Origin of the sequence: Aquabacterium sp., assembly GCF_049274795.1 — a bacterium.
Taxonomy (GTDB): Bacteria; Pseudomonadota; Gammaproteobacteria; order Burkholderiales; family Burkholderiaceae_C; genus Aquabacterium.
The window spans coordinates 1-56,363 of the sequence record NZ_JBASTH010000025.1; the positions used below are offsets into that span (position 1 = coordinate 1).

A 56,363-nucleotide genomic window follows, 5' to 3' on the forward strand; every position below is an offset into this window, starting at 1 on the left:
TCGACTACGTGCTGCAGATCGGCAAGACGCCCATCGTGGTCAACGACAAGCGCGGCTTCTACACCTCGCGCGTGTTCACGACCTACATCATGGAAGGCATGGCCATGCTGGGCGAGGGCGTGCACCCCCGTTCCATCGAGGTCGCCGGCCTGAAGGCGGGCATGCCTATGCCGCCGCTGGCCTTGCAGGATGAAGTGTCGCTGAGCCTGTCGCTCTACATCGCCGAGACCACCCGCAAGGATCTGGAAGCCGAAGGCATCACGCTGCCCGTGCACCCTGGTTTCGCCGTGGTGCAGAAGGTGGGCGGCGAGCACAAGCGCATCGGCAAGAAGGCCAACCAGGGCTTCTACGACTACGTCGGCAAAGAGAAGAGCCTGTGGCCCGGCCTGCTGGACGTGTACCCGCCCAAGGCGGAGCAGCCTTCGCAGCAGGAGATCGTGGACCGCTTGCTCTACGCCCAGGCCAACGAAGCCGCGCGCTGCTATGAAGAGAAAGTGGTGCGTTCGGTGGCCGACACCAACATCGGCTCGATCTTCGGCTGGGGCTTCGCGCCCCACCAGGGCGGCGCACTGCAGTTCATCAACGCGGTGGGCCCGGCCAAGTTCGCCGAGCGGGCGCGTGAGCTGGCGGCCCAGTACGGCCCGCGCTTCGAGCCGGCCGCCATCGTGGTGAAGCTGGCCGCCGAAGGTGGTCGTTTCGCTGACGTGGTCTGAGCATGAGTGCGGTCACGCCTTCAGCGGCAAGCCCTCTGGCGGGGCTGCGCGTGGTCGATCTCACGCGCAACCTGCCGGGGCCTTTCGCCACGCGCATCCTGGCCGACCTGGGGGCCACGGTCATCAAGGTCGAGCCGCCCGAAGGCGACCCGGCCCGGGGCCTGCCGCCGCTGTACGCGGCGCTGAACCCGGGCAAGGATGTCCGCACGATCGACTTCAAGCAGCAGGCCGACAAAGACCGGCTGCGCGTGTGGATCCAGGATGCCGACGTGCTGGTGGAGGGTTTCCGCCCCGGCGTGATGGCGGCCATGGGCTTGGACATTGACAGCCTCAAGGCCCTGAACCCCAAGCTGGTTGTGTGCTCCATCACCGGCTATGGGCAAGAGGGCCCCTGGGCTCAGAAGGCCGGCCACGACATGAACTTCATGGCCATGTCCGGTGCGCTCGACCAGATGCGCGGGCCTGATGGCAGCGTCACCCTGTCCAACATCCAGTGGGGTGACCTGGCCGGGGGCAGCTCTATGGCCTGCGTGGCCTTGCTGGCCGCGCTCTGGCAGGTGCAGCGCACCGGGCAGGGCTGCCACATCGACATCAGCATGACGCACGGCCTGTGGGCCCACCAGGTGATGCCGCTGGCCACGGGCGCCATGCTCAAGCCCTTGCTGGAGCGCCTGCCCGGCGCCCGTGAGGACATGCTCAACGGCGCCTTGCCCTGCTACAGCCTCTACACCACGGCGGATGGCCGTTCGCTGGCCGTCGGCGCGCTGGAGCTGAAGTTCTGGCGCCTGTGCTGCGAGGCCTGGGGTCGCCCCGATTGGGCGGATCGCCACTGGCAGCGAGGTCTGCTGCCCAACTCGCCCGATTCCAACGCCCTGCGTGACGAAGTCGCGGCACTCATTGCTGCTCAACCTTTGTCACATTGGGCCGATGTCTTTGACAAGGTGGACGCTTGCGTCACGCCCGTGCTCACGCTGGCCGAGGCCCAAGCCCACGGCCTGTTCGCTGGGGCGGGGCGCGCGCCGTGGGTGATCTCCGCCTGAGCCCATAGACGTACCGCACCCGAAGAAGAACCGCCATGACGACGCCCCAAGCCGCCAGTCATCCCATCGTCACCCGCGAGAAGCTCGATTTCGGGCTGGAGGGCGACATCCCCCGCCATTGGCTGGACAACGACCCCTTCAAGAGCCGCTTCTTCGACGCGATGTCGATCTTCTTCCCGGAAGGTGAGCGCTTTTTCATCAGCTGCGTGCGTGATTTCAAGGACCAGATCAGCGACCCGCAGCTGCTGGAAGAGGTGAAGGACTTCACCCGCCAGGAAGGCCAGCACGGCATCGTGCACCGCCAGTTCAACGACCGGCTCAAGCGCCAGCGCATCCATGTGAAGTCGCTGGAAAGCCAGACCGTGTGGTTCCTGTTCGACGTGCTGCGCAAGCGCCTCAAGCCCGAGACCACGCTGGCGCTCACCGCCGCCTTCGAGCACATGACCGCGCTGATGGCCCATGGCTTCGAGAGTTGCCGCGTGCTGGACAAGGCCGATCCGCGCATCCGCGCCATGTACACCTGGCACGCCATCGAAGAGGTCGAGCACAAGGCTGTGGCCTTCGACGTGATGCAGAAGGTGGCCAAGGTGGGCTACTGGCGGCGCGTGCTGCCGCTGGTCTTCACGTCCTTCTCGTTCCCGCTGGCAACGCTTCTGGTGGTGAACTATATGTTGCAGGTTGATGGTTTCAGGGGTCTGAAACGTGCGGGCATCATGGCGCGCGGCCTGTGGTGGCTGTACAAGCCGGGCGGGCTGTTCCTGCCGCTGCTGGGCCACTATGTGAAGTACTTCAAACCCGGTTTTCACCCGTGGCAGACGGGGGAATTGGCCAGTTACCAGATCTGGCGCGAGGTGTTCGAACGCACGGGCGATCCGATCGCCGCGGGTGATGCGGCACTCAAGGCAAGCACTTGACCTGCTTTGCAACAAGGGTTAATCAGGGGCGCCGACGTTAAATTCTCCCCGTCGACGTCGATAACATAGGGAGCCATCCCCCTATGACCACCCTAAGCAGCACTCCCCCCTGGGTCAACTGGATCACCGGCACTGGGCCGGTGCGCCGTCACGTCATGTTCGGCCTGGGTGCCGGGCTGATCTACGCGCTCACGGCCGCCATCATGGCGCACTCGGCCTGGCTGGGGCTGATCAGCGCGGGGGTGTTCGGGCTGCTGCTCGGCTGCATGGCCACCACCTTCCTCCTGTTTTTCGTGCTGGTGCGCAGCGGCTGGTCGCAGCGTTTCGAAGATCCCGTGCTGGCGATGCCTCACGGCATGGTCTCCATCCTCATCATCGTGCTGGCCTATGTGCTGATCGGTGAATACCGGGGCGACACCATCATTCTGCTGGCCCAGGCTGTGGCCGTGGCCATGTTTCGCCTCAGGCCGCGCCAGTGTCTTTTCCTGGGCGGCTGGGCGGCGCTGTGCGTCAGCGTGGCCCAGTTCGGGCTGGTGTGGTCCGGCGAGCCGGGCTTCTCGTTGCAGCGGGGTCTCACGCACTTCACCGTCTCCGCCGTGTCGCTGATGGCGCTGGCCGTCGTGGCCATGTGGATCAGCGCCATGCGCGTGCGCATCAGCCGCCAGTCCGACGAGCTGCGCCAGACCCTGGTGCAGGCGCAGGCGCTGGCCACCACGGACATGCTGACCGGTCTGCTCAACCGCCGTGCCATGACCGACCAACTCGAATCCGAGCTGGCCCGTGTGTCGCGCTCCGGCAACCCCGTGTGCGTGGCCCTGATCGACATCGACCACTTCAAGAAGGTCAATGACCACTACGGCCACCGCATGGGCGACGAGGTGCTGCGCTCCTTCGCCTCGTTGGCCCAGGGTGATCTGCGCCAGGTCGATCAACTGGGCCGTTGGGGCGGTGAAGAGTTCCTGCTGATGATGCCCCACGTGGATGCCTCCCAGGCCTGGGTGGCCGTGGAGCGCCTGCGCAACCACATCGCTGCCCACCCCATGGGCGACAGTGGCAACTTGACCGTCACGATCTCGGCTGGGCTGGCGCAGTTCTCACACGGCGAGTCGCTGGACCGCTGGATCGAGCGTGCCGACCAGGCCCTCTACCAGGCCAAACAATCCGGGCGCAACCGTTGCCTGATCGCCGAGCAGCCACCGGCCACATCGCCGTCGCCTGCGCCCGCTGCGCCGCGAGGCCCTAACGCTTCTGTAGCCCCGGTGGTCCGCCTGCACCCGTCGTCACCGTGATGAGGCCCATGACGCAACCTGCCAAGCCCCTCACCTTCGTCGAAGCGGCCACGCCTCTGGTACTGTGGGCACTGGGGTCTGATCGCGCTACCCGTTCGCGCGTGCTGGCCATCGCCCTGTGCCTGCTGGTCTACTCGGTGTGTTGCGTGGCGGCCTGGCATGCGTCCCAGATCGGCATGATGCATCCCATGGCGCCGCCGGTGCTGGCCTGGGTGACGCTGCCCGCGTGCGTGGTGGCGCTGGTGCTGGTGCGCAGCGGGCGATCCAAGCGCTTCTCCGACCCCACCATGATGCTGCCGCAGAACGCGCTGGCGGTGGTGGCGATCGGCTTTGCCTACCTGACCATCCGCCCGGAGGACCGTGGCGTGGTGATGGTGCTGCTGTCGCTGGTGATCATGTTCGGCATGTACACGCACACGCCGCGCCAGTCCCTGGTGATCGGTGGGGCGGCTGTGGTGGGCCTGGGCGCCTGCATGCTGATCCTGAGCCAGTACGACCCGGGCTTCTACCCCTTCAACCGTGAACTGGTGCGCTTCGAGCTGCTGGTCAGCGTGGTGCCGGTGCTGGTGTTCACGGCCATCCAGCTCAATGCCTGGCGCAGCCGGCTCAAGCGCCAGCGCGAGGAGCTCAAGCAGGCCCTGGCCACGGTGCAGCACCTGGCCACGCGCGACACGCTCACGGGCCTGTACAACCGCCGCCACATGCAGGACAGGCTGGAAGCCTGCCTGGGCCGGCTGGAACGCTATGGCGAGCGCTTCACGCTGGCCCTGATCGACCTGGACCACTTCAAGAGTGTGAACGACCGGCACGGCCACAAGGTGGGCGACGAGGTGCTGACCTCGTTCGCGCATGCGGCGTCGGCCGTGCTGCGTGATTCCGACGTGCTGGGCCGCTGGGGCGGCGAAGAGTTCCTGGTCGTGTTCCCTGACACCACGCCCGAGCAGGCCCGCCATCCGCTGGAGCGCCTGCAGGCCGAGTTGACGCGCCTGGCCGTGTCCAACAGCGTGCCGGGGCTGCGCGTCTCGTTCTCGGCGGGCCTGGCGCTGCACGTGGCCCATGCCACCCTGAATCACACGCTGGAGCGCACCGACGCGGCCCTGTACGAGGCCAAGCGCGGCGGGCGCAACCAGGTGGTGCTGGCTGAGCCCGTGCCCTCGGTATTCCCGGAAGCCGCCCCCAAGGAAGCGCCTCCGGAGGAGGATTCGGCGCTCGACTCCGAACCTGGCCTGATCGAAGGCCTGTTCAGCACGCCACGATATTGACGGCCAGGCCTCCGCGTGAGGTCTCCTTGTACTTGCTTTGCATGTCCGCGCCGGTTTCGCGCATGGTCTTGATGACCTGGTCGAGGCTGACGTGGTGCGTGCCATCGCCATGCAGGGCCAGGCGCGCCGCGTTGATCGCCTTCACCGCTGCCACTGCGTTGCGCTCGATGCAGGGGATCTGCACCAGCCCACCCACCGGGTCGCAGGTCAGGCCGAGGTGGTGCTCCATGCCGATTTCGGCCGCGTTCTCGACCTGCGCCGGCGTGCCACCCAGCACGGCGCACAGGCCCGCGGCGGCCATGGAGCAGGCCACGCCCACCTCGCCCTGGCAACCCACCTCCGCCCCTGAGATGGAGGCGTTCTCCTTGTAGAGCAGGCCGATGGCGCCTGCCGTGAGCAGGAAGTCGATCACGCCACGGTCAGTCGCCGTGGGCACGAAACGGCGGTAGTAGTGCAGCACGGCCGGCATGATGCCGGCGGCGCCGTTGGTGGGGGCCGTCACCACGCGGCCACCGGCGGCGTTCTCTTCGTTCACGGCCAGGGCGAACAGGTTCACCCAGTCCATCACGGCGAGCGGGTCGAGGCTGGTGTTGGCTTGCAGCTTGCGCGACAGCGTTGGCGCGCGGCGGGGCACCTTGAACGGGCCAGGCAATACACCTTCGTGTTCACAGCCGCGCTGCACACAAGCCTGCATCACGGTCCAGATGTGCAGCAGGCCGGTGTCGATCTCCGCATCGCTGCGCCACAGGCGCTCGTTGGCGCGCATCACGCCGGCGATGTCCAGCTCGTGCGCCTCGCACAAGGCCAGCAGGTCGGCCGCGCTGTGAAAGGGCAGGGGCAGTACCTCGGTGTCGGGCGCCACGTCGTGCTGGCGGGCACTGTCATGGGCCAGCTCCTCGCTGACCACGAAGCCGCCGCCGACCGAGTAGTAGCAGCGCTGGGCCAGTGCCTGGCCGTGCTCGTCGAAGGCACTCAGGCGCAATGCGTTGGGGTGGAAGGGCAGGCTGTGGTGCAGGTGGAAGATCAGGTCGGCTTCCACATCGAACGCCACGCCGTGGGTGTCCAGCAAGGGCAGGCGGTGCTGCTGGCGGATGTCGGCCAGGATCGCGTCGATGCGGTCCACGTCGACCTGATCAGGCTCATGCCCGCACAGGCCCAGCAGCACGGCCTTGTCGCTACCATGCCCGCGCCCCGTGGCGCCCAGCGAGCCGAAGAACTCGCAGCGCACGCGGCGCGTCGCATCGATCAGGCCGTGCTGCTGCAGCCGCAGCGCGAACAGGCGCGCGGCCCGCATGGGCCCGACGGTGTGGGAACTGGAGGGCCCGATTCCCACCTTGAACAGATCGAAGACGGACACGGCCATGGTGAACCTCTCGGGTTCATCGTAGACCTCCGGACGCCGGCGTGGGGCAGGGCTTTCGTGAACTACAGGCGCTTGTCAGGGGCTTGTTCGCGCTCGACGCAAGCCCCCGGCGATGCTGCGGCGCAGCGAATCAGCGCGTGGCGATCTCGCCCCGCAGCGAGTGCGGGTAGGCCAGCGTGATGTTTGCGTCGATCAACTGGCCGATCAGGCGCTGCGGCTGCGGCCCACCGGGGAAGTTGACGATGCGGTTGCACTCGGTGCGGCCCATCAGCTCGGTCGGGTCCTTGCGGCTGGGGCCTTCGACCAGGATGCGCTGTGTGGTGCCCACCAGGGCTTGGCTGAAGCGCTGCACATGGCCCTCCAGCACGGCCTGCAGCGTCTGCAGGCGCTTGAGCTTCACCTCTTGCGGCGTGGTGTCTTCCAGCGCGGCGGCCGGCGTGCCGGGGCGGGCGCTGAAGATGAAGCTGAACGACGCGTCAAAACCGATGTCGTCGACCAGCTTCATCATCTTGGCGAAGTCATCGTCCGTCTCGCCGGGGAAGCCCACGATGAAGTCCGACGAGATGCGGATGTCCGGGCGCACCAGGCGCAGCTTGCGGATCGTGCTCTTGAACTCCAGCGCCGTGTAGCCGCGCTTCATCGCCATCAGGATGCGGTCGGAGCCATGCTGCACGGGCAGGTGCACGTGGTTGACCAGCTTGCCCGTCCTGCCGTAGACGTCGATCAGGCGCTGCGTGAACTCGTTGGGGTGGCTGGTGGTGTAGCGGATGCGCTCGATGCCGGGGATCTCGGCCACGTACTCCAGCAGCATGGCGAAGTCGGCGATCTCCGTCGTGTCGCCCATGCGGCCACGATAGCCGTTCACGTTCTGGCCCAGCAGGGTCACTTCACGCACGCCCTGGTCGGCCAGGTCGGCCACCTCGGTCAGCACGTCGTCAAACGGGCGCGACACCTCTTCACCGCGCGTGTAGGGCACCACGCAGTAGCTGCAGTACTTGGAGCAGCCTTCCATGATCGACACGAAGGCGCTGGCGCCTTCCTTGCGCGGCGGCGGCAGGTGGTCGAACTTCTCGATCTCGGGGAAGCTGATGTCGACCTGCGGGCGCTTTTGCTGCTGGCGCTTTTCCAGCATGGCGGGCAGGCGGTGCAGGGTCTGCGGACCGAACACCACGTCCACATACGGCGCGCGCTCGATGATGGCCGCGCCTTCCTGGCTGGCCACGCAACCGCCCACGCCGATCATCACGCCGCGCTCCTTGAGGTGCTTGACGCGACCCAGGTCGGAGAACACCTTCTCCTGCGCCTTCTCGCGGATGGAGCAGGTGTTGAACAAGATCAGGTCGGCCTGTTCCGGGTCATTGGTGGGCTCGTAGCCCTTGGCGGCATTGAGCACGTCGGACATCTTGTCCGAGTCGTACTCGTTCATCTGGCAGCCGTAGGTCTTGATGTAGACCTTCTTGCCCGCGTTGGCGGTGGCAGCGGGCAGGGCGGCGCTATTGGCGGTATCGGGGGATTCGGGCAGGGCGCTCATCTCGTACTACTCACTTGGACCAGGTTTTCTTCAGGGGGTCGTAGGTCCACTTTCCGGCCTGCTCGGTGGTGGTGGGCCACAGTTGGGCCAACTCATCTTCACGCAGGATCCACACGTCCATCAACAGGCCGTAGGTGTCGATCGTGTAGTTGACCTTGAGCTTCTTGCCGATCAGCATGCCCCACATCACCAGCATGTTGTTCTCGCCACGGATGCGAGCACCAGGGGCCAGGCGGGCGGCGGTCTTGCCGTTGAGCACGACCTCGGGCGGCTGGCTGAACAGCACTTCGCCACGCAGCGAGGTGGTGGGCAGCACGCGTGAGAGCTGCATCGGCACGATCAGGTTGGGATCGACCTTCGGCGGGGGCGGTGGTGGAGGCGCGCTGGCGGAAGACGACGGCGCGCTGGCGGGCGTGGCGGCGCTCTGGGCCATCACGGCAGCGCTGCTGAAGGCCAGCGTCAGGGCGGTCAAGGAGGCCACACAGAACAGGGCTGAACCGGCCCGGGGCAGTGCCGGGGCCAGCTGAGGACAGCGGGGCATGGTGTAGATCCAGGGGCTGTGAAAGACCGGCGATTTTAGCCGGGGCCCTGGATCCCATCAACCGTGGGCCATCCTGCAAGGGCCCAGGGTATGCGGCGGTGGCACAGCCCCGGGCTGGCGACCGGCGCCGGAACGCCGGCCGCATGGCGGATCAGAATTTCACGACCAGGCCCAGCGAGTACTGGTCGACATTGGTGCGCACGCTGTCCATGCCTACGCGGTATCGTTCCCACTCGCCGCGCAGCGCGGTGCTGGGGCTGAAGTCGTACTGCAGGCCGGCGCCCACCTTCAGGCCCGTGTCGTGATCCTTCACGGTCAGGCCGCTGCCGGAGATCTTGGATTCGGTGTCGACGACACCCACGCGGCCCAGCGCTGACCATTGCGGTGCCAGCGGCACGGTGCCCACGGCATCCAGGTACAGGCCACGGGCCTTGACATCACCGGAAGGTGCCTGGAACTTGCCCAGGCCGGCATAGCCCGCTTCCAGGGCGAAGTTGGGGGTGAACTGGTAACCGCCGTAGAACTTGTACCCGGTGTCGCTGCGATCGGTGCCGGGCCCCAGGGGGCTGTCGTCCTTCAGGTGGGATTGGCTCACATTGCCGCCCACGTAGTAGCCAGGTGTGGCAGCCAACTGGGCGTGGGCGCTGCCCGCCGCCATGAGGGTGGTGGTGATGGCGGCGGCCATGGTGCCCAGGGTGCGTTGAAGAGGCAGGGACTTTGTCTTGTGTTGGAAGGTCATGCACAACTCCTTTCGTGAGTGCCACTTCAGTGTTGGTTCGGCATGTCAAGGACGTGTCTTTCACACGTAAAGCTGTGTGGGAAAGGGTGTCGTTTTGTGCAAAGATCCACCCTTGTCATAACGAGCCCTGAACAACAAAGGGTGCATACGGGAGGAACAGCGGCATGGCCCTGATGGATTTCATCAAGAAGCAGTTCATCGACGTCATCGAGTGGACGGAATCCACCGATGGCTTGCTGGCTTGGCGCTATCCGTTCCAGGACCGTGAAATCCAGAACGGCGCGACGCTGGTGGTGCGTGAATCGCAGATGGCGCTGTTTGTCAACGAAGGCCAGGTGGCCGACCTGTTCGGCCCGGGCACGCACAAGCTGAGCACGCAGACGCTGCCGGTGCTCACCAACCTGAAGAACTGGGACAAGCTGTTCGTCTCGCCCTTCAAGAGCGATGTGTATTTCTTCAGCACGCGCCAGCAGCTGGACATGCGCTGGGGTACGGCGCAGCCCATCACCTTGCGCGACAAGGATTTCGGTGCCGTGCGCCTGCGCGCCTTCGGCAACTACAGCCTGCGCCTGGTCGATCCGCGCAAGTTCCACACCGAGGTGTCGGGCACGCGCGAGGCCTACACCATGGCCGATCTCGATGGGCAGTTGCGTGGCCTGATGCTGCAGCACATCAGCGATGCCGTGGCGCAAAGCGGTGTGCCCTTCCTGGATTTGGCGGCCAACCAGGTGGCTTTCGCCAAGGCGCTCCAACTGGCTACCGCACCAGCCTTCGATGCCATCGGCCTGCGCCTTGAAGGCGTGACGGTGCAGAACATCTCCCTGCCTGAAGAGCTTCAGAAGATCCTGGATCAGCGCATCGGCATGGGCATGGTCGGCAACGACATGGGCAAGTTCGTGCAGTACCAGACGGCGCAATCGCTGCCGGCGCTGGCTGCGGGCAGCGGCTCGGGCGGTTCGGTCGCGGGCGATGCCGCCGGGCTGGGGGCCGGGTTGGCGCTGGGGCAGGCCATGGCCCAGTCGCTGCAGCAGGGCCTGCAGGGGGCAGTGCCTGTGCCGGGGGCTGCTGCCGCGCCGGCCGTGTTGCCCCTGCGCCCTGACGAGGTCATGTCCACCCTGGAAAAGCTGGCTGACCTGAAGGCCAAGGGCATCCTGACCGACGACGAGTTCAGCGCCAAGAAGGCCGAGTTGCTCAAGAAGCTGGTCTGAGCGCTGTTCGCCCATGGTTGATCCGACGCCGCAGCGCGCCTGGCGCGCGCTGTGTTCCTTTTGTGGTGCGCCGGTCGAGTTCCGCTCGGCCGATTCGCCCATGGCCGTGTGCAGCTACTGCCGCAGCACCTTGCTGCGCGATGGCGACACCTTGCGGCGCATCGGCCAGGTGGCCGATCTGTTCGATGACCACAGCCCGCTGCAACTGGGTGTGGCCGGCCGCTACCAGGGCGAGCCGTTCATGCTGGTGGGCCGTGCGCAGATGGCCTACGACGAAGGCGTCTGGAACGAGTGGCATGCACTCTTCGACAACGGCCGCTCGGGCTGGCTGAGCGAGGACAACGGGCAGCACGTCTTCGCCTTCGAGCAGCCGGCGCGTAGCGCCTTGCCTGAGCATTGGGCACGTGTGGCGCCGGGGCAGGCCGTGTTCATCGACCAGGCGCCGTGGGTGGTGGCTTCTGTCGCCATGGCGCGTGTGCAGGCGGCCGAGGGCGAACTGGCCTTCGTGCCGGATTTCAAGCAAGCGCACACCGTGCTGGAGCTGCGCGACACGCAGGGCCAAGTGCTGTCCATCGACGACAGCGAGACACCACCCAGGCGCTTCGTGGGCCGTGCCGTGGCCTTGCCCGATCTGGCGCTCAGCGGCCTGCGCGAGGGGTCGTCGGAGGCCAAGGTCAAGAGCAGCGGCATCGAATGCCCGAACTGCGGGACACCGCTGACACCACGGCTGGGGCAGAGCCTGTCCATCGCCTGCCCCTCATGCAAGTCGGTGGTCGACATCTCCCAGAAGGATGAGGGCGCCGGCCTGGGCTACTACGCGCAGGACAATGGGCTGGAGCCCCTGATCCCCATGGGCCGCACGGGCCGGCTCGACGCCGAGGGCTCGGGTTATGCCGATGACTGGCAGGTGGTCGGCTACCAGGAGCGTTGCGACGAGCCTGAAAGCAGCGAGGACGAGCAGACCTTCTGGCGCGAGTACCTGCTCTACAACCAGCAAAACGGTTTTGCCTTCCTGGTGGATGCCGAGGACGGCTGGAGCGTGGTGCGCCCGGTGACAGGTGTGCCCTCCACCCGTTCGGCCACGGCGGCCTTCAAGGGCGTGACCTACCGCAAGAAGTACACCTACACCGCCAAGACCACCTATGTGATCGGCGAGTTCTACTGGAAGGTACGGCGTGACCAGCGCACCTTGAACACCGACTACGTGGGCACGGGCTCGCATGGCACACACCAGCTCAACCGCGAGCAGACCGGCTCCGAGATCACCTGGTCGGCCGGGCGTGCGATCGATGCGGCGGTGGTGATGAAGGCGTTCGGCATCCACGCCGCGAAGGCGGCTGCCTTCAGGCGCGATGCGGGGGCGGGAGGCTCCTGGTCCTTTGGCGAACAGGGCTGGGTGTGGGTGCTGGTGGTCATCATCGTGGTGATCATGCTGGCCCGCTGCAGCAGTGATGAGTGCGGACGCGTGCGGGACACCTACGGCGCGGCCAGCCTTGAGTACCAGCAGTGCTCGTCCCGCGCCGGCAGCAGCGGTGGCAGCTGGGGCGGTTCAGGCGGCGGCTCCTGGGGCGGCTACAGCAGCGGAGGCTCCCACAAGTGAGCGCCTGCACCAGCCCGTCTTGCACCCAGCGCACAATCGCGTCCATGGCGGGCGCTGACGATCCCGAAAGGAAATCCCATGTTCGAACTTGAGTGGCTCAAGCCCGGCGTCTTCGTCGGCTCCATCGTCTTCGCGCTGATTGGCGTGGCGCTTTTCTGGCTGTGCTTCATCATCGTCGACAAGCTCACCCCGTACGACTTGTGGGGCGAGATCGTCGAGAAGAAGAACGTGGCCCTGGCCATCGTGGTGGCCGCCATGTGCCTGGCCATCGGGCAGATCGTGGCCGCGGCCATCCATGGCTGACACGGCCGCAGGCGCTGCACCGATCCCGCAAGGCGGGGAGGGCGGGCGGGTGAGCCCGGCCGAGGTGCTGCTGCTGGCCTCGGTTTTCGTGGTGGCTGCCTGCGGGCTGGTCTACGAACTGGCCGCAGGCAGCCTGGCCAGTTACCTGCTGGGCGATTCGGTCCTGCAGTTTTCCACCATCATCGGGGCCTACCTGTTCGCCATGGGCGTGGGCTCGTGGCTGTCGCGCTACCTGGAGCGCCAGCTGGTGGCGCACTTCCTGCGCATCGAGCTGATGGTGGGCCTGTGCGGTGGGCTGATGCCGGCACTGCTGTTCGTGGCGCACACGCTGCTGCCAGCGTCAGCCACCACCCCGTTCCGCGTGCTGCTGTACGCCATGGTGCTGCTGGTGGGCATCCTGGTGGGGCTGGAGATCCCGCTGGTGATGCGCATCCTCAAGCGCCAGTTCAGCCAGCGTTATGCACTCAAGGATCTGGTGGCCGAGGTGCTCACCTTCGATTACCTGGGCGCGCTGGCCGTGTCGCTGGCCTTTCCGCTGCTGCTGGTGCCGCACCTGGGTCTGATCCGCACGGGCCTGTTCTTCGGGCTGCTGAACGTGGCGGTGGCCGCCTGGGCCCTGTGGCTGTTCCGGGCCGAATTGCGTACCTGGAGCGCGCATGCGCTGGCCTGCGCGCTGGCCACGCTGGTGCTGGGTGCTGGCATGGTGGGGGCCCAGCCGCTGACCACCTGGGCGGAGGACCGCTTCTACGGCGAAGGCATCGTCCTGCGTGAGCACACGCCCTACCAGCGAATCGTGCTCACGCATGGCCATGGCGCGACCAAGCTCTACCTCAACGGCAACCTGCAGTTCTCGTCGCGTGACGAGTACCGCTATCACGAGGCGCTGGTGCACCCGGCGATGACAGCCCATGGCGCGCCGCGCCGGGTGCTGGTGCTCGGCGGTGGTGATGGCATGGCCGTGCGCGAGGTGCTGCGCCATCCTGGCGTACAGCAGGTGACGCTGGTCGAGCTGGATCCGGCCATGACGCGCTTGTTCGGCCAAGACGATCGCCTGCGCGCGCTCAATGGCGATGCACTGCGTTCGCCCAAGGTGCGCGTGGTCAATACCGATGCTTTCAACTGGCTGGACCAGCACGATGAGGTCTTCGATGTGATCGTGGTGGATTTCCCCGATCCCACCAACCACGCCATCGGCAAGCTCTACACCACCACCTTCTACGCCTTGCTCGACAAGCATCTGGCGGCCAGCGGCTACGCCGTGGTGCAGACCACCTCGCCGCTGATCGCGCGGCAAAGCTACTGGACCGTGGTCAGCACGCTGGAAGCCGTGGGCCTCAGCGCCACGCCCTACCACGCCCATGTGCCCAGCTTCGGAGAGTGGGGCTTCGTGCTGGCCCATCGCCGGGCATGGCGCGCGCCGGCCGATTGGCAGGCGAATCTCCCTTCGGGCCTGCGTTTCCTGTCGCCGGCCGTACTGCCCGGGCTGTTTGTGTTCCCGCCTGACATGGCTCGTGTGCCGGCCGAGCCGAACCGCTTGAGTAACCAGGGCCTGGTGCACACCTTCGAGCAAGAGTGGGGGCAGGTGCGCTGATGGCTGCACCGGTGCACATGCCGCCAATGTGGTCCCGGCGCGGGCTGCTGGGGGTGGGGGCGGCCAGCGCTGCGGGGCTGGTGTTGCCGGGGTGTGGCCCGCGTGGAGCAGCGACCACAAAGCCTGGTTCCCAATCGGTGTTGCCTGATGCACTGGAAGGTGGCTGGGTGGGGCAACTGGCCGAACGTGGGCATGCCTGGCGCGATGGCCGCTGGCGCCCGGGTGGGCGCATCGTGTTCACGCGCCGTGTGCACACGCTGGTGGTGGGCGGTGGCATCGCTGGGCTGGCCGCAGCGCGCGTGCTGCAGGACAACGGTCTGGACGACCTGGCCGTGCTGGACCTGGATGACGAGCCCGGCGGCCATTCGCGCGGCCATGTGCTGATGGGCCAACCCTGCCCTCTGGGTGCACACTACCTGCCCGTGCCGGGGGAGGATGCGCACGAGGTCGCGCAGTGGCTGGAAAGTCAGGGCCTGATCAGGCGCCAGCAAGGCCGCTGGGTAGGCGATGAGCGCTACCTCTGTCACAGCCCGCAGGAGCGCCTGTTCATGCCCGACACCGATCCTGGTGTCGGCGCCACGGTGGGCGCCTACTGGCCTGGCCATTGGCAGGAGGGGCTGCTGCCCGCGGGGGCCAACACGCACCGCCAGCATGAGCGCTTCATGCAGCAGGCCAGGCAGTTGCGCCAGGCGCTGGGTTTTGCCATGCCCACGGTGCGCAAGCCCTGGAACGCAGGCCTGGCAGCGCTTGATGCGATCACCTTCGACCAGTGGCTGGACCAGCAGGGCCTGGACGACCCGGGCCTGCGCTGGGCGCTCGACTACGCCTGCCGTGATGACTACGGCGCCGGCTCGGCCCGTGTGTCGGCCTGGGCGGGGCTGCAGTACTTCGTCAGCCGCCATGAGGGCGATGAATCCGCCGATGCGCTGCTGACCTGGCCCGACGGCAATGCCTGGCTGGTGCGCCGTCTGGCCCAGGGCCTGGGCGATCGCTGGCATCCCGCCACGGTGGCGCTGGCCGTCACCCCAGGCCGGCGCGAGGTGGTGGTGGACAGCTGGTCCGTGCGGCGCAATCGGCCGGAGCGGTGGATCGCCCGGCGCGTGGTGATGGCCGTGCCCCTGATGGTCGGGCATCGCCTGCTGGCCGCGCCGCCAGCCCCCTTGGCGGCTGTGCAACCCCTGTGGCGCCAGGCGCCCTGGCTGGTCAGCAATCTGGCCTTGCGCGAGCCCTTGATCGAACGCCAGGGGGCACCCCTGTCATGGGACAACGTGGCCTACACCCGGCAGGGGCCGGCGGCGCTGGCCGAGCCTTCACTCGGCTATGTCAATGCGCGACACCAGAGCCTGGCCCCGGCGCCGCAGGATGCCCCGGTGGTGCTCACGCACTACTGGGCGCTGGGTGGCCGTGATGTGAAGGATGAGCAGCGCCATCGGGGCCTGCTGTGGTCACAGCCCTGGCACTGGTGGGCACAGAACGTGGTGGACGACCTGGCGCGTGTCCACCCCGATCTGCCCGGCAAGCTGCTGCGCATCGACCTGATGCGTTGGGGCCATGCCATGGCCATCCCGACGCCGGGCCTGCGGGGGCACCCAGCCTTGGCGGCCCTGGCCGATGGCGAGGCCGCACGGCAAAGCCGCCTGCACTGGGCCCATTCGGACCTGTCGGCCTACTCCGTGTTCGAAGAAGCCTTCACCCATGGCGTGCGCGCGGCGCGCCAGGTGCTGCGCATTGAAGGGCCGCCTCAGCGGATGGCCTGGGGCAGGCCGCGTGACACGGCCTGACGGTTCACGGCGGCCGGCTCGAAGCCCGTCACCAGCGCGTCCACCAAGGTTTGGGCACGCTCGCGGTTGTCGCTCAGCAGGTTGCACACGAACACGTCCAGTGTCACGTGGCCGGTTTCGGGCCAGGTGTGTACGGCCAGGTGCGATTCGGCCAGCAGCACCATGCCGGTGATGCCGGCGGGTTGGCCCGGCAGGGCAGGCGCGAACGCGTGGAAGAGATCACCGACGGCGTTCAGGCCGGCCTGCGCCACCTGGGCCAGACAGGCCGCGCGCAGCGCCGCAGGCTGTGTCATCCAGGGGTGCTGCGCCGAACAGCCGCTCAGGTCGGCCGTGATGTGCAGTCCGGTCAGGCCTGCGTGCGCGTCGATGGATGTGCAAGGCTGCATGCGTGTGGCACTCAAGCCGTTTGGTTGAGCGATGCCAGGCGCTCGGGCGTGCCCACATCGGTCCACGGGCCCAGCCAGGTCTCGGCGCTCAGCTTGCCGTGCTCGATCGCGCGGTCCATGCTGGGGCGCAGCGCGGCCTTGGTGCCGGCCGGCAGGTGATTCACCATCGCCGGCCGGTACAGCGCGATGTTGCCGTAGGTCCATGGGCGCGCCACGTCCAGGTGCTTGGGCAATACGCGGCCCTGCTCGTCCATGGCGAAATCACCCAGCGGCACGTGTGCCGGATTGGGCACCAGCCACAGGTGGCCCCAGTCATCGCGCTCCAGGAAGCGGTGCGCAGCAGCCTCGTCGAAGCGAAAGCCCGGCACGAACACATCGCCAGACACCGACCAGAAAGCCTCGCCCAGCATGGGCAGGGCCTTGGCCATGCCGCCGGCCGTTTCCAGCGCACCGCCGTGGTCCCGGCCTTCCATGGAGTAATGGATGTGCAGCCCCCAGCGCGAGCCATCGCCGAGGGCGGCGGGGAATTGATCCTCCAGCCAGGCGGTATTGATCACCACCTCGAGCACGCCGTCACGCGCCAGCGCCTCCAGGTGCCATTCGATCAGCGGCTTGCCTTGCACGCGGATCAACGGCTTGGGTGTGTGGTCCGTGAGCGGCTTGAGCCGTTCGCCGCGGCCGGCGGCGAGGATGAGGGCGGGCAGGTTGGGCATGTGCTTGATTAGACGACAGGAAGCGGGTGCGTTGGCTTCCTGCATGGAACTTTGGCGATGGCATGCCACATTCGGCTACCCTTGATGCTGTGTCGCCATTGTCAACACAGTGTCAGGATGCCTTAATGCCCAACATGGACAAGCTGCTCAGCCAGCAGGAGCTGTATCTGTCGCCGCAAAGTGGCAGCTTCGACACCGAGCGTGTGATCGAGGTGGTCAGGCCATTGGGCCATTGCTGGCAGCATCCTGCCGTGCCTGCGATCTTCCTGATCTTCCGCACGGAAACCTCGAAGGCGCGCTGCGAGGCCAGCATCGCCGCCAACCCCAAAGCTGCGCTGCCGTACGTGCTGCTGATCAAGGTCGAGCCCGACGAGATCCTGGTCAATCAGTTCGCGGGGGCGGATTTCGCCGAGTACTCGCGCACCTTCCTGACCTGGTTGCTGGCCAACTACGCCTGCACCGCCAGCAACGAGGAAGGCACGGACCTGACGGCCCATCTGTCCTGACGCGGACAAGCCCAAAGGGCCTGCGCCGGGTCAGTTCTTGATCCGGTAGCCCGTCTTGAAGATCCACGCGATGATGCCCAGCGACAGCGCCATGAACACCAGCGTCATGCCCAGGCTCAGGCCCACGCTCACATCGGCCACGCCGTAGAAGCTCCAGCGAAAGCCGCTGATCAGGTAGACCACCGGGTTGGCCATCGATACGGCCTGCCAGAAGGGCGGCAGCATGTGGATGGAGTAGAAGCTGCCACCCAGAAAGGTCAGCGGCGTGATGATCAGGAGCGGGATGATCTGCAGCTTCTCGAAACCATCGGCCCAGATGCCGATGATGAAGCCCAGCAGGCTGAAGGTCACGGCCGTGAGCACCAGGAACAGCACCATCCAAACCGGATGCTCGATGCGCAGCGGCACGAAGAAGGTGGCCGTGGCCAGGGTGATCGCCGCCAGGATCAGCGATTTGGTGGCCGCCGCACCCACATAGGCCAGCACGATTTCCATCGTCGAGATGGGCGCTGACAGCAGCTCGTAGATGGTGCCCGTGAAGCGAGGGAAGTAGATGCCGAAGGAAGCGTTGGACACGCTCTGCGTCAGCAGCGACAGCATTACCAGGCCGGGCACGATGAAGGCGCCGTAACTCACCCCGTCGATCGACTCCATGCGCGAACCGATGGCCGAGCCGAACACCACGAAGTACAGCACGGTGGACAGCACCGGCGAGAAGATGCTCTGCATCAGCGTGCGCCAGGTGCGGGCCATCTCGAAGTTGTAGATGGCGCTCACGCCACGGAGGTTGAAGCTGCTCATGCGCGGGCCTCCTTCGAATGCACCAGGTTCACGAAGATGTCCTCCAGCGAGCTTTGCGTGGTGCTCAGGTCCTTGACGGTGATGCCGGCGTTTTCCAGAGCGCGCAGCAGCGGCGCGATGCCGGTGTTCTCGGCCTGGGTGTCGTAGGTGTAGACCAGTTGCTGGCCATCGCCTGCCAGCGTCAGCTCGAAGCTGTTCAGTGCCTCGGGCACGGCGCTCAGCGGCTCGGCCAGCTGCACGGTGAGCTGCTTGCGCCCCAGCTTGTGCATCAGCGCCGCCTTGTCTTCCACCAGGATCAGTTCGCCCTTGTTGATCACGCCGATGCGGTCGGCCATCTCTTCGGCCTCTTCGATGTAGTGCGTGGTCAGGATGATGGTGACCCCTGAGTCGCGCAGCGCGCGCACCAGGCGCCACATGTCGCGGCGCAGTTCCACATCCACGCCAGCGGTGGGTTCGTCCAAAAAGAGGATGCGCGGCTCATGCGACAGGGCCTTGGCGATCAGCACCCGGCGCTTCATGCCGCCCGAGAGCGTCATGATCCGGTTGTCCTTTTTCTCCCACAGCGACAGGTCACGCAGCACCTTCTCGATGTGCGTCGGGTTGGCCGGTTTCCCGAACAAGCCCCGGCTGAAGGACACCGTGTCCCATACGGATTCGAAGGCGTCGGTGGTGAGCTCCTGCGGCACCAGGCCAATCAGTGAACGTGCTGCACGGTAGTCCTTGAGGATGTCGTGCCCACCCACGGTGACGGTGCCGCTGGTAGGGCTGACGATGCCGCAGACGGTGCTGATCAGCGTGGTCTTGCCGGCGCCATTGGGGCCGAGCAGCGCCAGGATCTCGCCTTTGCGGACATCCAGGCTCACGTTCCTGAGCGCCTGAAAGCCCGAGGCGTAGGACTTGGAGAGTTGGGAGATGGAAATGATCGCGCTCATGGGCCGCAACGATAGCCCAAGCCCAAAGGTTTCGCTGGCGCGGAAAAACATGACGTGGTCCGCGGATTAGTGGGCAATTGATACACGTTACAAAAGTTAAAAAAGTGCCAATCGTGGCCGATAAAGCTCGGAGCGCCATTCGTACCAGTCGCGAATGCGCTGTCCTCCTTAACAGGCTATACGTTTTCCGGTCACGATCTCAATGGCACGTTCTGTTCTCGCACTGGCTAAGGCGCCTTCCTGCGCCTCTCCCCTTGCCCTGTGGGCATCCCCCTTCTCACTGACGGTCCTGGCGGCAGCGCTGCTGATGACGCAGGCCCCGCACGCCCAAGCGCAATCGGCCGCTGATCTGCAGCGCATCGAACGCATCCAGCAGGAAGAGCAGCAGCGTCAGTTGCGTCAGCTCGAACAGCAACGTGAGCGGGCTCGCCCGCCCACCAGCCTGGATGCAGGCACCGTTCAACGCCCGGCCCAACGCCCCGAAGGCCCGTGCCGCGACATCCGCGAGATCAAGCTCAAGGGCGCCAATGCCCTGCTGGCGAGCACGCGTGATTCGCTGCTCAAGCCCTATGTGGGCCGTTGCCTGAGCGCCAACGACATCGAACGCCTGATGGGCGACTTGACCGCGCACTATGTGTCGCAGGGCCGAATCACCGCCCGTGTCTACCTGGGCGCGCAGGATCTGAGCGGCGGCAGCCTGGAACTCACCGTGGTCGAAGGCGTGCTCAAGCAACTGCGCATCGAAGACGGTGGCAAGAAGAGCATCTCGCCGGGCAATGTGTTTCCCGGCATCGAAGGCAAACCCCTGAACCTGCGTGACATCGAGCAAGGTCTGGACCAGATCAACCGCCTGGGTTCCAACAATGCCACGATGTCGATCGAGCCGGGCGAGCAGCCGGGCGAGAGCATCCTGGTGGTGCGCAACAACCCCGTGAAGGCCTGGCGCGTTAGTGCCTCGGTGGACAACTTCGGTTCCCAATCGACCGGCCGCAACCAGGCCGGCCTGAGCGCGTCGTACGACAACCCCTTCGGCTTCAACGATTTCATCAGTGTCACGGACCGCCGCACGCTGGATCGCCACGACAAGCGCCGCGATTCGCAGTCGAACAGTTTGACCTACTCGATTCCCTACGGCGCTTTGCTGTTCACGGTCGGTGCCAGCAAGTCGAGCTACTTCAGCACGCTGGTCACGCCCGGTGGTGTGTCCCTGCCGTCCGAAGGCGACTCGACCGTGTACTACACACGTGGCGACTACACCGTCTACCGTGACCGCGACAACCTGGTCACCCTGTCGGGCACGCTCACCCGCAAGAGCTCCAAGAACTATCTGGCCAGCCAGTACCTTGAGGTCAGCAGCCGCGCCCTCACGGTGCTGGACATCGACCTGGCCCTGCGTCGTCCCCTGGTGGGTGGCATCATGCAGACCTCGGTGGGCCTGTCCGAGGGCAAGCGCTGGTTCGGTGCCTTGAAGGATCCCAGCGTTGCGCCGGACTGGGCGCCGCAGGCCCAGTTCACCAAGGTGCGGGCTTCGGCCTCGTGGGCGACCTACCTGCCTGTGGGGACGCGCACGGTCGACATCGCCACTTCCTGGAACGGTCAGTACGCCAACGACGTGATGTACGGCTCCGAGCAGATGCTCGTGGGCGGCATCTACAGCGTGCGCGGCTTCGACAGGGACACCCTGGCCAATGACCGCGGCTGGGTGTGGCGCAATGAAGTGGGCGTGCGCTCGCCGTTCGAGCTGAAGGGCGCGGTGGGATCGTGGCGGCCTTATGCCGCCATCGATGGCGGATGCGTCTATGCCCGCGAGACACCGGATGTCAACGGCTACCGCGGTGACGACGATTGCATCATGGGTGGCGCCCTGGGTCTGCAACTGCGCTGGGGCCCGGCCACGCTGGACACCTTCGTGATGAAGCCGCTGAAGCGCCCTGACCACATGAACACCGACGGCACCTCCATGCGTGCCGTGGTTTCCCTGGCCTTCTGATCCCTCCCCGAATTTCCCGAGCAGGACCTCTCTTATGAACCGCAGTTATCGCCACGTCTGGAACAAGGCCCAGGGCCGTTTTGTCGTCGCCGCCGAGAATGCCTCGTCCCGTGGACAAGGGGCCGGTCGCGCCCGCCGCAGCGTGATCGCCACCGCCGCTGTGGGCGCCGTGGTGGGCTGGGCCGCTGTGCCTGCCTACGCACAGATCACCGTGGCCAATGGCAAGACGGAAGTGTTCCGTGCTTCCAACGGCGTGCAGGTCGTCAACATCGAGACCGCCAACCAGGCGGGCCTGTCGCACAACAAGTTCTTGAACTACAACGTCGAGAAGACCGGCGTGGTGCTCAACAACGGCAACAGCGACCAGATGGCCCGCCAATCGCAACTGGCCGGCCAGGTGGCTGCCAACCTCAATCTGGGGGCCGAAGCTCGCGTCATTCTCAACGAGGTGGTGGGCAACAGCCGAAGCATGCTGCAGGGCTTCACCGAAGTGCTGGGCGGCAAGGCTGATGTGGTCGTGGCCAACCCCTATGGCATCACCTGCTCGGGCTGCGGCTTCATCAACACCGACCGCGCCGTGCTGACCACCGGCTTGCCGCAGATCGGTTCGGGCGGCACGCTTGATGGCTTCCGGGTCATGCAGGGCGACATCCTGATCGATGGTGCCGGCATTGATGCCAGCAGCACCCGCCTGCTGGACCTGGTGGCCCGCAGCATCAAGGTCGATGGTCGCCTGGTGGGCGCCGACGTGGGCATCACCACGGGCTCCAATGACTTCACCTGGGCCACGCGCTCGGCCACGCCCATCGTGGCGGGCAACGCCGCGCCCAGCTTTGCGTTCGACTCCACCGTGCTGGGCGGCATGTATGCCAACCGCATCGCCATCGTGGCCACCGAGGCCGGCGTGGGCGTGCGCATGCTGGGCGAAGTGGCGGCCACGGCCGACGACTTCGTGGTCAGCGCCGCGGGCAAGATCGAGATCAACACGCGCATCAGCGCCGAGCGTGATCTGAAGCTGGCCAGCACCGTGGGGGCCACCGCGATCAGCATCGAGGGTGCCGAGACCCAACTGAGCAGCAAGCGCGACCTGGTGCTGCTGGCCAGCCTGGGCGCAGTGGCCCTGGACGAATCGACCTTCAGCGCCGGCCGTGACCTGACGCTGACGGCCTCCAGCCTGACCGACACCAGCACCACGGCCAAGCAGCGCTATGCCGGCGGTGATGTGGCCATCACCACCACGGGTGCCACCCAGATCACCGGCAGCGCCTGGGGCGCGGGCGATGACCTGTCCGTGTCCGCCTCCAGCCTGGCCGTGGGCCAGGGCAAGCTCTACAGCGGTGCCGATGCACAGGCCACGGGCAAGTCGCTGTCGCTGACCACCACGGGCGGCGCGATGACCCTGAACCAGACCAGCGTGCAGAGCACCGGCACGCTCGATCTGGACTCGGCCAGCAGCATCACCACCAACGGCACGACGGAAATCCGCGCCACGGGTGATTACTCGGTGACGGCCGCAGGCGCCATCACCCATGCCGGCAAGCTGCTGGGCGCTGCCAAGGGTGACATCCAGGCCGGCACCACCGTCACCAACAGCAACGTGATCCACGCGGCGGACGATCTGGAGGTTCGCGCCAATCTGATCGACAACACGGCCACTGCCGGCCTGTCGTCGCTGAAGCAGCTGACCTTGACGGCCACCAACAACATCAACAACCGCGGTGCGCTGTACGCCGGTGAGCACATGCTGCTCAAGGGCACCGGCGCCAACGGTGCCATCCGCAACTACAGCACCGGCACGATCGACAGCAGCGGCACCTTGACCACCAACAGCGCCGACTTCACCAACAACGGTGCGGTTGTCAGCGTGGGTGACATGCTGATCAAGGCCACGCGCTCTTTCGTCAACGAGACGATCTGGGCCGGTGGCAGCCTGACCAAGCGCGATGGTTCGGTGAACTATGGTTCCCTGATCAGCGAAGACAAGATCGCTGACGAAGGCTCGTTCGACAATGGCATGAACGCATGGTTGGTTGATGAGAGCTTCAACTATGACGAGGAGCTGGTCGGCCTGACCCTGTCGCAACTGCAGGGCCTGCAGAAGGCGCAGATCATCGCCAATGGCGCCACCAGCAAGCTGACCATCGACTACGGCCCCAGCGGCCTGAACCGTGTGGGTGTGATCTCGGCGCCGAACGTGGAGATCAAGGGCACGGGCACTTTCCGAAACGAGGAACTGGCGCTGTACAACGTCCAGAAGACGCTGCGCTGGATTCGCATTGAGGATGAGTCCAGTGGTGACGACGACTTCACCGCATGGGCACGTGTTGATCCCGACACGTACTGCTACATCGGCGCACCGGCAGGCTGTGTGGGCCGCGACGACGGCCTGCCCAACAGCCCTGACGACGACTACTGGAACTGGGATGACTGGAACCCCGGGCCTGGCTGGGTCAAGACACGCAACCTGTCGGGGGACAGTTTCCCCGGCGTGCTTGCAGATGAAGCACGTGCGCTGGCTGTCCAGGGCAGTCTCCTCCGCGATGCCACCGTCATCGGCCGCAGCGGCGCCGGCATCTTCGCCACCAACCTGACCTTCACGGGCGGCACGGTGGAGAACGTGGGCTCGCCCTGGAAGGACGACGCCACCCGCATCCGCCAGTCGACGCTGCAGAACACCACTGTCAACGCGCCGAACCAGAACACGTCCGTCACGCTGCCGAGCAACCCCAACGGCTACTACGTGCCCAGCAAGGATCCGTCGGCCAAGTTCCTGGTCGAGACCAACCCCATCTTCGCGGTGGGTTCCGACTTCGTCGGCTCCGACTACATGGCCCAGCGTTTCGGCTTCAACCCCGACACGGTGCAGACGCGCCTGGGTGATGCCAACTACGAGGCCTACCTGATCCGCCAGCAGCTGATCGAGAAGACGGGCAGCAACGTGATCGCCGGCTACAACAACGAAGCCGACCAGATGAAACGCCTGATGGACCAGGCCGTCACCCAGGGCGGCAAGCTGGGCCTGGAGTTCGGCAAGACACCGACGCCCGAGCAACTGGCCGGCCTGACCGAAGACATCGTCTGGATGGAAGAGGTCGTGGTCAATGGCCAGAAGGTGCTGGCTCCCAAGGTCTACCTGGCGGCCAGCACGGTGGCTGCGATCGACACGGGCGCCGTGATCGGCGGCCAGAACGTGACCATCGCGGGTGAAGGCCTGAAGAACACCGGCGGCACCATCGCCGGTACCGGCACGCTGAACGTGAAGACCACGGGCGACATCACCAACACCAGCGGCACGATCAAGGGTGGCGATGTCAACCTGACCTCGACCGGCGGCAGCATCCGCAACGAGACCACCGCCATCGGCGCGGGTGACGGCACCACCTACAACACCGCCATCGGCAAGACGGCCGGCATCCAGTCCACGGGCAACCTGAACCTGGACGCGGCCAAGAACATTGAGGTGATCGGTGCGGACGTGACCGCCAAGGGCGATGCCTCGCTGAGCGCGGGCGGCAACATCACGGTCGACACCATCGTCGACAAGACCACCAGCACCAGCTACTCCGAAAGCGGCGGTTTCCTGAGCTCGTCGAGCACCCGCACCACCACAGGCACCGAGACCAACATCGGCTCGAACCTGAACACGGGCGGCAACCTGAAGATCAAGTCGGGTGGCGACACCACGATCGCGGGCAGCAATGCCAACGTGGGCGGCAACCTCGATGCCGAGACCGGCGGCAGCCTGAACGTGATCGCCCGCCAGGACAAGGCCTTCACGCAGACCGAGAGCACCACGAGCGGCCTGGGCGTGGGCGGCGGCCTGGCCGGCACCAGCACGACCACCAAGGACGTGTTCGATGGCACCAACAAGGGCTCGACCCTGAACGTGGGCGGCAATGCCAACATCAAGTCGGCCGACACCGTGACCATCCAGGGTTCTGACGTGAAGATATCGGGCAACGCCGACATCGACGCGACCAAGGGCATCCAGGTGCTCGATGGCCTGGACGAGTACCGCGAAACCACGAAGACGGTCACCACCACCTTCATGAAGGTGGGCGGCGAGACGGCGGCCGAAGCCAACGCCAAGGCGCAGAACGGTGCAGGCCGCTCGGCCGAGGCTGGCGCATCGGCCAGCGCCAACGGCAGCCTCAAGCTGGCGGAAACCACCACGACCACGACGCAGTCGGGCAGCAACACCAGCGTGGCCTCGAACCTGAGCGTGGGCGGCAACCTCAACATGAAGTCCGAAGGCACGGTGACCGTGCAGGGCTCCAATGTGGAGGCCGGTGGCAACCTCAACGTCGATGCCAAGAACATCGAAGTGCTGTCGGGACGCAACGAGACCTGGTCGAACTCTCAGACCGAGTCCACCTCGATCGGCATCTACTCCGAGAACAACGCCGAAGCCGGTGCCAACGCGAAGCAGACGGGCGCCAGCGCCTCGGCCAGCGCGAGCGCCAGTGCCGACAGCACGACCACCCTGGGCGTGCAGACGCAATCGGCCGAGTCCAGCGAGTACTCGCTCAAGAACAGCGCCTCGTCGCTCAAGAGCGGTGGCAACATGAACCTCAATGCCAAGGAAGAGGCCAAGTTCGTCGGTGCGAACGTGGAGTCCGGTGGTGACATGAGCATCAAGGCCAAGGACATCACGTCGATGGCCGCGCAGGACATCGAGACAAGCTCCAGCTCCAGCACCACGCGCACGGCGGGTGTCTACGTCGGCGGCAACGCCAGCGCCGATGCCTCGGCCAGCTCCAATGGCACGGCCTCGGCCAGCGCCAGTGCGGAAGTGAGCGCAGGCCTGCGTTACGCAGACAAGTCCGAGAGTTCCGACTCGGGCTCGGTCACGCAGCAGACCTCCAGCTTCAAGTCGGGTGGCAACATCACCCGCGAAGCCCAGGGCACCATCACCGACCAGGGCACACAGATCGAGGCGGCCGGCAACATCAAGCAGAGCGCCACCACGATCAAGGAAGTCGCGGCCGAGAACTCGAGCTACTCCAACAGCGGCAGCTCCAGCAACGACGCCCGCGTGGGTGTCTACGCCGGTGCCGGTGCTGGCGCCGACAGCCGCACGGGCAATGCCGGTGCGGATGCCTCGGCGGGCTTCAAGGCGTCGTACGCGGGCTCGACCGCGTCGGAATCCGAATCGTCGACCTCGACCGTGACCTCGCGCTACAAGGCCGGCGGCTCGATCGATTCGACCTCGACCGACAAGACCACCCTGATCGGCACGCAGTTCGAGGCCGGCAAGGACGTGAACATCACGGCCGGCTCGCTGGACTACCAGGCCGCCAAGGACACCACCTCCAGCTCGTCGAGCAGCCTGAGCGGTTCGGTCGAGGCCAAGGTGGGCGTGGTCGGCACGGCCGGTGTCAACGGCTCGGCCGAGCTGGATGCGGAGAAGTCCAAATCCCAGTCGACCACGTCGAACGCGGGCGGCATCAACGCTGGCGGCTCGATCAACATCAAGACCAAGGGCGATGCCACCTTCGAGGGCACGAACATGTCGGCCAAGGACGCGGCCAATGTGGACGCGGGCGGCAACGTCACGTTCAACGCGGCGCGCGACACCTCGTCGGAGTCGTCGCAGGGCGTGTCGGCCAGCATCTCGGCGGGCACCTCGGGCTCGGGCAGCAGCCGCGAGAGCGAGGGCGCGGGCTCGCTGGGTGTGTCGGCCAGCGGCGCGTCGAGCGACACGGCCAAGGCCAGCAACATCCAGGCGGGCAGCGGCGGCGTGACCATCAAGTCCGGTGGCAACACCGCGCTGGAGGGCACGCAGGTGCAGACCAGCGGCACGGCGTCGGTCACGGCCGGCGGGCAGGTCAAGGCGGTGGATGCCAAGAGCAGCTCGTCGTCCTACGGGGTCGATGCCAGCATCGCTGGTGGCGCCTCGTCGGGCGAAGGCGGCAAGAGCAAGGGCAGTGGCGGTGCCTCGCTGGGTGTCGAGGGCTCTGCGTCGTCGAGCAGCCAGAGCGTCAACATCCAGTCGGGTGTGCCGGTCAAGCCTTAAGGGGCCAAGTCCCGGCCACGGCAGGGATGCAAAAGGGGCCTTGGGCCCCTTTTTCCATGGGCTCGCCTAACATGGCCGCATGAAGGCATTGATCCTGCCGGCGCCATTGCAGCGTCCGGTCGAACGATTCGCCAGGGGGTTCATCCAGCCGCCAGGTCGCCCGCCGGTCGATTTCAGCGCGCCAGCGGGGGCGCCTTCCTTGCTGCCGTCTGATTCATTGTCGTTGCGCATCTTCAAGAACCCGCTGGCCCTGGCCGCCATGATGACGGTCTACGGTCCCCGTGAGCAGGCCCAGGCCATGAGCGCCGGGTGAGCCGCCTGCATGCGCAGGTGAAGGGCGTCACGCCGGCGGGCATGCCTTACCGCGCTGATGACCCTGAACTGCTCGATTGGGTGCAGGCCACGGCATTCTTCGGATTCGTGGAGGCCTACAGCGCCTATGTGCGGCCACTGGACGATGGGCAGCGCAACCGGCTGTATGCCGAGAGCCGCGAATCTTCCAGGCTGTATGGCGCGGTGAACGCGCCCACCTCCTTGCCGGAGATGCAGGCCATGTTCGAGGCCATGGCGCCCAGACTGGAGGCCTCGCCCATCGTCTTCGAGTTCCTGGAGATCATGCAGCGCGCGCCCATCCTGCCGCGAATCGGGCGCTATGGGCAGCGCCTGCTGCTGCGCGACAGCCCGGCTGTGCAGGCCTGCCACCGCCTGGGGCTGCCGGCTGATCACCTGTACCGGCCCTGGTAGGCCGATCTGCCGTGGTGAGCCGGCTGGCGCGTCAATGCCCGCGGTGATGTCCCTTATGCCCCTGATGCCCGCTCTGACCTGAAGCGCTGCCAGGTTTGCGCACGGACATCGTGGTGTCGTCCGCCTTGGCCGCAGGTGTGGCCTGGGTGGCCGGCAGGGGCTCGCCTGTGTACTCGTAGGCCACCGTGCCCTTGGGATGCTGGAACCAGTCCGGGTCGTTGTAGTCGCCGGGCTTGACGTGGTCGCGCACCTTCACCACGCTGAACATGCCGCCCATCTCCAGCGAACCGAAAGGCCCATTGCCCATCATCATCGGCAGGGTGTTCTCGGGCAGGGCCATGCCCATCTCGGCCATGCCGGCCATGCCTGTGTCGCCCATCACCATGTAGCCGGGGATCAGCTGGCCGATGCGCGGTCCCAGGCCGCGCATGTCGGTACCGATCAGGTTGGGTACCTTGTGGCCCATGGCGTTCATCGTGTGGTGCGACTTGTGGCAGTGGATGGCCCAGTCGCCAGCGACGGCGTCGAACTCAATGGCGCGCATCTGGCCCACCGCGATGTCGGTGGTCACCTCGGGCCAGCGCGCGGCCTTGGGCACCCAGCCGCCATCCGTGCCCGTCACCTCGAAGCTCGGGCCGTGCATGTGGATGGGGTGGTTGGTCATCGTGAGGTTGCCCACGCGGATGCGCACGCGATCACCTGTGCGGGCCACCAGCGGGTCGATGCCCGGAAAGACGCGGCTGTTCCAGGTCCACAGGTTGAAGTCAGTCATCTCGCTCACACGCGGTGTGGCGCTGCCGGGTTCGATGTCGTAGGCGCCCAGCAGGAAGGCGAAATCCCGGTCCACCTTGTATTGGCGCGGATCTTTCGGGTGGACGATGAGCAGGCCCATCATGCCCATGGCGATCTGCACCATCTCGTCGGCATGCGGGTGGTACATGTGGGTGCCGGGGCGCTGCAGGGTGAACTCGTAGACGAAGGTTTTGCCCGGCGGGATGTGCGGCTGCGTGAGCCCGCCCACGCCGTCCATGCCGCTGGGCAGCTGCACGCCATGCCAGTGCGCGGTGGTGTGCTCGGGCAGCTTGTTGGTCACGAAGATGCGCACGCGGTCGCCTTCGACCGCCTCGATGGTGGGGCCTGGGCTACTGCCGTTGTAGCCCCACAGGCGGGCTGTCATGCCGGTGGCGAGTTCACGCACCACCGGCTCGGCCACCAGGTGGAACTCCTTGACGCCATCCTTCATGCGCCAGGGCAGGCTCCAGCCGTTGAGGGTGACGACCGGGTTGAAGGGGCGGCCATTGGGCGGGAGCGGCGGCGGCTGTGTGGCGGCGGAGGTCTGCACCACCGCCTCGGGCAGGGAGGCCGCGCCCACGCGGCTGACGGCGGTGGCGCCCAGGGCCAGGGCGCCTGCGGTCTTGAAGAAATCTCGGCGCTGGCTCATGGCTGGCTTTCGGGGGTGTGCTGATGGATGTGTTGTTGCGCCGGCTTGATAGGTGGCGCGGCAGGCGCTGGTGCAGCGTTGCGGGCCAGCGGTAGGGCCATCGCGGCCTGCAGGCGAGTGTCGGCCAGCCAGTGATCACGCACAGCCTCGATGCTGGCGGTGACGCTGCCGATCTGCTCGCGTGCATCGGCCAGCAGTTCGAACACGCCGATCAGCATGCCGTTGTAGCGCAGCAGGGTCTCGTCGGAGATGCGCTTGCGCAGGGGGATCACCTCGTCACGGTAGTGACGGGCCAGCTCATAGGCGCTGCGGTAGCCGGCGTAGGCCTCTCGGGCCTCGGAGCGGGCGTTCATGGCCACTTCTGCCGCCTGATGCAGCGACTGCATGTACAGCGCCTCCGCCCGTGCGGTGCGTGTGCTGCCGAAATCGAACAACGGTAGTTCCAGCTCGACCTCATAGCCATTTTTGCGCGCGGTGCCGGTGCTGCTCTTGTTGGCATAGCCCAGCTCCAGCACGTTGATGAAGCGGGTGGCCCTGGTCAGGCCAAGCGAGCGAGCCGTGGCATCCGTCGAGCGGCGGGCCATCTGCACGTCCAGGCGCCTGTCCAGCGCGGTCTGCTCGACGTCCTTGGGCTGATGGGGTGCTGCAGGCAGATCAGGCAGGCGCTCTGGTAGCGTCACGGCGGCATCGGGCAGCCCCAGTGTGCGTACCAGGTGCTCGCGTGTGGCCAGGGCTCGGTGCCGGCTGCGTGCCAGCGAGGCACTGGCATTGGCCGCGAAGGCCTGTTCACGCAGGTGATCGAGCTGGCTCAGGTTGCCGACCTGCTGCATGCGCCGGGCCAGCTCGCTGGAGACATCGGCGGCTTCCTGCACCTGGGCCTGGTAGCGGGCCAGTTGCTCGGCAGCCACCGCCTGGAAGAAGGCCTGGCGTGCCTGCTGGGCGACCGCCACGGCATCAGACGCGGCTTGCAACTGCGCGCGCTCGAAGCGGCGCTGCGCCAATTGCGAGGTGGCGGGCAGAGTGAGCAGGCCAAGGATGTCGAACATCACCGAGCGGCCAATCTCGGTGTTGCCGCCACCGTGCATGCGGCCGAAGCCGATGCGCGGATTGGCCAGGCGGCCGGCGCGCACGCGCTCTGCTTCGGCCACGCCCAGGTCGGCGAAGCGGGCCTGCAGGCCGGGGTTGTTCAGCAGGGCGATCTCGACGCTGCTGTCTGCGCTCAAGGGTTGGCGCAGCAGTTCGGCCATGCGCGCTGCGGTGTTGTCAGCATCGCCAGGGGTGCGTTGCCAGATGGCGGGCTGCCCTGTGCGTTCGCGGGTCAGGTCGGACACGGTGCCGAATCCGCCGTCGGGCGAGAAGGCGGCGCAGCCGCTGAGCAGCGTGACGGCCGTGGCGCAGGCCATCGCCGGCCAGCGCCGTCTGAAGGGGGGGGGTGGTCATGGGTGTGAAGCATCTTGAACCCCGGTGCGCCTGGATGTGATCGGCGGCCGGTGGGATGCCCGCGTGCCGCGCCATGGCGCGTGCACGCAGGGACGCTGGCCTTGCGCGAAGGCCTGGCAGGCGTCAGATGCTTCGGGGTGGGCGTTCCTGGCCGCCGGAGAGGAAATCTGGGGCAGGGGCCACGAGCGGCGGGAAGGCAGAGGCCGCGACGGCGGGGGGATGTGGCAGGCCGGGGGCGGGCGCGGGCAGGGTGCTCAGGGCACAGGTGGCCGCGCAGAGCTGGCACTTGCCATCGGCGGCAGGTGGCGGGGTGTTGTCCTGCCCCTGATGATCAGGGTGCCTGGCCTGCAGAGAGGCCGGGCCATCGACAGCAGGCGTGGCCGATGCATCGTGATGGCCATGCGCGCCGTGCGAGGCCGGCATGCTGACAGGCGGGCACAGCATGGCCGCAGCCACCGCACCCCGCCAGGGGAGCAGCACCACGAGCATCAGCAGGAGGCACATGCGCAGCATCTTCATCACGGGTGCCAGTCTAGACCTTCCCACATGGGCAAGGTCAAGCCTTCTCGCTGCAGTCGTGCTGGCCAGGGGCGGAAGCGTGGTCCGCATGGCACGGGGCTGCGGCGGCCGTGCTACGGTTGGCTGGTGGCTGTGCCAGCCGGTCGATGATGGGGCAATCGGGGCGGTCGTCGCCGCTGCAGCAGTGCACCAGGTGCTCCAGCGTGGCCTTCATGGCCTGCATCTCGCGCAGCTTGGCGTCCAACTCGTCGATGTGGGCCTGGGCCAGCGCCTTGACCTCGCGGCTGGGGCGTTGCTGGTCCTGCCACAAGCCCAGCAAGGCACGGATCTGCTCGATGGAAAAGCCCAGATCGCGCGCACTGCGGATGAAGCGCAGCGTGCCGATCTCCTTGTCGGTGTACTGACGGTAGCCGGCATCGGTGCGGCGGGCCTCCGGGAAGAGGCCGACGCTTTCGTAGTGGCGGATCATCTTGGCCGATACGCCGGACGCCTTGGCGGCCTGGCCGATGTTCATCGATTGCATCTGGGGCTTTCAGGACGGGGGATCTGCAAGGTGCGACCGCGGTACAGGTGTTTTGTTCCGCAATGCTTGCACATCGCCCGGATCAAGGGCGGGGATGTGCCTGCCGCATCAGCTTGATGTAGCGTTGCGCACCCAGGCCCAGCGGGCGTTCCTTGATCCAGCCGATGTCCGCCCACAGCGGCACCTCGTTGGACATGTTGTCGAAGCAGATATCGGTGAGGGTATCGGGCCCGAGGTGCGTGGCGGTGAGCGAGTGGGGCAGGTAGCCCCAGCCCAGGCCCGACTGCACCAGGGTCAGCGCGGTCTGCGGGTTGTCCGTGCGTCAGACGTGGCGTGACAGCAGCAGGCGGGGATCGACGTTTTCCTCGTCGCGCCCCATCACCACCACCTGGCGCAGTTCCAGCAGGTCGGCGGGCCTCAGTCGTGGCTTGCGCCCCAGGGTGGCCAGCAGGGCTGGAGCGATCACGGCGGTCAGGGTTTCGCTGCTGAACTCCTGAAAGCCTTCCTTCTCGTCGATGGCGGTGCGCTCGAATACCAGCGCCAGTTGCCGGGCCGCCGGCTCCAGTGCCTTGGCGGCTGCGGCGGCCGTGGGTTCGCGGTCAGATTTTCTGAAATATGCTAACTTTTTTCGTCAGAAAGGCAGATATACAGTTCGGGGCATGACAACTGCCGGGGCTGCCCGGTCTTTTTTGGATTCCTATGCAAGGTCTCAAGCGCAAGCTGGTCTACGTCACCCTGTTCGAGCTGATCGCCGTGTGCATGAGCAGTTTCCTGCTCTCGCTGATTTCCGAGCGGCCGTTCGTGTACGCCGGGGTGGCGGCGGTGACGTCGTCCATCATCGCGCTGCTGTGGAACCTGGCCTACAACACCGGCTTCGAGTACTGGGAGGCGCGCCAGATCAAGAAGGGCCGCAGCCTGCTGCGCCGCGTGGTGCATGCGCTGGGCTTCGAGTTCGGCCTGGTGCTGATGCTGGTGCCGCTGTTCGCCTACCTGCTGGGCCTGAGCCTGTGGGAAGCCTTCGTCTATGACCTGGGCCTGATGCTGTTCTTCATGGTCTACACCTTCCTGTTCAACCTGGCCTTCGACCACGTGTTCGGGCTGCCGGCGTCCGCCTTGCCCAAGCCAGCGGAGTCTGCCGATGCCGCCGACCCTCAGGCGCCGGTGGCCTGCCGCTGAGCGGCGCCACAATGCGGGCATGAGCCTCCAATCCGTCCAGACCTTCATCGCGCAGCACGCGCCCGACATCGCGATCCTGCAGACCACCGAGACCACGGCCACGGTGGCCGATGCCGCGCGGGTGCATGGGGTCGAGCCTGCCCAGATCGCCAAGACCTTGTCGCTGTGGCTGAAGGACGAGGTGATCCTGCTGGTGATGGGCGGTGATTGCCGGCTGGACAACCGCCGCTTCAAGGAGCACTTCGGCGGCAAGGCCAAGATGCTCAATGCTGAGGAAGTGCTGCACTGGACCAGCCACCCCGTGGGCGGTGTCTGTCCGTTCGGCCTGCCAGGGCCGCTCAAGGTGTTCGCCGATGTGTCCCTGCGGCGCTTTACCGAAGTGTTGCCGGCGGCCGGCTCCGTCGACACGGCCTTGCGGATTGCGCCTGAATATCTGGCGCAACTGGTGCAGGCCGAATGGGTGGATGTGGCCCAGCAGCAGGTGCAACATCAGGCCACGGCCTGAGCGGGTCAGGCGAAGGGGTAGGGGCCTTGGTGCGCGCCCACCTCGCAGGTGTGGCTGACCAGGCCGTGCGCCGGATCCCACAGGTGCAGCATAAAGCCGCGCGGGCCGGCATGTGCATCGCCGGCACATGGGGCGATGCACATGCCCGCACAGCACGGCTTCGATGTGGCCGTAGCGGGCCACCACCGCGTGCAGTGAGGCGTCTCGTTCATCAGGCGGTAGTCGTCCATGTAGGGGATGCCGCAGGCAAAGGGCGGGTGGTGCAGCATGATCAGGGGTCGAGCCCGATGATGCGCACGGGGTGATCGTCGATGCAGTAGTGCAGCGGGCCGGTGGCGGGCAGGTAGCTGTGGTCGGCGAAGGCGGCCCGCAGGTTGTCACGCTGGTCATGGTTGCCGGGGATGACCAGGAAAGGCAGCTCCAGCGTGGTCAGGATGCGGCGCAGCGCGGCGTACTCGTCCGGGTGGCCTTCGTCGCTCAGGTCGCCGGTGATCAGCACCAGATCGGGCCGGCGGTCCAGCCGGTGCAGTTGTGCGATGGCTTCGCGCAGGTGCTGGGCTGAATCGATCTCTCCCAGGTACAGGACACCCTCCGGCCGAATGTGCAGGTCTGACAGTTGCGCGATGAGCATGCCGCTGGCTCCCGGGAGATGGTGTCCTGGCAGGATGGCATGGCCATGCCATCTCGCTCAACAGGCTGGAGATGGCCCTTGGCCTGTCACGGTGCGCTTTTCAACTGGCTGGCCACCATCTGCGACACCATGTCGGCCGTGGCCGCGGAGAGTGTCCACCCCAGATGGCCATGGCCGGTGTTATAGAACACATTGGCATGGCGCCCTGGGCCCACGCGCGGCAGCATGCTGGGCGTCATCGGCCGCAGGCCGGCCCAGGGCACCACGCTGCGCGTGGACACGCCCGGAAAACACTGCTCGACCCAGTGGATCAGCGGCTGGATGCGGTCCTCGCGGATGTCGCGGTTGATGCCGCAGAACTCGGCGGTGCCGGCCACGCGGAAACGGTCCACGCCCAGGCGGCTGGTGACCAGCTTGGTTTCGTCATCGAGCAGGCTCACGCGCGGTGCGGCGGCCTGGCTGGCGGCATCCGGCAGGTTCACGGTGATTGAGTAGCCCTTGACCGGGTAGATGTTCACGCGGTCACCCAGCTGCGCGGCAAACCCGGGGCTGGCCACGCCGGCGCACACCACCACGGCGTCGAAGGCCTGCGTGACCTGGGTGCCCAGGCTGCGCAGGGTGGCGTGGATCTGCCCCGCCCAACTCAAGCGCTTCACCTCTGTGTCCATGCGGAACTCGACACCCAGGCGCGCTGCGGCCTGGGCCAGGCCGTTGGTGAACAGGTGGATGTCACCCGTGCTGTCGCTCTCAGTGAAGAAACCGCCATGAAAGCGCCCGTGCAGCGTGGGCTCGATGGCGCGCATCTCGCCGGGCGTGACGGCGCGCCGCTCCAGCCCGGCCTCGGCCAGCAGGCGCGTCACCTTGGCCGCATGCTCGAAGCCGGCACGATCCCGGTACACATGCAGGATGCCTTCGCGCCGATGGCAGAAATCGACGCCTTCACGTTCGGCCCAGTCGAACAGCACGTGGCGTGCGGCGATCGCCAGCCGTGCCGTCTCGATGGTGTTGGCGCGGTAGTGCGGGATCTGCGCCATGAACTCGGCGAACCAGCGCAGCTTGTGCCAGGTCGGCGCCGGGTGGATCAGCAAAGGGGCATCACGCCGCGCCATCCAGCGCAGGCCCTTGAGCAGGGTGCTCCAGTGTGTCCACACCTCGGCGTTGGAGGCCGAGAGTTGTCCTCCGTTGGCGAAGGAGGTTTCCATCGCCGGGTAGCGCTGTCGGTCGATCACGGTGACCTGATGGCCCAGCCTGGCCAGTGCATAGGCGGTGGTGACGCCGGTGATGCCGGCGCCAAAACCATGACGTGCTGCTGCATGAAGAGCTTCTTTCTCTGAGGTCGCGGGTCGACGGGATCGGCGTGATCCCTTCGAGCCCCTCTGTATGTCGACCTGAGAGATTCAGATGCCTTCGCGCTGCGATGGGCACCCTTGCTCCTACGGTGCGCCTGCGGTGAAACAACCGTGGCGGCTCTCCAGAGTGTGGTCACGGCAACGGTCCGGGGGCCTGAGAGATTCCGGGGCGGTTGCTCCTTCGGCGCCGGCCCTGTGGGGCCGGACTCTCCCGTTGCGGTGAAGCCCTGCCCACCCGGGCACGGCCACTTCCATTATGGCTGTGCTGGCCGCGCCTTGCCAAGCAGCCTGGCGCGGCACCGTGACATGCCGCCATGCGGTACATGCACCACGCATCGGCGTGCAGGCACTGCACTGGCGCCCGTTGCGCGTGGAACGCGCCTGCCATCGGTGCCATGGAGGCCTTGTTTCGCACCAGGCAAGTGCCTTTCCTTCGATTCCGGTCTGGCATGGGCATTGCTCATTGCTGTCACCTCATTCAAGAGACTTGAAAGGAATGGAAGTGAGCAGCAATCAACGCAGAATCGTGCTCGGTGCCATCGGCGCGGGTCTGGTGGCCCCGTGGGCCGTGCGTGCGCAGACGGGCGCCAAGCCCAAGATCGCCATCGTCATGCCGGGCAACATCACCGACAAGTCCTGGAACCAGGCCGGCTACGAAGGCATCAAGCTCATCGAGAAGGAACTGGGCCTCACGGTGGCCTTCAGCGAGAAGGTGGCCCAGCCTGACCAGGCCGAGGCCCTGGCCGATTACGCACGCCGTGGCTTCAACCTGGTGTTCGGCCATGGTGGCGAGTTCCAGGAATCGGCTGCCCGCATCGCCAAGCGTTTCCCGAACACGCAGTTCGTGGTGAACAACGGCTATGTCAATGGCCCCAACCTGGCGTCCATCACCTTTGATTACCGCCAGTTCGGTGCCGTGCTGGGGCACATCGCCGCCCGCACCACCAAGACGGGCAAGGCCGGCATGATCGGTGCACAGCGCATCCGCATGACGACCGAGATCGAGGCCGGCTACAAGGAAGCCTTTGCCAAGGTGCACCCCAAGGGCCAAGTGCTGGTGACCTACACCAACGACTGGGACGACGTCGCCAAGGGCAAGGAGGCCGCTTTCGCGCAGATCGCCCAGGGCGCCGACGTGATCTTCCCGACCATGGACAACGCTGTGATCGGCAGCCTGCAGGCCGCGCGCGAGAAGAAGGTATCGGCCTTCGGCATCTATTACGACGCCATCAAGGACTGGCCTGACACCGTGATCCAGTCGGCCATCGTGGACATCCGTGCAGGCATGCTCGACATCGCACGCGATTACGCGGGCGGCACGCTCAAGTCCACCGTGCACGTGTTCGGCATCGGCCGGCCTGATCCGCGCGTGGCCCGCCTGGGCACCTACGGCCCGAACGTGTCGGCCGATGTGCGCAAGCAGGTCGATGAACTGGTCGCCGCCTGGCCTAAGGCATGACGAGCAGGCCCGTGATCCGGCTCGAAGCCAAGCAGCTCACCGTGCGCTACGGTGAGTTCGTCGCCAACGACCGCGTGGACCTGGCGCTGCGCGCCGGGGAAGTCCACGCCGTGCTGGGCGAGAACGGCGCGGGCAAGAGCACCTTGATGAACGTGCTGATTGGCTTGCAGCCGCCTTCGGGCGGCCACCTGGAGCGCGATGGCCGGCCCGTGCGCTTCGCGGGCCCGCAGGACGCCACCGCAGCCCACATCGGCATGGTGCATCAGCACAGCATGCTGGTGGAGCGCCTGTCGGTGGTCGAGAACATCGCCCTGGGCCTGAACGAAGGGCTGGGGCGTGTGCCCTTGGCCGAGCTGGCAGCGCAGTTGCAGGCCCTGGCCACTGAATCCGGTTTCACGGTCGATCCGTGGGCCGAGGTGGGTGCGCTGTCGCCCGGTGAGCGCCAGCGCGTCGAGATCCTCAAGCTGCTGCAGCGCCAGGCCGAGGTGCTGATCCTGGACGAGCCCACCAGCGTGCTGGCCCCGCAGGAGGTGCGGCCCCTGCTGCAGACCTTGCGCCGCCTGGCAGATGCGGACCGCGCCATCGTGCTGATCACGCACAAGCTCGATGAAGTGGCCGAGGTGGCTGATCGGATCACGGTGCTGCGCGCAGGCCGCGTGGTGATGTGCCGCCCGATGCGTGGTGCGCAGGCCAGTGAGTTGGCGCGGTGCATGGTGGGCAGCGAGGCGGTCGATGAAGCGCAGCCCCCGCAGGCGAGCGCATCGCAGCGCGCCCATGGCGATGTGATGATGGCCTATGACGATGTGAAGGTGCCGCCCGACGAAGGCCGTGCGCCGCTGCAGGGCGTGACCCTGTCCGTGCGTGAAGGCGAGATCGTGGGCGTGGCGGGCGTGGACGGCAATGGCCAGCAGGCCCTGGCCGACGCGATCGCCGGTTTGACGCCACTGAGTGCAGGCCGTGTCAGCCTGTGCGGCACGGATGTGCGCAAGCTGGGTGCGCGTGCCCGGCGTGACCTGGGCCTGGCCTACATCCCTGAAGACCGCCACCACACCGGCCTGGTGCTGGACCTGTCCGTGGCCGAGAACCTGCGCCTGCATGATTTCCAGCGCAGGCCCTGGGTGAACTGGCTTGGCCAGTTGCGCCGCAAGGCCATGCTGCAAGCCGGCCGCGTGGCCATGGGCCAGTACGACATTCGTGCCCGTGAGGCCACGCAGCAGGCGCGCTGGCTGTCTGGTGGCAACCAGCAAAAGATCGTGCTGGCGCGCGAACTGGCTGGATCACCCCGCGCCATCGTGGTGTCCCAACCCTGCAAGGGGCTCGACCTGCTGAGCACGCGCGCCGTGCACGAGGCCTTGCATGCCCAACGGCTCAAAGGGGCCGCCATTTTGTACATCTCCACTGAACTCGAGCACCTGCTCGACCACTGCGATCGCATCGTGGTGCTCTCCCGTGGTCGGATTGCCGGCGAGGTCCTGTGTGGCCAGCAAGCCAAGGCCGAGGTGCAGGCGCGTATCGGCGAACTGATGGCGGGGGCCGCATGACCGCACTTCGAATTCTGGCCGGCCTGGCGCTAGCCCTGTTGCTGGGCTCGGGCCTGATCATCCTTGGCGGGGGCGATGTGCCCGCCGTCTACAAGACCTTGCTGCTGGGCGCTTTTGGCGACCACGCCGGCTGGGATGCCGTGCTGATCAAGGCCTGCCCGATTTTGCTGACCTCGTTGGCCGTGGCATTGCCGCTGCGCCTGGGCCTGTTCAACCTGGGTGGGGAAGGGCAGATGGCCATGGGCGGTCTGTTCGCCACCATGGTCGGCCTGCAGATGGGCGGTGCCCATCCTGTGGTGGCGATCACGGCCTGCGCGCTGGCCGGCATGGTCGGTGGCGCCTGCTGGGCCAGCATCGCGGCGGGCATGAAGGCCGCGCGTGGGGTCAACGAGGTCATCAGCACTTTGTTGTTGAACTATGTGGCCGCCAGCATCCTGAGCTGGGCGGTGTCCGGCCCCTTGATGGCGCCGGATGCGCCTTATCCCTATTCGCCCGAGCTGCCCGACAACACCTGGCTGCCCGCGGCCCTGTCGGGCTGGAGCGCCCACGTGGGCATCTGGCTGGCCATCGCGCTGGCGCTGGTGTTCCAGTGGGTCTACAGCCAGGGCAGCATTGGCATGTCGGCGCGCATCGTGGCGCTCAGCCCGCAGGCCGCGCGCTATGCCGGGCTGTCGCCCATGCGGCAGACGCTGCTGACTTTCGGCGTGGCCGGTGGCTGCGCCGGCCTGGCCGGGGCCTTCGAGGTGATCGGCGTGAAGTACCAGTTGTTCCAGGGCTTCATGGGCAGCTACGGCTATGACGGCGTGATCGCCGCCATGCTGGGCGCCGCGCAACCCGCCGCCGCCGCTGTGGCCAGCATCTTCCTGGCCGGGCTGAAGGTGGGTGCCAATGCCATGCAGCGGGCCACCGGCCTGCCGGTGAGCCTGGTCGAGGCCCTGCAGGGGCTGATCATTTTGTGCATCACCGTGTCGGCGGCCCTGCCGACGATCCGCATCGCCTGGGCCCGCGTCAAAGCCCGCCAGATGAAAGAGGAGCTCGCGTAATGGCGCTCGATGAATTCACCGCAACGGCGCTGCGCCTGTCGGTGCCGGTGGCTTATGCCGCCCTGGGTGGTGTCGTGGCCGAGCGCGCTGGTGTGTACCACGTGGCGCTGGAAGGCGCGATGCTGGCGGGCTGCTTCGGTGCCGCGCTGGGCGCCTTCCATGGTGGCGCGATGATGGGCCTGATGGTGGGCATGCTGGCCGGCGTGCTGGTGGGGGCCTTGCTGGCCGCGATGACGGTCACCTTGCGCTTGCCGCAGATCGTCTGCGGCATCTCCGTCAACCTGCTGGTGATCGGGCTCACGGCCTACCTGTCGCGCATCGTGTTCTCGGGCCAGGCCAACACCCTGCACCTGCCCGGTCTGGTCGATCCCTGGCTGCCTGCGCTGGCCGGCGTGCCCGTGCTGGGGCCAGCCTTCTTCGCACAGCCGCCCTTGATGACGGCGTTGCCGCTGCTGGCCGCGGGCATCTGGTGGTGGCTGCATCGCACCCATGCCGGCCTGGCCTTGCGTGCGGTGGGCGAGGCCCCGCGCTGTGCAGACGCCAATGGCATCGATGTGCAGCGCACGCGCTGGACGGCGGTGGTGGTGGCCTCGGTGTGCGCCGCGCTGGGTGGCTGCTTCATCGTGCTCAGCCAGGTGTTCTTGTTCTCTGAACACATGACGGCAGGCAAGGGCTTCATCGCGCTGGCCGCCGTGATCCTGGGCCGCTGGAGCGTGTGGGGCGCCTTGCTGGCGGCCGTGTTCTTCGGCGGGTTCGATGCGCTGCAGCTCAAGTTGCAGTTCTCGCAGCCTGATCTGCCCTACCAGCTCTTCGTGGCCTTGCCCTATGTGGCGGCCCTGCTGGCCCTGTTCGGCCTGATGGGGCGCTCGTCGCCGCCACACGCCGTGGGCCAGCCGTACCAACGCTCAACGCGATAACCGATCCATCTCTGATGAGCTCGACAAGCAAACAAGGAAGCAAGCCGCCCATGGCCAAGAAAGCAGTCGCCCGCAAAGCACCTGCGCCCGCACCGCAGGTGCCGGAGCAGGACAGGATCCTCAGCGCCATCGGCCTGCGCATCAAGCACGCCCGCATGCTGCGCGCGATGACGCTCAAGGCCTTGGCCGATGAGGCCGGGTGGTCTGAATCGATGCTCTCTAAGGTGGAGCGAGGCCTGGCCACGCCCTCGCTGAGCGCGCTGCACAAGCTGGCCGGCGTGCTGGGCACCAACGTGGCCGAGCTGACCTCGCCGCAGCCCGTGGTCGAGTCGCCAGTGCTGACGCCGGCCACCCGCCCACGCATCACCTTCGGGGCGCGCCGCGGCCATGCCGGCATCAGCCTGGAGCGCCTGGTGGTGCCGCAATCCGGCCTGCTGCTGCAGGCCGACATCCACATCATCGGTCCCAAGGAAAGCAGCGAAGAGCAGATCTCGCACGTGGGCGAAGAGCTCGGCTATGTGCTCAGCGGCAGCGTCGAGCTGCGCGTGGGCGATGACGTCTACGTGCTGGGCCCCAATGACAGTTTCCATTTCCGCAGCGAGTTGCCCCACTCGTACCGCAACCTCGGCCCGACCGAGGCGCGGATCATCTGGGTCAACACGCCGCCCACCTTCTGAACGGAGTACACGCATGACAGCGAACACATACGAGACAGGGCGATTGAACCTGCCATTCGTCGGACACAGCACGTTTGCCAAATCACCGGTCTGTGTCGACTGGGATGCCATCGACGCGGACGTGGCGGTGCTGGGCGCGCCCAACGACATGGGCACGCAGTGGCGCTCGGGCGCGCGCTTCGGGCCGCGCGCCATCCGCGAGGCCTCGACGCTGTTCTCGTTCGGCCACGCGGGTGCCTACGATTTCGAGGACGACATCCTCTACCTGACGCGTGAAGACCTGCGCATCGTGGACGTGGGCGATGCCGACATTGTCCACACCGACATGCAAAAGAGCAATGCCAACGTCGAGTTCGCGGTGCGCAAGCTGCTGGAGAAGGGCGCCTTCCCGCTGGTGCTGGGCGGTGACCATGCCATCCACGCGCCAGTGATCAAGGCCTTCGAAGGCCGTGGCCCCATCCACATCCTGCACATCGACGCCCACCTCGATTTCGTCGACGAGCGCCACGGCGTGCGCTACGGCCACGGCAGCCCGCTGCGCCGGGCCTCCGAGATGGACCATGTGGTGGGTATGACGCAGCTGGGCATCCGCAATGTGTCTTCGTCCAACCGTTCGGATTACCAGGACGCGATCGAGGCTGGCTCGAAGATCCTGTCGGTGCGTGACGTGCGCCGCCTGGGCACAGAGCAGGTGCTGGCGCTGATCCCCGAAGGCGTGTCCTACTACATCACGGTGGACATCGATGGTTTCGATCCCTCCATCGCACCGGGCACCGGCACACCCAGCCACGGCGGCTTCCTGTACTACGAGGTGCTGGAGATCATCAAGGCGCTGTCCAAGCGCAGCAAGGGCAACATCGTCGGCATGGACTTGGTCGAGGTGGCCCCGGCCTACGACCCCGCTGGCATCACGGCCATCCTGGCAGCGCAGTTGCTGCTCAACAGCCTGGGCTACATCTTCCACGATCGCCGCCAGGCCTGAACCGAGGACGCACCATGATCAGCAACCCCGTTCCCTGGCCCAATGGTGCGCGCTGTGCCGTGGCCTTCACCTTCGACATGGATGCCGAGAGCATCCTGCACCTGTCCTACAAGGACAAGGCGCACACGATGGTGTCCACCGCCTCGCAGCTGCGCTATGGCCCGCAGATCGGCGTGCCACGCATCCTGGAGAGCTACCGCCACTTCGGCATCAAGCAGACCTTCTTCGTGCCCGGCTGGTGCGCCGAGCGCTACCCGCACGCGGTCGAGGCCATGGTGAAGGACGGCCATGAGGTGGCCGGCCACGGCTGGCTGCACGAGCACCCCAATGAGCTGTCGGATGAGGAAGAGCGCTTCTGGCTGCACCACAGCCTGGCCTCGGTCGAGAAGATCACCGGCATCAAGCCCGTGGGCTGGCGTGCGCCGCTGTACAACTACTCGCACCGCTCCACCGACCTGCTGCTCGAAGCCGGCATCCAGTACGACGCTTCGTTGATGGGCGATGACGTGCCCTACCTGATCCAGGCGCAGCGCGGCCAGTTGCTGGAGTTGCCTTCTCACTGGGGCATGGATGACTGGCCACCCTTCATGCACAGCACCGAGTTCGGTTTCCAGATGCCGATCCAGGCGCCGGCCTTCGCGTGGCAGAACTGGTGGGAAGAGTTCGAGGCCGCGTGGGCATACGGCGGCCTGTGGGTGCCGGTGTGGCATCCCTTCCTGTCAGGCCGCCTGGCACGCTGGCGCCAGACCCACCAGATGATCGAGAAGATGGTGGACAAGGGCGGCGTGTGGTTCGCGCCCATGCGCGACATCGCCCAGCATGTGCGCCAGTGCATCGACGCAGGCACCTGGGCGCCGCGCACCGAGCGCTATGGCGAGACGGAAGGCCTGCCGGTGGTGCCCCAGTTCACTCAGCGCTGAGCCTGGGCCTCGAAGGCGACCACGTGGCTCACATCGAGCCGGATGCCAATGGATTCACCGATGGCGTGGTCATGGTGCGAGGGCACCAGAGACAGCAACCGCGTGCCATCGGCCAGGGCCAGCGTGTACAGGAACTCAGCGCCCTTGAAGGCCTTGTGCACCACGCGGGCCTGGATGGGGCTGGCATCGTCGTGCAGCACGTCATCGGGGCGCAGCAGCACCTCGACCGTGGTGCCTGGGGTGAAGGGCCGGGCCTGACTGGTCGTGACCACGGCATCCTCGCCCTGCACCTCGCTGATCTGAAGCCGCAGGTGCTGCGCATCGAGCACCTGCGCATGCACGAAGGCCCCTTGCCCCACGAAATCCGCCACGAAGCGGTTGGCCGGCTGGTGGTACAGCGCATAGGCCGTGTCCCATTGCTGCAACTGCCCCTCGGTCAGCACGCCCACCACATCGGCCACGGCGAAGGCCTCGTGCTGGTCGTGCGTCACCATCACCGCCGTGGTTTGCGTGGCCTTGAGGATCTCGCGCACCTCGCCAGCCAGCCGTTCGCGCAGCGACACATCCAGGTTCGAGAAGGGCTCGTCGAGCAGCAGCACCTCGGGCTGGGGCGCCAGGGCTCGGGCCAGGGCCACGCGCTGCTGCTGGCCACCTGACAGCTCATGCGGATGGCGGTCGGCCACATGGGCCAGGCCTACGATGTCGAGCATCTCGCGCACACGCGCTGGTGCATCGGCACGCCCCAGCAGCCCGAAGCCCACGTTGCGTGCCACCGTGAGGTGGGGGAACAGGGCGTAGTCCTGGAACACCATGCCGATGCGGCGCTGCTCGGGCGGCAGCATCTGCCCCGGCGCGCTCAGCAGCCGATCGCCCAGCATGACGTGGCCGCTCGTGATGGGCTCGAAGCCCGCCAGCGCCCGCAACACCGAGGTCTTGCCGCAACCCGACGGGCCCAGCAGGCAGGCGATCACGCCCTTGGGCAGCGAGAAGCCCAGCCCATCGACCACGGCCTTGGCCCCGTAGCGCAAAGACAGGTTCTGCACGACCAGCCAGCCCGGGCCTTGCGGTGGAGAGGGCGGCAATGTGCGGTGGGAGGCGACGGACATGAGGCTGAACAGGATCTGAGGCTGCGATGATAATTCCCGCTGCCCATGATGATCCTGGCCACATCGCCCCTTCGCACCGCCAAGCCGCGCCTGACCACCTCCTGGCTGGTGGTGCTGGCCGTGCTGGTGGGGGCGCTGCTGATCGTGCCTGTGATGGCGGTGGTGGCGCAGGTCTTCCTGCCGGGCACAGGCGATACCTGGACCCACCTGGCCGACACGGTTCTGCCCGATTACCTGTGGTCCACCTGGTGGCTGTGCCTCGGCGTGGGCCTGGGCACGGCCTCCATGGGGGTGGGGGCGGCCTGGCTGGTCAGCCGGCACGACTTTCCCTTGCGCGGTCTGCTTGAATGGGCCCTGGTGCTGCCACTGGCCATGCCCGCCTACGTGATGGCCTATACGTACACGGACCTGCTGCAGTTCGTCGGCCCCGTGCAGACCTGGCTGCGCGAGACCTTTGGCTGGACACGGGCCGATTACTGGTTCCCGGATGTGCGCTCGCTGGGTGGCGCTGTGGTGATGTTTTCGCTGGTGCTCTATCCCTATGTGTACCTGCTGGCGCGTACCGCCTTTCTGGAGCGTGCTGCGGGCATGCTGGAGGTAGGCCGGGCGCTGGGCCTGGGGCCGTGGCGCAGCTTCGTGCGCGTGTCCCTGCCGCTCGCACGCCCCGCCATTGCTGCCGGTGTCGCGCTGGCGCTGATGGAGACGCTGGCCGATTTCGGAGCCGTGTCCTACTTCGGTGTGCAGACCTTCACCACCGGCATCTACCGCGCCTGGTTCTCGCTGGGTGATCGCGTGGCTGCGGCCCAGTTGGCGTCGGCCCTGCTGGGCTTCGTGGTCCTGGTGCTGGTGCTGGAACAACTTTCGCGTGGGCGTGCGCGCTTCCATGACACCAGCCAGCGCCGTTCTCGGCAAAGCACGGTGCGGCTCGGCGGTGCCCGCGGCTTGCTGGCCATGGGGCTCTGTCTGGTGCCGGTGATGGGCGGCTTTGTGCTGCCGGCGGGCATCCTGCTGCACATGGCCATCGGCCAGGGCGATGCGCAGTTCGGTCCGCGCTTCATCGAACTGGCCTTCAACAGCGTCACGGTGTCCGCGCTCACGGCGGTGCTGGCCGTGCTGCTCGCGCTGCTGCTGGCCTACGCGGCCCGGCTGCAACCAGTCGCCCCGGTGCGCCTGATCCATCGCCTGGGCGCACTGGGCTATGCCCTGCCGGGCACGGTGATCGCCGTGGGTGTGCTGATCCCGGTCACACGGGTGGATGTGGCCCTCACCAACTGGCTGGACCTGCACCTGGGCTGGCAGGGCGGCCTGCTCATCACCGGCAGCATCGCCGGGCTGGTGTACGCCTGCGTGGTGCGCTTCCTGACGCCCGCTGTGCAGACGGTCGATGCCGGTCTGCTCAAGGTCACGCCCAGCATGGACCAGGCCGCGCGCAGCCTGGGGTTGGGCCCGTGGGCCGTGCTGCGCCGCGTGCACCTGCCGCTGTTGCGTGGCAGCCTGCTCACGGCCATGCTGCTGGTCTTCATCGACGTGATGAAGGAGTTGCCGGCCACGCTGGTATTGCGCCCCTTCAACTTCGACACGTTGGCCACACAGGCCTACACGCTGGCGGCCGATGAACGCCTGGCCGAAGCCTCCACGGCGGCCCTGACCATCGTGGCCGTGGGCCTGCTGCCGCTGATCGTGCTGAGCCGCCAGATCATGCGCAGCCGCCTGCCCTGGGGCTCGCAAGCCCCTTGAGCGTGGCGGTGCGCAAGGGCCGCCTCAATCAACGCCAGCCAGCGCGGTCGAACAGCTTCTGGGCCGTGGCGGCGTTCTTGGCCAGCTCGCCCACATTGAGCTTGTCGGCCTTGAAGGTGCCCAGCTTCTGCAGCGCCGGGTTCGTCATCTTCACGCTGGGCACGGCTGGCCACTCGTTGTTGCCCTCGGCGAAGTAGGCCTGAGCTTGGTTGCTGCTCAGGTACTCCAGGAACTTGACGGCATTGGCCTTGTTGGGCGCGGTCTTGACGATGCCGGCACCCGACACGTTGATGTGAGTGCCCCAGGTGGCTTGGTTGGGCCAGACCACGCCCAGTGCGTCGACCACCTTCTTGTCTTCAGGCTTGTCCGAACGCATCAGGCGGGCCAGGTAGTAGCTGTTGGAGATGGCCACGCCGCATTCGCCCGCGGCCACGGCCTTGATCTGGTCGGTGTCGCCGCCCTTGGGCGCACGTGCGAAGTTCTGCACCAGGCCACGCGCCCAGGCTTCGGCCTGCGCCTCGCCCTGGTGGGCGATGAAGGCGCCGCCCAGCGACAGGTTGTAGGGGTGCGAGCCCGAGCGCACGCAGACCTGGTTCTTCAGGCGCGGGTGGGCCAGGTCACCATAGGTCTGCACCCATTCGGCCTTGATGTTGGCCTTGTTGTAGACCACGATGCGCGCGCGCGTCGAGAAGGCGATCCAGTTGGGTGTGCGCAGGTTGGCGGGGATGCGCTGGTCCAGCACCTTCGATTGCAGTGGGGCGAACACGCCGGCCTTGTCGGCGATCTCCAGGCGCGAGGCGTCCACGGTGATCAGGATGTCGGCGGGCGAGCGGGCGCCTTCGTTCTTGATGCGTTCGAGCAGCTCGTCTTCCTTGCCTTCGATGCGGTTCACCTTGATGCCGGTGGCCTTGGTGAAGTTGGTGTACAGCGCCTCGTCGGTCTGGTAGTGGCGGGCCGAGTAGATGTTGACGACCTTGTCATCAGCATGGGCCAGGGTGGCTGCCGTGGCCAGGGCCACTGCCGTGAGCGAAGGCAGGCGGAAGAAGGAAGAAACCATGAGCGCGATCCTCAGTCGTTGGACGTAGCGGCCTGCCGCATGGCGGGCCAGGGTGAGAGTCGCGAGATTACACGAGAAACGAGAATTATTCAGCTTCTGTTCACTTTGCGACCTTGCTTCCCCCATCCGGGGGCCCACCTCAGCGGGAGTTACACGCGCAGGCCCGCGGCCTACGATCCAGGCTCATCCTTTGGTGCTGACTTGGAGCTGATGACCATGGCAAACATCTTCAACGCGGTGTCGTCTCCCGACACATTGACCATGGCCCTCAGCCAGGCCTGGATCCGCCTGGGCGAACGGCGTTTCGCGCCTCTGGCCAGGTGGCAGCTCACACACCAGGACCGTGATGGCCAACGCCAGAACGTGGCGGTCGATGTGCTGGAGGTGATGCCCCAGCAGGGCCTGATCCTGGTCCGCGGCGGCCCGCAGGACGAACCCCTGGTCATCCAGCTGGCGCGCATCATCGAGGCCATCGATATGACGACGGAAAGCAAGGTGATGCCCGATCGCTGGCTGGCCCATGTCGATCGGTCCTTGCAGACGGGGCTCAATCGGCCTGAGCATTGGGTTCACTGAGGCGTTACGCATCGTCGCCGCTCGCCTGCAGCAGGCCTTCGCCAATGTGGATGACCTGGCCCGCCGCGCCCAGCTCGACCAGGCCGACCAGGCCGACCTGCGCCACCTGGCCGCCGCCGATGCGCTGCAGAGCCTGGCCGGCCACCGGCGCCAGCAGGTATGGGAGGCCACCGTCCGGCACAAGGCCCCGCCCCTGCTGCGCGAAGCCCCCGTGCATGAACAGGCCCTGCTGCTGCCCGCGGCCCCCGAGGCCGACGAGATCAACATCGACTATGCCGCCACCGGCCTGACCTTGCGGCGCCACCCGCTGGCCCTGCTGCGCAAGGCGCTCACGCAACGCAAGCTTCACAGCGCCGCCGCACTGCAGACCTTGGACAACGGCAAGCCGGCGCGCGTCTGCGGCTTGGTCACCATGCGCCAGCAACCGCAGACCGCCAAGGGCACGCTTTTCGTGTCCATCGAGGACGAGACCGGTAGCGTCAACGTGGTGGTCTGGCGCAGCGTGCGCGACAACTGCTGCTCGGCCCTGCTGCAAGCACAGTTGCTGGCCGTGCACGGCACCTGGCAGAACGTGGATGGCGCATCACCTGGAGGATCTCACGTCGCTGCTGCAAGGCCTGCGCATCCACAGCCGGGACTTTCACTGAGACTCACGCAGCGTCACATCACGTCATTCCAGCGCGCTGCCGAATTGCTCGGCGAACGCCGCGATGAAGGCCGGCGAGCCACTGAGCGTGAGCGTTACCGTGCGCCAGGCACGGCCCGCCGTGGTTTCGGTGACCACCTGCAGGTCATGGTCCCAGTCACGCCTCTCGTCCAGCGGGCCATGGCTGTCTGGAAAGCGCCGCCAGGCCCAGCCCAGCACCAACTGCACCTCGGCATCCACCGCATCGGCCTGGCTCGGGTCCGTCGATGCAATGACCTCGACCGTGCCGACGCCATCGGTGTCCTCGCTCAGATCAACGGTGAGGTGGTGCAATTCGGTCATGGGGAAATAGAAAAGCCACGGAATGAATCCGTGGCTCAAGTCCTGCAAACAGGCTCACGGGCTCAGGGAGGAAAGCCCGTCCGCTCCGAATCGATTGATTCAGGCGGCGACCCGCATTGTGCACATCTGTAACTTCCCGCACAAGCTAATCTGGCCATTCCTCCCCCTTCAGTGGGATATCACACGCACCTCATGCACCCGGCAAAGCCCTGCGGTACTGGATGGCCTCGGCCACCTGGGCGGCCGACACTGTGTCCGTGCCCGCCAGATCGGCGATGGTGCGCGCCACCCGCAGCACCCGGTGAAAACCGCGCGCGGACCAGCCCAGCCGGGCACTGGCCGTCTTGAGAAACTGCTGCGCGGCCGGCTCCAGCGCGGCATGCTCATCCAGCCCCCGGCCATCGAGCGCGGCATTGAGGCAACCCTGGCGGGCGCGTTGCACAGCCTGCGCGCGCAGCACGCGTTCGGCCACTACGGCGCTGGGCTCGCCATCCGGTGCGCCGGCCAGCACCTCGGGCGCCACGGCGGGCACCTCCACCTGCACGTCGATGCGGTCCAGCAAGGGGCCGCTCAGGCGGGCCTGGTAGCGCGTGACCTGATCGGGTGTGCAGCGACAGGCCTTGAGCGGATTGCCCAGGTGCCCGCAGGGGCAGGGGTTCATGGCGGCCACCAGTTGGAAGCACGCGGGGAAATCATGGCGCCGGGCTGCACGCGAGATGGTGATGTGGCCCGTCTCCAGCGGCTCGCGCAAGGCCTCCAGCGCGGCCCTTGGGAACTCGGGGATCTCATCGAGGAAGAGCAGGCCACGGTGCGCCAGCGAGATCTCGCCCGGTCTGGGTGGCGAACCTCCACCCACCAGTGCCACCGAAGACGCTGAGTGGTGCGGGGCACGCCAGGGCCGCATCAACCAAGTCTCTGGCTTGAAGCCTCCGGCCAGGCTCTGCACGGCTGCCGCCTCCAGGGCTTCGTCCTGCGTCAACGGGGGCAGCACCGAGGCCAGGCGCCGCGACAGCATGGATTTGCCCGTGCCCGGCGGCCCGATCATCAAGAGGCTGTGCGCGCCCGCAGCCGCCACCTCCAGCGCGCGCTTGGCTGCGGCCTGGCCTTTCACATCGCGCAGATCGCCGAATGCGACAGCGGGCAGCGCCTGCAGCATCGCATCAGGGCGGGCCACCCGCAAGGGCTCGGGTGGCGGTTCCCCCTCGCGCTCGGGGCGCAACGCGGCCACCACCTGCGACAGGTGCTCGACCTCCAGCAAGGTCACGCCCTCCACGCGTGCGGCCTCGCGGGCGCTGGCCATGGGCAGCACCAGGGTGCGCGCAGCGGGGGCGCAGTCCACCGTGGCATCCACCGCAGGATGGCCATCAGGCAAGGGGCCCGCCTGCCGACGCCTGAGCGCCAGGGCCATCGCCAGCGCGCCGCGCACCGGCCGCAGTTCACCGCCCAGCGACAGCTCGCCGGCAAACTCCATGCCCTCCAGCCGCCGTGCATCCACATGGCCCAGCGCGGCCAGGATGCCCACGGCCATCGGCAGGTCGAAACGGCCTGACTCCTTGGGCAGATCGGCCGGCGCCAGGTTCACGGTGATGCGCTTGTTGTGCGGGAACTCCAGCCCGCTGTTGCTCAGCGCGGCGCGCACACGCTCGCGCGCCTCCTTCACCTCGGTATCGGCCAGGCCGACCAGCGTGAAACAAGGCAGGCCATTGGCCAGGTGCACCTCCACGGTTACCTCGGGCGCATTCAACCCGTCCAGCGCGCGGCTGCGGACCACTGCCAGCGTCATGGCGTCTCTCCTGAATCGATGTCGATGCCGGCAGGGTCATGCCCGCCGGATGGGCCGATTGTGCGGAGAAAGCGCGCCTGGCAGCTCCCTCTGATGGGGGGCCCCGGCCGGCCACTCAAGCCCCAGGATGGAACACGCCCCGGCACCCAAATGGCACCACCGCTGTGCAAACGGGAACCGGCTGTGACAGGCGCAGACAAATGCACCAAATTAATGCACCATCACGGTGCCCAGAGAGTGGATTGCTTTGTTTTGGTGCTCGTTCACGCCCCTGTCCGTGAGAGCGTCACAACAGTCCGCGATGGCATGGATCATGCAGTCCGAGTCCCCGCAAAGCTTTTCACCTTAAAGGAGCCCCTCTATGAAAATGGTGACCGCCATCATCAAGCCCTTCAAGCTTGATGAAGTGCGTGAGGCCCTGTCCGCCATCGGCGTCCAAGGCATCACCGTGACCGAAGTCAAAGGCTTCGGTCGCCAAAAGGGCCACACCGAGCTGTACCGTGGCGCGGAGTATGTGGTCGACTTTCTGCCCAAGGTCAAGATCGAAGCGGCCGTCGACGAGTCCATCATCGACCGCGTGATCGAAGCCATCGAATCTGCCGCACGCACCGGCAAGATCGGCGACGGCAAGATCTTCGTGACCTCGCTCGAGCAGGTGATCCGCATCCGTACCGGCGAGACCGGCAAGGACGCGCTCTGACACCGCGTATCGCCATTTTCTGATCGAGCCGGCACCAGCCTATGCTGGTGCGCCACGGCCCTGACTCCTGTCCACATTCAACCCGATTCCAAGAGGCAATCCATGAGAAAACTCATTGCGTCGATCGCACTGGGTCTCGCAGCGTTCGGTCTGCTGGGCGTATCGCACGCCCAGGACACCGCTACCGCGACCCCAGTTGCCGCCGCGTCGGCGGCCGCCGACACCGCACCTGCCGCAGCGCCTGCTGCTGAACCCGCCGCCGCACCGGTGGCCGCCGAAGCTGCCGCTTCTGCTGCCGAGCCGGCCGCTGCTGCGCCCACCCCCAACAAGGGCGACACCGCCTGGATGATGGTCTCCACCGTGCTGGTGATCCTGATGGTCATCCCCGGCCTGGCCCTGTTCTACGGCGGCCTGGTGCGCAGCAAGAACATGCTGTCCGTGCTGATGCAGGTGATGGTGACCTTCTCGCTGATCGCCGTGCTGTGGTTCGTCTACGGCTACAGCCTGGCCTTCACCGAAGGCAATGCCTTCATCGGTGGCCTTGATCGCCTGATGATGAAGGGCATCTGGGACAACAACGCCGGCACCTTCGCTCTGGGCGCGACCTTCTCCAAGGGCACGCCGATGTACGAGATCGTGTTCGCCACCTTCCAGGCTACGTTCGCCGGCATCACCTGCGCGCTGATCGTGGGCTCGTTCGCCGAGCGCATCAAGTTCTCGGCCGTGCTGCTGTTCATGGTCCTGTGGTTCACCTTCAGCTACATCCCGATGGCCCACATGGTCTGGTTCTGGATGGGCCCGGACGCCTACACCACGGCTGAAGTCGCTGCTGAAATGAACAGCAAGGCCGGCCTGATCTGGCAACACGGCGCGCTGGACTTCGCCGGCGGTACCGTGGTGCACATCAACGCCGCCGTCGCTGGCCTGGTGGGTGCTTACATGGTCGGCAAGCGCATCGGCTACGGCAAGGAAGCCTTCACCCCGCACTCGCTGACGCTGACCATGGTCGGTGCCTCGCTGCTGTGGGTGGGCTGGTTCGGCTTCAACGCCGGCTCCGCCCTGGAAGCCAACGGCTTCGCCGCCCTGGCCTTCGCCAACACGCTGGTGGCCACCGCCGCTGCCGTGCTGGGCTGGATCGTGGGTGAAGCGCTGCTCAAGGGCAAGGCGTCGATGCTGGGGGCCGCTTCCGGCGCTGTCGCTGGCCTGGTCGCCATCACCCCCGCCGCCGGCAACGTCGGCATCGGTGGTGCCCTGATCATCGGCCTGCTGGCCGGCCTGATCTGCCTGTGGGGCGTGACCGGCCTGAAGAAACTGCTGGGCGCCGACGACTCGCTGGACGTGTTCGGCGTGCACGGCATCGGCGGCATCCTGGGTGCCCTGCTGACCGGCGTGTTCAACTCGCCCAACCTGGGTGGCCCCTCGCTGGTCGCCGACTGGACGACCGTCGCCATGGTCTCGGGTGCTGACTACTCCATCGCCAGCCAGCTGTGGATCCAGCTCAAGGGCGTGCTGATCACCATCGTGTGGTCGGGTGTGGTCTCCGTGGTCGCCTACAAGATCGTCGATCTGGTGATCGGCCTGCGTGTCCCCGAGGACGAAGAGCGCGAAGGTCTGGACATCACCTCGCACGGCGAAACCGCGTATCACAAGTGATCCTGACGGGAACCCCGCAACGGGTTCCCTTCACGACAAGCCAAAGGGCTGCCTCCGGGCAGCCCTTTTTTGCTTTTTCGGACAAGGTGATCTTCTTCGGCAGCAGCCCCTGGAAATCCGCCAACGTGCCCCAACGTGGGCACATCGTCACGAAAAGAGCGCGGTTCATGTCGCGATGCGGCGCTGCCGTTCCAAGCTCCTACAATGATTGCCACCACACCGCAGACGACTTCGAAGAGCACCACCCCATGGTTCCACACCTGATCACCGCGCTGACCGGCCCCATCAACGAGCTCGAACAGCGCATGCTGGAATCCATGCCCGCCATCGAACGCTGGTTCCGGCTGGAATGGATGGAGCACACGCCCCCCTTCTACACCTCGGTCGATCTGCGCAACGCCGGCTTCAAGCTGGCCCCGGTGGACACCAACCTCTACCCCGGCGGCTGGAACAACCTGACACCGGAGATGCTGCCCCTGGCCGTGCAAGCCGCCATGGCCGCGATCGAGAAGATCTGCCCTGAGGCCAAGAACCTGCTGCTGATCCCCGAGCGCCACACCCGCAACAGCTTCTACCTGACGAACGTGGCGCGCCTGGTCGAGATCTTCTCGGCCGCCGGCCTGAACGTGCGCCTGGGCTCGCTCGATGAAACCATCACCGAGCCGACCACGCTCAACCTGCCCGACGGCAGCAACCTCACGCTCGAACCCCTGGTGCGTACCAAGCGCCGCCTGGGGCTCAAGCACTTCGACCCCTGCACCATCCTGCTCAACAACGACCTGTCGGCCGGCATCCCGCCCGTGCTCGAAGGCCTGTACGAGCAGTACCTGCTGCCGCCGCTGCACGCGGGCTGGGCCGTGCGCCGCAAGAGTCAGCACTTCCAGTCCTACGAGGAAGTCGCCAAGAAGTTCTCCAAGCTGCTGGGCATGGACCCGTGGCTGATCAACCCCATGTACGCCGTCTGCGACGAGGTCAACTTCCAGGAGGATGGCAGCAACGAGTGCCTGCAGACCCAGGTCGACGCACTGCTGGGCAAGATCCGCCGCAAGTACAAGGAATACGGCATCAACGAGAAGCCCTTCGTCATCGTCAAGGCCGACAACGGCACCTACGGCATGGGCATCATGACCGTGCGCGATGCGAAAGACCTGGCCGACCTGAGCCGCCGCACCCGCAACAAGATGTCGGTGGTCAAGGATGGCCAGGAGGTCAGCCGCGTGATCATCCAGGAGGGCGTGCCCACCTACGAGCAGATCAACGAGGCCGTGGCCGAGCCGGTGGTCTACATGATCGACCGCTACGTGGTGGGCGGTTTCTACCGCGTGCACGCCGACCGCGGCATCGACGAGAACCTGAACGCACCGGGCTCCAGCTTCGTGCCGTTGGCCTTCGCCGAGCCCTCGCACCTGCCCAAACCGGGGGCCAAACCCGGTGCCAGCGTGCCCAACCGCTTCTACATGTACGGGGTGGTCGGCCGCCTGGCCATGCTGGCCGCCAGTTACGAGCTGGAAGCCACCGACCCGAACGCCGAGGTCTACGAGTGATATTCATTTGAGCCTGGTTCACGGCACAATGCGGCTTCCGCTCTGATCCGCAACGAGTTCCCGTGCAACCAAGCTCCAAAGAAACGCTGAGCCGCGCTCAGTTGGGTGCGCTCACGCTGGGCGCCATCGGTATCGTCTATGGCGATATCGGCACCAGCCCCCTGTACGCCTTCAAGGAAGCCTTCACCCACGGGCACCTGCCGGTCACGGCAGAAAACATCTACGGCATCCTGTCGCTGATGTTCTGGACGCTGACGATCATCGTCTCGCTCAAGTACGTGACGCTGATCCTGCGCGCCGACAACAACGGCGAAGGCGGCCTGATCGCCATGCTGGCCCTGGCCTCCACCGCCGTGAAGGACAGGCCCGTGCTGCGGCGCGTGCTGCTGGCCATTGGCATTTTCGGCACGGCCATCTTCTTCGGTGACGGGGTGATCACGCCTGCGGTGTCGGTGCTCTCAGCCGTGGAAGGCGTGAAGGTGGCGGCCCCGGGGCTGGAGCGCTTCGTGGTGCCCATCACCCTGGTGGTCCTGACCATCCTGTTCATGGTGCAGAAGCACGGCACGGGCGGCATCGGCAAGTTCTTCGGGCCGATCATGGTCGCGTGGTTCCTGGTGCTGGCGGTGCTGGGCTTCATCCACGTGGTGAAAAACCCGGCCGTGCTGGCCGCGATGAGCCCGCGTTACGCGATCAGCTTCATCGTCAACCACCCGATGCTGGCCTTCGTGGCCCTGAGCGCCATCATCCTGTGCGCCACCGGGGTCGAAGCCCTCTACGCCGACATGGGCCACTTCGGCAAGAAGCCGATCCGCATGGCCTGGTTCGCGCTGGCCATGCCTGCGCTGGTACTGAACTACTTCGGCCAGGGCGCGATGCTGCTGCAGCACCCCGAGAACATCAACAACCCCTTCTTCGAGATGGCGCCGCACTGGGCGCTGTACCCGCTGGTGGTGATGGCCACCTTCGCGGCGGTGATCGCCTCGCAGGCCCTGATTGCGGCGGCCTTCTCGGTCACCAAGCAGATCATCCAACTGGGCTACCTGCCCCGCCTGCGCATCCTGCACACCTCGGTGGTCGAGACGGGCCAGATCTACATCCCCTTCGTGAACTGGGCGCTGTACGCCTGTATCGTGCTGGCGGTGGTGTTCTTCGGCTCGGCCAGCAAGCTGGCGGCGGCCTACGGCATCACGGTCACCATCGACATGCTGATCACCACGGTGCTGACCTTCTTCGTGATCCGCTACGCCTGGAAGATGTCGCTGGCGCTGTGCCTGTTCGCCACGGGCTTCTTCTTCGTGATCGACCTGCTGTTCTTCAGCGCCAACGTGGTCAAGGTGATCGATGGCGGCTGGTTCCCGATCCTGATCGGCGGCGTGATGTTCACGCTGATGATGACCTGGAAGGAAGGCCGCGCGCTGCTCAGCGAGCGCCTGCGCACCGACTCCATCGAGCTCGAGCCCTTCCTGGACGCGGTGTTCTCCAGCCCGCCCACGCGCGTGCCCGGCACCGCCGTGTTCCTGATCGCCGATGCGGGCACCACGCCCAACGCGCTGCTGCACAACCTCAAGCACAACAAGGTGCTGCACGCGCAGAACCTGTTCGTCACCGTGCGATCGCACGAGGTGCCCTGGATCGGCTTCGAGAAGCGCGTGGAGCTCAAACCCCTGGGCAAGGACTGCTGGCAGGTGATGCTGCACTTCGGCTTCAAGAACGAGCCCGACGTGCCCGAAGCGCTCAAGCTGCTCAAGCAGCGCGGCGTGCAGCTCGACGACATGGAGACCAGCTATTTCCTGTCGCGCGACATCGTCATTCCGACCATCGGCAGCGGCATGGCGCCCTGGCGTGAGAAACTGTTCGCCTCCATGCACCGCAACGCGGCCGGTGTTGCCGACTTCCTGAGCCTGCCCACCAACCGCGTCATCGAGATGGGCTCCAAGGTCGAGATCTGAACCCCTCTCCCACCTCCGAAAACGCCGTCATCCCGCGCCTGATGCGGGCAGCGGCGGATTCATCCTTCGCGGCCTTTGCGGCGGGCTTCGTGGCCACGCTGGTGGGCTTCACCAGCACCATCGCGCTGGTCTTCCACGCGGCGCAATCGCTGGGCGCCACGCCGGCGCAGGCGGCCTCATGGGT

Annotated in this window: 52 protein-coding genes, 1 pseudogene and 1 riboswitch (1 of these 54 running past the window's edge); of the genes and pseudogenes, 32 read left to right on the top strand and 21 right to left on the bottom strand. The window is 66.5% G+C overall.

Translation table 11 applies throughout. From position 1 onward, the window contains the following. The 5 genes from WAQ08_RS02770 to WAQ08_RS02790 form a co-directional block, all read left to right on the top strand. A partial coding sequence (locus WAQ08_RS02770; RefSeq protein ID WP_422189112.1) for a 3-hydroxyacyl-CoA dehydrogenase family protein occupies window positions 1-713 on the top strand: 713 nt, incomplete at its 5' end. Between the two features lie 2 nt (window positions 714-715). Beyond that, on the top strand, window positions 716-1,753 hold the full coding sequence (locus tag WAQ08_RS02775; RefSeq protein WP_422189113.1) for a CaiB/BaiF CoA transferase family protein: 1,038 nt from the start codon (window positions 716-718) through the stop codon (window positions 1,751-1,753). Window positions 1,754-1,788: 35 nt separating this feature from the next. Beyond that, complete coding sequence (locus WAQ08_RS02780; RefSeq protein ID WP_422189114.1) at window positions 1,789-2,667, top strand: metal-dependent hydrolase; 879 nt, start codon at window positions 1,789-1,791, stop codon at window positions 2,665-2,667. 83 nt (window positions 2,668-2,750) lie between these two features. Beyond that, window positions 2,751-3,956: a GGDEF domain-containing protein gene (locus tag WAQ08_RS02785; RefSeq protein WP_422189115.1), complete on the top strand. Its 1,206-nt coding sequence runs from the start codon at window positions 2,751-2,753 to the stop codon at window positions 3,954-3,956. 8 nt (window positions 3,957-3,964) lie between these two features. Continuing rightward, window positions 3,965-5,218, top strand: coding sequence for a GGDEF domain-containing protein (locus WAQ08_RS02790; protein ID WP_422189116.1), 1,254 nt, complete (start codon window positions 3,965-3,967; stop codon window positions 5,216-5,218). On the opposite strand, the gene WAQ08_RS02795 is transcribed toward WAQ08_RS02790, so the two are convergent. The 4 genes from WAQ08_RS02795 to WAQ08_RS02810 form a co-directional block, all read right to left on the bottom strand. Beyond that, complete coding sequence (locus WAQ08_RS02795) at window positions 5,199-6,581, bottom strand: L-serine ammonia-lyase (protein WP_422189117.1); 1,383 nt, start codon at window positions 6,579-6,581, stop codon at window positions 5,199-5,201. The genes WAQ08_RS02790 and WAQ08_RS02795 overlap by 20 nt on opposite strands. 130 nt (window positions 6,582-6,711) lie before the next feature. After that, window positions 6,712-8,112: a tRNA (N6-isopentenyl adenosine(37)-C2)-methylthiotransferase MiaB gene (gene miaB, locus WAQ08_RS02800; protein ID WP_422189118.1), complete on the bottom strand. Its 1,401-nt coding sequence runs from the start codon at window positions 8,110-8,112 to the stop codon at window positions 6,712-6,714. 10 nt (window positions 8,113-8,122) lie between these two features. Next, window positions 8,123-8,653: a hypothetical protein gene (locus tag WAQ08_RS02805; RefSeq protein WP_422189119.1), complete on the bottom strand. Its 531-nt coding sequence runs from the start codon at window positions 8,651-8,653 to the stop codon at window positions 8,123-8,125. A 151-nt stretch (window positions 8,654-8,804) separates the two neighbouring features. After that, a complete protein-coding gene (locus WAQ08_RS02810) occupies window positions 8,805-9,392 on the bottom strand; it encodes a porin family protein (RefSeq protein ID WP_422189120.1) in 588 nt (195 codons plus the stop codon). A gap of 164 nt (window positions 9,393-9,556) precedes the next feature. Between WAQ08_RS02810 and WAQ08_RS02815 the strand changes: the two genes are divergently transcribed. The 5 genes from WAQ08_RS02815 to WAQ08_RS02835 all read left to right on the top strand — a co-directional run bounded on the left by WAQ08_RS02815 (window position 9,557) and on the right by WAQ08_RS02835 (window position 15,875). After that, window positions 9,557-10,600: an SPFH domain-containing protein gene (locus WAQ08_RS02815; RefSeq protein ID WP_422189121.1), complete on the top strand. Its 1,044-nt coding sequence runs from the start codon at window positions 9,557-9,559 to the stop codon at window positions 10,598-10,600. Between the two features lie 13 nt (window positions 10,601-10,613). Further along, on the top strand, window positions 10,614-12,200 hold the full coding sequence (locus tag WAQ08_RS02820) for a DUF4178 domain-containing protein (protein WP_422189122.1): 1,587 nt from the start codon (window positions 10,614-10,616) through the stop codon (window positions 12,198-12,200). 78 nt (window positions 12,201-12,278) lie between these two features. Next, complete coding sequence (locus WAQ08_RS02825) at window positions 12,279-12,503, top strand: DUF350 domain-containing protein (RefSeq protein WP_422189123.1); 225 nt, start codon at window positions 12,279-12,281, stop codon at window positions 12,501-12,503. Continuing rightward, a complete protein-coding gene (locus tag WAQ08_RS02830; protein ID WP_422189124.1) occupies window positions 12,496-14,094 on the top strand; it encodes a polyamine aminopropyltransferase in 1,599 nt (532 codons plus the stop codon). Before WAQ08_RS02825 ends, WAQ08_RS02830 begins: the two co-directional genes overlap by 8 nt. A gap of 137 nt (window positions 14,095-14,231) precedes the next feature. Next, a complete protein-coding gene (locus WAQ08_RS02835) occupies window positions 14,232-15,875 on the top strand; it encodes an FAD-dependent oxidoreductase (RefSeq protein WP_422189125.1) in 1,644 nt (547 codons plus the stop codon). Here WAQ08_RS02835 and speD read toward each other — a convergent pair. Both speD and murU read right to left on the bottom strand, forming a co-directional pair. Next, a complete protein-coding gene (gene speD / locus WAQ08_RS02840; RefSeq protein WP_422189126.1) occupies window positions 15,836-16,261 on the bottom strand; it encodes an adenosylmethionine decarboxylase in 426 nt (141 codons plus the stop codon). The genes WAQ08_RS02835 and speD overlap by 40 nt on opposite strands. Window positions 16,262-16,272: 11 nt before the next feature. Then, a complete protein-coding gene (murU, locus tag WAQ08_RS02845) occupies window positions 16,273-16,974 on the bottom strand; it encodes an N-acetylmuramate alpha-1-phosphate uridylyltransferase MurU (protein ID WP_422189127.1) in 702 nt (233 codons plus the stop codon). A 125-nt stretch (window positions 16,975-17,099) separates the two neighbouring features. Between murU and WAQ08_RS02850 the strand changes: the two genes are divergently transcribed. After that, window positions 17,100-17,480: a hypothetical protein gene (locus WAQ08_RS02850; RefSeq protein WP_422189128.1), complete on the top strand. Its 381-nt coding sequence runs from the start codon at window positions 17,100-17,102 to the stop codon at window positions 17,478-17,480. Window positions 17,481-17,510: 30 nt separating this feature from the next. On the opposite strand, the gene WAQ08_RS02855 is transcribed toward WAQ08_RS02850, so the two are convergent. Then, a complete protein-coding gene (locus WAQ08_RS02855) occupies window positions 17,511-18,281 on the bottom strand; it encodes an ABC transporter permease (RefSeq protein WP_422189129.1) in 771 nt (256 codons plus the stop codon). After that, on the bottom strand, window positions 18,278-19,213 hold the full coding sequence (locus WAQ08_RS02860) for an ABC transporter ATP-binding protein (protein ID WP_422189130.1): 936 nt from the start codon (window positions 19,211-19,213) through the stop codon (window positions 18,278-18,280). The genes WAQ08_RS02855 and WAQ08_RS02860 overlap by 4 nt, the downstream gene beginning before the upstream one ends. A 202-nt stretch (window positions 19,214-19,415) precedes the next feature. Between WAQ08_RS02860 and WAQ08_RS02865 the strand changes: the two genes are divergently transcribed. The 4 genes from WAQ08_RS02865 (at window position 19,416) to WAQ08_RS02880 (ending at window position 27,963) form a co-directional block, all read left to right on the top strand. Continuing rightward, window positions 19,416-21,203 (top strand): ShlB/FhaC/HecB family hemolysin secretion/activation protein, encoded by a 1,788-nt coding sequence (locus WAQ08_RS02865; protein WP_422189131.1) that lies wholly within the window; start codon window positions 19,416-19,418, stop codon window positions 21,201-21,203. Between the two features lie 34 nt (window positions 21,204-21,237). Beyond that, on the top strand, window positions 21,238-27,219 hold the full coding sequence (locus WAQ08_RS02870; RefSeq protein ID WP_422189132.1) for a hemagglutinin repeat-containing protein: 5,982 nt from the start codon (window positions 21,238-21,240) through the stop codon (window positions 27,217-27,219). 79 nt (window positions 27,220-27,298) lie between these two features. Further along, window positions 27,299-27,532 carry a hypothetical protein gene (locus WAQ08_RS02875; protein ID WP_422189133.1) on the top strand — a complete coding sequence of 78 codons (234 nt, stop codon included), beginning with the start codon at window positions 27,299-27,301 and terminating at the stop codon, window positions 27,530-27,532. Then, complete coding sequence (locus WAQ08_RS02880; RefSeq protein ID WP_422189134.1) at window positions 27,529-27,963, top strand: oxygenase MpaB family protein; 435 nt, start codon at window positions 27,529-27,531, stop codon at window positions 27,961-27,963. Before WAQ08_RS02875 ends, WAQ08_RS02880 begins: the two co-directional genes overlap by 4 nt. A gap of 31 nt (window positions 27,964-27,994) precedes the next feature. On the opposite strand, the gene WAQ08_RS02885 is transcribed toward WAQ08_RS02880, so the two are convergent. From WAQ08_RS02885 to WAQ08_RS02910, 6 genes are all read right to left on the bottom strand, one after another. Next, a complete protein-coding gene (locus WAQ08_RS02885) occupies window positions 27,995-29,404 on the bottom strand; it encodes a multicopper oxidase family protein (protein ID WP_422189135.1) in 1,410 nt (469 codons plus the stop codon). Next, a complete protein-coding gene (locus WAQ08_RS02890; RefSeq protein WP_422189136.1) occupies window positions 29,401-30,807 on the bottom strand; it encodes a TolC family protein in 1,407 nt (468 codons plus the stop codon). The genes WAQ08_RS02885 and WAQ08_RS02890 overlap by 4 nt, the downstream gene beginning before the upstream one ends. 160 nt (window positions 30,808-30,967) lie before the next feature. Beyond that, window positions 30,968-31,348 (bottom strand): hypothetical protein, encoded by a 381-nt coding sequence (locus tag WAQ08_RS02895; RefSeq protein WP_422189137.1) that lies wholly within the window; start codon window positions 31,346-31,348, stop codon window positions 30,968-30,970. 52 nt (window positions 31,349-31,400) lie between these two features. Next, window positions 31,401-31,877, bottom strand: a complete 477-nt coding sequence (gene cueR, locus WAQ08_RS02900; RefSeq protein ID WP_422189173.1) for a Cu(I)-responsive transcriptional regulator — start codon at window positions 31,875-31,877, stop codon at window positions 31,401-31,403. Between the two features lie 91 nt (window positions 31,878-31,968). Continuing rightward, entirely contained in the window at window positions 31,969-32,175 is a 207-nt protein-coding gene (locus WAQ08_RS02905) for a hypothetical protein (RefSeq protein WP_422189138.1), read from the bottom strand. A gap of 33 nt (window positions 32,176-32,208) precedes the next feature. Beyond that, the gene (locus tag WAQ08_RS02910) at window positions 32,209-32,352 is read right to left on the bottom strand and encodes a hypothetical protein (protein ID WP_422189139.1); all 144 of its coding nucleotides are present in this window, start codon (window positions 32,350-32,352) and stop codon (window positions 32,209-32,211) included. Between the two features lie 233 nt (window positions 32,353-32,585). On the opposite strand from WAQ08_RS02910, the gene WAQ08_RS02915 reads away from it, so the two are divergent. After that, window positions 32,586-33,062 carry a PACE efflux transporter gene (locus WAQ08_RS02915; RefSeq protein ID WP_422189140.1) on the top strand — a complete coding sequence of 159 codons (477 nt, stop codon included), beginning with the start codon at window positions 32,586-32,588 and terminating at the stop codon, window positions 33,060-33,062. A 19-nt stretch (window positions 33,063-33,081) separates the two neighbouring features. Next, window positions 33,082-33,567: a YbaK/EbsC family protein gene (locus WAQ08_RS02920; RefSeq protein WP_422189141.1), complete on the top strand. Its 486-nt coding sequence runs from the start codon at window positions 33,082-33,084 to the stop codon at window positions 33,565-33,567. A gap of 5 nt (window positions 33,568-33,572) precedes the next feature. On the opposite strand, the gene WAQ08_RS02925 is transcribed toward WAQ08_RS02920, so the two are convergent. The 3 genes from WAQ08_RS02925 to WAQ08_RS02935 form a co-directional block, all read right to left on the bottom strand. Continuing rightward, window positions 33,573-33,836: a hypothetical protein gene (locus tag WAQ08_RS02925; protein ID WP_422189142.1), complete on the bottom strand. Its 264-nt coding sequence runs from the start codon at window positions 33,834-33,836 to the stop codon at window positions 33,573-33,575. Window positions 33,837-33,838: 2 nt separating this feature from the next. Further along, a complete protein-coding gene (locus tag WAQ08_RS02930) occupies window positions 33,839-34,198 on the bottom strand; it encodes a metallophosphoesterase (RefSeq protein WP_422189143.1) in 360 nt (119 codons plus the stop codon). Between the two features lie 86 nt (window positions 34,199-34,284). Then, a complete protein-coding gene (locus tag WAQ08_RS02935) occupies window positions 34,285-35,481 on the bottom strand; it encodes a D-amino acid dehydrogenase (protein ID WP_422189174.1) in 1,197 nt (398 codons plus the stop codon). A 198-nt stretch (window positions 35,482-35,679) separates the two neighbouring features. Beyond that, a riboswitch (glycine riboswitch) is annotated at window positions 35,680-35,771 on the bottom strand. A 278-nt stretch (window positions 35,772-36,049) separates the two neighbouring features. On the opposite strand from WAQ08_RS02935, the gene WAQ08_RS02940 reads away from it, so the two are divergent. From WAQ08_RS02940 to WAQ08_RS02970, 7 genes are read left to right on the top strand one after another with little or no spacing between them, the layout of a single operon-like run. Beyond that, window positions 36,050-37,006, top strand: a complete 957-nt coding sequence (locus WAQ08_RS02940; RefSeq protein WP_422189144.1) for a BMP family protein — start codon at window positions 36,050-36,052, stop codon at window positions 37,004-37,006. Next, window positions 37,003-38,547, top strand: coding sequence for an ABC transporter ATP-binding protein (locus tag WAQ08_RS02945; RefSeq protein ID WP_422189145.1), 1,545 nt, complete (start codon window positions 37,003-37,005; stop codon window positions 38,545-38,547). Before WAQ08_RS02940 ends, WAQ08_RS02945 begins: the two co-directional genes overlap by 4 nt. Beyond that, window positions 38,544-39,590, top strand: a complete 1,047-nt coding sequence (locus WAQ08_RS02950) for an ABC transporter permease (RefSeq protein WP_422189146.1) — start codon at window positions 38,544-38,546, stop codon at window positions 39,588-39,590. Before WAQ08_RS02945 ends, WAQ08_RS02950 begins: the two co-directional genes overlap by 4 nt. Beyond that, entirely contained in the window at window positions 39,590-40,507 is a 918-nt protein-coding gene (locus tag WAQ08_RS02955; RefSeq protein WP_422189147.1) for an ABC transporter permease, read from the top strand. Before WAQ08_RS02950 ends, WAQ08_RS02955 begins: the two co-directional genes overlap by 1 nt. A 50-nt stretch (window positions 40,508-40,557) precedes the next feature. Beyond that, window positions 40,558-41,184: a cupin domain-containing protein gene (locus WAQ08_RS02960; RefSeq protein WP_422189148.1), complete on the top strand. Its 627-nt coding sequence runs from the start codon at window positions 40,558-40,560 to the stop codon at window positions 41,182-41,184. A gap of 13 nt (window positions 41,185-41,197) precedes the next feature. Continuing rightward, complete coding sequence (gene speB, locus WAQ08_RS02965; protein ID WP_422189149.1) at window positions 41,198-42,166, top strand: agmatinase; 969 nt, start codon at window positions 41,198-41,200, stop codon at window positions 42,164-42,166. A 14-nt stretch (window positions 42,167-42,180) separates the two neighbouring features. Next, entirely contained in the window at window positions 42,181-43,086 is a 906-nt protein-coding gene (locus WAQ08_RS02970) for a polysaccharide deacetylase family protein (RefSeq protein WP_422189150.1), read from the top strand. Here WAQ08_RS02970 and WAQ08_RS02975 read toward each other — a convergent pair. Then, complete coding sequence (locus WAQ08_RS02975) at window positions 43,077-44,192, bottom strand: ABC transporter ATP-binding protein (protein WP_422189151.1); 1,116 nt, start codon at window positions 44,190-44,192, stop codon at window positions 43,077-43,079. The two genes, WAQ08_RS02970 and WAQ08_RS02975, sit on opposite strands and share 10 nt — an antisense overlap. A gap of 48 nt (window positions 44,193-44,240) precedes the next feature. On the opposite strand from WAQ08_RS02975, the gene WAQ08_RS02980 reads away from it, so the two are divergent. Continuing rightward, window positions 44,241-45,929: an ABC transporter permease gene (locus WAQ08_RS02980; protein WP_422189175.1), complete on the top strand. Its 1,689-nt coding sequence runs from the start codon at window positions 44,241-44,243 to the stop codon at window positions 45,927-45,929. 28 nt (window positions 45,930-45,957) lie between these two features. Here the strand turns inward: WAQ08_RS02980 and WAQ08_RS02985 are convergent, their stop codons facing one another. Beyond that, window positions 45,958-46,986 carry a Fe(3+) ABC transporter substrate-binding protein gene (locus WAQ08_RS02985; protein WP_422189152.1) on the bottom strand — a complete coding sequence of 343 codons (1,029 nt, stop codon included), beginning with the start codon at window positions 46,984-46,986 and terminating at the stop codon, window positions 45,958-45,960. A gap of 216 nt (window positions 46,987-47,202) precedes the next feature. On the opposite strand from WAQ08_RS02985, the gene WAQ08_RS02990 reads away from it, so the two are divergent. Both WAQ08_RS02990 and WAQ08_RS02995 read left to right on the top strand, forming a co-directional pair. Next, window positions 47,203-47,562, top strand: a complete 360-nt coding sequence (locus WAQ08_RS02990; protein WP_422189153.1) for a hypothetical protein — start codon at window positions 47,203-47,205, stop codon at window positions 47,560-47,562. Then, window positions 47,507-48,079, top strand: a pseudogene (locus tag WAQ08_RS02995) (error-prone DNA polymerase); the annotation flags it as partial. The gene WAQ08_RS02990 and the pseudogene WAQ08_RS02995, both read left to right, overlap by 56 nt. 153 nt (window positions 48,080-48,232) lie before the next feature. Here the strand turns inward: WAQ08_RS02995 and WAQ08_RS03000 are convergent. Beyond that, the gene (locus WAQ08_RS03000; RefSeq protein ID WP_422189176.1) at window positions 48,233-48,550 is read right to left on the bottom strand and encodes a hypothetical protein; all 318 of its coding nucleotides are present in this window, start codon (window positions 48,548-48,550) and stop codon (window positions 48,233-48,235) included. 190 nt (window positions 48,551-48,740) lie between these two features. Continuing rightward, window positions 48,741-50,333: a YifB family Mg chelatase-like AAA ATPase gene (locus tag WAQ08_RS03005; protein WP_422189154.1), complete on the bottom strand. Its 1,593-nt coding sequence runs from the start codon at window positions 50,331-50,333 to the stop codon at window positions 48,741-48,743. Window positions 50,334-50,694: 361 nt separating this feature from the next. Here WAQ08_RS03005 and glnK point away from each other — a divergent pair, with 361 nt between their 5' ends. From glnK to WAQ08_RS03030, 5 genes are all read left to right on the top strand, one after another. Continuing rightward, on the top strand, window positions 50,695-51,033 hold the full coding sequence (gene glnK, locus WAQ08_RS03010) for a P-II family nitrogen regulator (protein ID WP_422189155.1): 339 nt from the start codon (window positions 50,695-50,697) through the stop codon (window positions 51,031-51,033). 102 nt (window positions 51,034-51,135) lie between these two features. Next, on the top strand, window positions 51,136-52,686 hold the full coding sequence (locus WAQ08_RS03015; protein ID WP_422189156.1) for an ammonium transporter: 1,551 nt from the start codon (window positions 51,136-51,138) through the stop codon (window positions 52,684-52,686). Between the two features lie 248 nt (window positions 52,687-52,934). Next, window positions 52,935-54,230 (top strand): glutamate--cysteine ligase, encoded by a 1,296-nt coding sequence (gene gshA / locus WAQ08_RS03020; protein WP_422189157.1) that lies wholly within the window; start codon window positions 52,935-52,937, stop codon window positions 54,228-54,230. Window positions 54,231-54,292: 62 nt separating this feature from the next. Further along, entirely contained in the window at window positions 54,293-56,179 is a 1,887-nt protein-coding gene (locus WAQ08_RS03025; RefSeq protein WP_422189158.1) for a potassium transporter Kup, read from the top strand. A gap of 41 nt (window positions 56,180-56,220) precedes the next feature. Next, a protein-coding gene (locus WAQ08_RS03030) for a benzoate/H(+) symporter BenE family transporter (RefSeq protein WP_422189159.1) crosses the window boundary here: on the top strand, window positions 56,221-56,363 show its 5' end (the start). The gene runs 1,057 nt beyond the window's last position; 143 of the gene's 1,200 nt are visible here — the first part of the coding sequence; its start codon is at window positions 56,221-56,223; its stop codon lies beyond the right edge, outside the window.

Excerpts from the sequence above, each read along its gene's own strand:
- WAQ08_RS02985 (WP_422189152.1), bottom strand. The coding sequence starts at position 46,986 with ATGGTTTCTTCCTTCTTCCGCCTGCCTTCGCTCACGGCAGTGGCCCTG.
- WAQ08_RS02875 (WP_422189133.1), top strand. The coding sequence starts at position 27,299 with ATGAAGGCATTGATCCTGCCGGCGCCATTGCAGCGTCCGGTCGAACGA.
- WAQ08_RS02865 (WP_422189131.1), top strand. The coding sequence starts at position 19,416 with ATGGCACGTTCTGTTCTCGCACTGGCTAAGGCGCCTTCCTGCGCCTCT.
- WAQ08_RS02785 (WP_422189115.1), top strand. The coding sequence starts at position 2,751 with ATGACCACCCTAAGCAGCACTCCCCCCTGGGTCAACTGGATCACCGGC.
- gshA (WP_422189157.1), top strand. The coding sequence starts at position 52,935 with ATGGTTCCACACCTGATCACCGCGCTGACCGGCCCCATCAACGAGCTC.
- WAQ08_RS02885 (WP_422189135.1), bottom strand. The coding sequence starts at position 29,404 with ATGAGCCAGCGCCGAGATTTCTTCAAGACCGCAGGCGCCCTGGCCCTG.
- miaB (WP_422189118.1), bottom strand. The coding sequence starts at position 8,112 with ATGAGCGCCCTGCCCGAATCCCCCGATACCGCCAATAGCGCCGCCCTG.
- WAQ08_RS02975 (WP_422189151.1), bottom strand. The coding sequence starts at position 44,192 with ATGTCCGTCGCCTCCCACCGCACATTGCCGCCCTCTCCACCGCAAGGC.
- WAQ08_RS02915 (WP_422189140.1), top strand. The coding sequence starts at position 32,586 with ATGCAAGGTCTCAAGCGCAAGCTGGTCTACGTCACCCTGTTCGAGCTG.
- WAQ08_RS02805 (WP_422189119.1), bottom strand. The coding sequence starts at position 8,653 with ATGCCCCGCTGTCCTCAGCTGGCCCCGGCACTGCCCCGGGCCGGTTCA.
- WAQ08_RS02790 (WP_422189116.1), top strand. The coding sequence starts at position 3,965 with ATGACGCAACCTGCCAAGCCCCTCACCTTCGTCGAAGCGGCCACGCCT.
- WAQ08_RS02980 (WP_422189175.1), top strand. The coding sequence starts at position 44,241 with ATGATCCTGGCCACATCGCCCCTTCGCACCGCCAAGCCGCGCCTGACC.
- WAQ08_RS02855 (WP_422189129.1), bottom strand. The coding sequence starts at position 18,281 with ATGAGCAGCTTCAACCTCCGTGGCGTGAGCGCCATCTACAACTTCGAG.
- glnK (WP_422189155.1), top strand. The coding sequence starts at position 50,695 with ATGAAAATGGTGACCGCCATCATCAAGCCCTTCAAGCTTGATGAAGTG.
- WAQ08_RS02970 (WP_422189150.1), top strand. The coding sequence starts at position 42,181 with ATGATCAGCAACCCCGTTCCCTGGCCCAATGGTGCGCGCTGTGCCGTG.
- WAQ08_RS02895 (WP_422189137.1), bottom strand. The coding sequence starts at position 31,348 with ATGTGCCTCCTGCTGATGCTCGTGGTGCTGCTCCCCTGGCGGGGTGCG.
- WAQ08_RS02920 (WP_422189141.1), top strand. The coding sequence starts at position 33,082 with ATGAGCCTCCAATCCGTCCAGACCTTCATCGCGCAGCACGCGCCCGAC.
- WAQ08_RS02825 (WP_422189123.1), top strand. The coding sequence starts at position 12,279 with ATGTTCGAACTTGAGTGGCTCAAGCCCGGCGTCTTCGTCGGCTCCATC.
- WAQ08_RS02820 (WP_422189122.1), top strand. The coding sequence starts at position 10,614 with ATGGTTGATCCGACGCCGCAGCGCGCCTGGCGCGCGCTGTGTTCCTTT.
- WAQ08_RS02945 (WP_422189145.1), top strand. The coding sequence starts at position 37,003 with ATGACGAGCAGGCCCGTGATCCGGCTCGAAGCCAAGCAGCTCACCGTG.
- WAQ08_RS02925 (WP_422189142.1), bottom strand. The coding sequence starts at position 33,836 with ATGCTGCACCACCCGCCCTTTGCCTGCGGCATCCCCTACATGGACGAC.
- WAQ08_RS02860 (WP_422189130.1), bottom strand. The coding sequence starts at position 19,213 with ATGAGCGCGATCATTTCCATCTCCCAACTCTCCAAGTCCTACGCCTCG.
- WAQ08_RS02850 (WP_422189128.1), top strand. The coding sequence starts at position 17,100 with ATGCCCAACATGGACAAGCTGCTCAGCCAGCAGGAGCTGTATCTGTCG.
- WAQ08_RS02930 (WP_422189143.1), bottom strand. The coding sequence starts at position 34,198 with ATGCTCATCGCGCAACTGTCAGACCTGCACATTCGGCCGGAGGGTGTC.
- WAQ08_RS02890 (WP_422189136.1), bottom strand. The coding sequence starts at position 30,807 with ATGGCCTGCGCCACGGCCGTCACGCTGCTCAGCGGCTGCGCCGCCTTC.
- WAQ08_RS03015 (WP_422189156.1), top strand. The coding sequence starts at position 51,136 with ATGAGAAAACTCATTGCGTCGATCGCACTGGGTCTCGCAGCGTTCGGT.
- WAQ08_RS02960 (WP_422189148.1), top strand. The coding sequence starts at position 40,558 with ATGGCCAAGAAAGCAGTCGCCCGCAAAGCACCTGCGCCCGCACCGCAG.
- WAQ08_RS02955 (WP_422189147.1), top strand. The coding sequence starts at position 39,590 with ATGGCGCTCGATGAATTCACCGCAACGGCGCTGCGCCTGTCGGTGCCG.
- murU (WP_422189127.1), bottom strand. The coding sequence starts at position 16,974 with ATGCCCAACCTGCCCGCCCTCATCCTCGCCGCCGGCCGCGGCGAACGG.
- WAQ08_RS02810 (WP_422189120.1), bottom strand. The coding sequence starts at position 9,392 with ATGACCTTCCAACACAAGACAAAGTCCCTGCCTCTTCAACGCACCCTG.
- WAQ08_RS02815 (WP_422189121.1), top strand. The coding sequence starts at position 9,557 with ATGGCCCTGATGGATTTCATCAAGAAGCAGTTCATCGACGTCATCGAG.
- WAQ08_RS02795 (WP_422189117.1), bottom strand. The coding sequence starts at position 6,581 with ATGGCCGTGTCCGTCTTCGATCTGTTCAAGGTGGGAATCGGGCCCTCC.
- WAQ08_RS03005 (WP_422189154.1), bottom strand. The coding sequence starts at position 50,333 with ATGACGCTGGCAGTGGTCCGCAGCCGCGCGCTGGACGGGTTGAATGCG.
- WAQ08_RS02830 (WP_422189124.1), top strand. The coding sequence starts at position 12,496 with ATGGCTGACACGGCCGCAGGCGCTGCACCGATCCCGCAAGGCGGGGAG.
- speB (WP_422189149.1), top strand. The coding sequence starts at position 41,198 with ATGACAGCGAACACATACGAGACAGGGCGATTGAACCTGCCATTCGTC.
- WAQ08_RS02950 (WP_422189146.1), top strand. The coding sequence starts at position 38,544 with ATGACCGCACTTCGAATTCTGGCCGGCCTGGCGCTAGCCCTGTTGCTG.
- WAQ08_RS03000 (WP_422189176.1), bottom strand. The coding sequence starts at position 48,550 with ATGACCGAATTGCACCACCTCACCGTTGATCTGAGCGAGGACACCGAT.
- WAQ08_RS02780 (WP_422189114.1), top strand. The coding sequence starts at position 1,789 with ATGACGACGCCCCAAGCCGCCAGTCATCCCATCGTCACCCGCGAGAAG.
- speD (WP_422189126.1), bottom strand. The coding sequence starts at position 16,261 with ATGCAGCCTTGCACATCCATCGACGCGCACGCAGGCCTGACCGGACTG.
- WAQ08_RS02870 (WP_422189132.1), top strand. The coding sequence starts at position 21,238 with ATGAACCGCAGTTATCGCCACGTCTGGAACAAGGCCCAGGGCCGTTTT.
- WAQ08_RS02990 (WP_422189153.1), top strand. The coding sequence starts at position 47,203 with ATGGCAAACATCTTCAACGCGGTGTCGTCTCCCGACACATTGACCATG.
- WAQ08_RS02775 (WP_422189113.1), top strand. The coding sequence starts at position 716 with ATGAGTGCGGTCACGCCTTCAGCGGCAAGCCCTCTGGCGGGGCTGCGC.
- cueR (WP_422189173.1), bottom strand. The coding sequence starts at position 31,877 with ATGAACATCGGCCAGGCCGCCAAGGCGTCCGGCGTATCGGCCAAGATG.